The sequence below is a fragment of the Microbulbifer taiwanensis genome (genome assembly GCF_014904815.1).
GTDB lineage: Bacteria > Pseudomonadota > Gammaproteobacteria > Pseudomonadales > Cellvibrionaceae > Microbulbifer > Microbulbifer taiwanensis.
The window spans coordinates 114217-171887 of record NZ_JACZFR010000007.1; the positions used below are offsets into that span (position 1 = coordinate 114217).

Genomic DNA, 57671 nt, shown 5'->3' on the forward strand with positions numbered 1-57671 from the left:
GTACTGCAATTCCTCCAGAGACAGCCTGTCGGCATCCGCCGCATCGAATACGCACATCAGCAGCCGCTCGAAAGCGGCCAGTTCGGCGATCAGCGGCTGCCTGGAAAAGGGTTCGCTTTGGCGCAGGAAATCCGGCAGTTGCTCGCCGAAATGGCGCAGGGACGGACGTTGCGAGGGATGGCGATCGATATAGCCCTGCGCCATCTGCTCGAGCAGTTCGTCGCCCAGGTAGAGCCCCAGCACCGGGTGGTCCGAATCCAGGGTTTCCTGCAGGCGCTTGCGATAGGCGTTGGCGTAGATGCCAAGGCGGGTGGATTTGCTCGCGGCGCCCCTGTCGTCAATGTATCCGGCGATGGACTCGTTCCCGTCCAGCAGAAAGGCCATCAACTGGCACTGGCGGTTGCGCAGCAGCTGGCTCACGGTGCGCAGTCCGTCTCCGCGGCGGACTCATCGGTATAGATGCGCCGCGCGAATTCCAGCTCGGTGACCATCTCCTCCAGCTCGGGAATATTGTCGTCCCGCTCGATCAGCGTGCTCACAGCGCCGAAGCGACGCAGCGCCCGGCGGTAGAGCTCCCACACCGGGTGCGGCACATCGTGGTCGTGGGTGTCGATCACATAATCGCCATAGTCCGAGTGGCCGGCGAGGTGGAACTGCTGCACCCGCCGCGGATCCAGGTGATCGATATAGTCGCGCGCTTCAAAGCCATGATTGCGCGCGCTGACATAGACGTTGTTGATATCCAGCAGCATCAGGCAGTCGGCGCGCGCGCAGACCTCGGAATAAAACTCCCACTCGGTCATCGACTGTCCGGAAAAGGTCAGGTAACTGGAGACATTTTCCAGCAGTATCTGCCGGTCGAGAAAGTCCTGCACGCGCCGCACCCGCCCGGCCACATGCTCCACCACTTCCTCGGCGTAGGGCAGGGGCAGCAGGTCGTGGCTGTTGCGACCGCCGACGCCGGTCCAGCACAGGTGGTCGGAGACCCAGGCCGGCTGCACGGCCTCGGCGAGCGTTTGCAGTTGCCGCAGGTAATCGAAGTCCAGCGGGTCAGTGCCGCCAATCGACAGGGAGACGCCGTGCATCACCAGCGGGTAGCGCTCGCCGATGGCGCGCAGGAAATACCGCGGCTTGCCGCCGGCGACCATAAAGTTTTCCGACACCACCTCGAACCAGTCCACCGGCAGCGACTGCTCCAGCACCTGCTGGAAGTGCGGGGTGCGCAGCCCCAGGCCGAAGCCGAGAAAGGGCCGCGCGGGCTGTGCTGCAGCAGTCTCCGGGTTGGGTGGCATGGGAGCGGCTATCAGTCCTTGACCTTGCCGCCGATATTGGTGCAGGACTTGGCTGGCATGGCGACCCAGCCGGTGCCCTTGCAGGAGGACTTGCCGGCGCAGTCGTGCTTGGCGGTATTGCAGTCGTTGTGTCCCTTGCAGACGTTGACGCCGTAGCAGTGGGCCAGATCGGCGGTCTTGACTGTGCCCTTCCAGTCGTCCTTCGTCTTGCCGCCCACATCGGTACAGGCCTTGGACGGCATGGCCACAAAGCCCTTGCCCTTGCAGGAGGACTTGCCGGCGCAGTCGTTGTCCGCGGTCTTGCAATCGTTGTGGCCGCCACAGGTATTGACACCGTAACAGTGCACCAGGTCGGTGGATTCGCCTTTGGCCGCCGGGTCGCCGTCGGCCAGGGTGGCACCGCTGGTGATCAGGCCGGCGGCAGCCAGGGCCAGGGAGGCGCCGGTCAGCAGTTTGCTGCGTTCGCGTTTCATGCTGGATACCTCGATTTTCGGGCTGGTGGCAGGTGAGGGCGACCGCGAGGTCCCCACAATCCTGCCTTCAGTCTAGACGGCTTACGATTTGTTGCCGGTTACCACTTGTAGCGGAAGCCGAACTCCAGACCACCGCCTTCGCTATCGCCAAAGTTGTCCAGGCTGCTGGAGAAATAGATTTCCCCGTAGATGGAGCAATTGTCGCCGCACTCGTCGTAGGTGGCGCCGATCACCAGTTCGCCGAGCCAATCGTCCGGCTGCTGGTGCAGTCGTGTGCCGGAAACGGTGACACTTGTCTCCTGGTCGCTGTTGTAGATGACGCTGGGGGTGACGTAGTAGCTGAATCGCTCGAGCGGAATTTCGCCGTACATATTGCGGCTGGACTTGCGCCGGCTGACGCGCTTTTCCAAGGTTGCGCCGAGTCGCACCAAGTAGCCATTGTTATTGATATCGGTGACCTCTACCCCGTAGGAATCGTGGAGGTCGTCCGCCTCCTCCTTCGAGTAGATCAGTTGTGCCTGCGGCGTGATGGAATAGAGATTGCGCAATTTGAAGCTGCGCCCCGCCTCGAGGGAGAAGGCGTAGCCGAAGGCGTCCTCCCCCTTTTGCAGGTCGCGAAGGTCGGAAGCGGTAATATCGGAATCGAACCAGTTCAACAGTAACTGCGCATCGAAGTAGGTGCCCTGGGTGCCGTACCAGGTCATAAAACCGCTTACGCCGTAGCCCTTAACATCGATATTGCCATCGCCATAAAAGGACTCCAGGTCATTTTCCGAATCGCCATAGTGCAGTGCGACGCTGGCGATCGGCTGGGTGCCTATCATGGTGAAATTGAGCGGCACATCGACACCCAGCTGCAGCCGGAAATAGTCCTGCTCCCAGTGTGTGCGGCTGGTCGATTCCATCGGGTCCACTTCTATCTTGCGGGCGCCGGCGCGTACCCAGGCACCGCCGCCATCAATGGCCCGCTCCACCGAAGTGGCGTAGTCGCAGTTGCTGACATCCTTGTAGCTGGAGCCCATCCAGAAGCGGTTGCCCACGCGGCTGCGCAGACTGGTGGGCTGGTTCAGGGAGCGCAGCAGCTGGGGATAGGTCTCGTACATCACCGCGCCCGGCTGCCAGCGGGCCACCTCTCCCTCCTCCGAGAACTCCGGGTGGACCGCCAGTGAGCGCAGGTACCAGTCACCGTCTTCCGTGTCCGATTTTCCGTTGTGATGCAATGTGTAGGCGTAGGCACCGCCGACGGCTGCCGGCTGCCCGTCCTTGGCGATGAAGTCGCCGTCCAGTACAAAGGCTCCCTCGGCGGAATTGCCGTCGACCTGCACCAGTTTGATGCCGTCGCCACTGGTGACGGCGCCGATACCATGGCGGTTGGTGACGCGGATAAACGTCTGCCCGGAGGTGCTGCCTTGAATTTTGAACAGGTCCGCGGGAGAGTCGTCGGCGTTCAGTCGCACATCTAGCCACAAGCGGCCGTCCTTACCGATGTAATCGCCGTAACGGCCGCTCGCGTCCTTGCTTAGCGTCAGGGTATCGAAGCGGCCGTTGAAACCCAGGTCCAGGGTGCCGGCATTGGCGATATTGCCGGTGACGACAAAGTGCCGCGGAATAAACTGCACCAGGCCGCCGAACAATATATCCAAACCAAGGTCGTTGCCGTCGGCATCCACGCCGCCGCCGACATCGAGACTCCCGGAAAACTCCATCTTGGAGCTGCCCCAGATAACGACGCGTTCCCAATTGCGCAGCAGGCTGGCATCCTGTTTGTAGTCGAGAATAAAAAACAGGGTATCGATATAGCCGTCACCGGCGTGGACATCGTCGCCGCCGTCCAGTATCGCTTCGCTCTCGTAGGAGAAGGCATCAATGCGGAGTTGGTCGGAGCCATTGCCGCCGCGCACTTCGTTGGCGATGCCCTCGTCCCAGTGGATGATGTCGTCGCCGTCGCCGCCGTCTATGTAGTTGAAGACAAAACCGCCGTCCAGGACGATATTGTCATTGCCGTCACCGCCCCAGACGTGGAAGGCCAGGCCATCCAGAAGCTCTATGGTGTCGTCGCCGCTGCCGCCGTCTATGCCGCCGCCGCCCAAAAAGGTCCCTACATCGGCCTGTCGGTTGTCCATGATAATGGTGTCGTTGCCCGCGCCGGCATCGATGCCGACTTCGATGATCACTTCGTTGAGTTCAAGTTCACCCGGATCGAAATCCTCCTCCTCCTCCTCCTCTGCTTCGTCGATTTCGTCCGGGTCTGGAGGCTCGGTTATATCGTCGTCGGCGCCACCGATATTGATGGTGTCGTCGCCGTCGCCAGTATTGACGGTGCCCATGGTCCCGCCATTCAGGTCCAGGGTGTCATCGCCGCCAAAGGTCTCCACATCGGCGCCTTCGGCGTCGTTGTCCTTGTCACAGAGGATCTGGTCGGCGCCGGCGGTGCCGGTATTACCCGGGCTGCACTCGGCCCAGGCGCGCTCGCCGACAGAGGTGAGTACAGCAACGGCGCAGAAACCCATGGAAAGCCAGGTTTTGATGGTGCCGGTATTTCTGTAAATCGTGCCCACGCTTATTCCTGCATTTATCCGTGGCAATTGCCGTTTGGATAGAGATCCAAACGAATCCGTCTAGCCATACAAATTAGCTGATTATTTTGATCCTGCCGCCACCTTTCCTGTCCGCGAATTTGGAGGCTGATATGGTCAGAACTTGAAGCCGACTCCCAGGTTGAAAACCCAGGGGTCGTAGTCGAATTGAGCGTATAAGCGGTTCTGTCCGAGTTCTGTGGGGAAGGTGACCCTGGCATCGGTATCCGCCAGGAAGTAGAGAACGGAGGCGTTGGCCAGCAGGGGAAAATGTCGGTTGAAACTGAAGTCGATGCCGGCCTGCACCGCCCAGTCCCAGGAGTGACCGATGTTGAAGTCCGCCCTGCCGGTGGCCAGGTCTGAATTGATCAGGAAATCGTTAAACTCGCGGCTGATATCCACATCATGGAAATCGGTGTAGTTGATCCCGACCCCGATATAGGGGCGCCCCAGGCAGGTGGAATCGAGGAGATACCAGTTGACGAAGGCGAGGGTGGAGGAGGCCTTGAAGTCGCCGAGCTCGATCAGTTCGTGGCCGGGAATGCCAGTGAAGTTGTCCAGGTCCACATCGTAATCGGCGCCGTTGATATGCATCAGCTCCACGCCCCAGTACTCCATCGGCCGCCAGACGCCGGAGATCTGCCAGGTCTTGGCGCTGTCTATCTCCCAGGTGGAGTTGTAGAGATCCCAATGTTGCAGAACGCGGAATTTCAGTGATGTGGATTCGTCATCCGGGTGAATATAGCTGCCGCCGATGCGAACGATGATGTCGCCCCAGTCGACCCGCCGCCAGTCCTGCTGTGCATTGGCAACCGGTGGCAATATTGTCAAAAGGCTTATAAAAAAGGCGGCAGAAAATCGCATCCATTTCATGACTAGCTCCATCTACAGGTTCGGTGTGCGAACAGCAACTTATCCATTTGCTTGTCGGCGATTTTGATCGTCGGTAGAGGCGACGGAATCGCTCTTGAAGTAACACTAAAAAGTAGCAGGCCGGGACGATTGTGTTGGATATTTGTTCTGGGCCGGATTGGAATGGCGCCAGGGGCGTGGGGGCAATATTGACGCTCGATAGTAATGCCAGAATTGTCCTCCATATAAAAGTAATTACGGTCCTGGGCGAGCTCCTCGTCAAGGAGCCGCCATTCGCGCCCGCTGGCGGGTTCCATTCTTCGAATCCGGACCACGAGAAATCGAAGCGTGTCTCGTTGTCCCATATTTCCTGACGCTTGATCGGCTCACCGCTTACCAGGCTGAACAGGAACTCGCCGCTGGGTGAGGTCAGGGTGATGGTCAAGAAGGCAGGAACCTTCATGTCCTGGTAGTCAGCGCCCCACCTCTCCAATTCGACGGCACGCTAAGTGCCTCAAAAGGGATGAGTTTGGGAGTTGCTCATGCTTTGGCTTTCTACAGGAGCCCGGCCTTCGCCAGCCGTCTTACCCAGGCGGCGCGCCGGCCGTGGCCGCGTAGTAATTTGGCTAGTCCCTTGCGGAAATCCTGTTCCCGCCCGGCCGCGGTCTGTGCCTCGTACAGTTCCTTTGCCTGCTGCAGGGCCTGGTCGTAGGCTGTACCCGAGCCGCGCTCCAGTATTTTGCCTATTGCCGCCCAGGTGCTTCCCGGTGTGCGGGCGATCTGGGCGAGGTGTTTCTCGCGTTCGGCGCGGCGCTTGGCCTCCAGCGCGGCGTGCTCCTCGTGCTCCCTTTCCAGACGCCGGGCGCGTACTTGCTCCTTGCCTTTTGCGATCTCCGCCACCGTCCGGCGAGGAGGCGTGTGATGTGTCGACGACCGAGCGCGTAGCCATACGAGGAAGTCCCCGCGCAGCGAGCGTTCCGCCTCCTGGCTTTTCCCCTCCAGCACCAGGCGCAACGCGCCGAGCAGCTTGCTTGCGGGCTGGGTTTCAAGCCAGGCATCCATATTCGCAGTGGCTGCGGGGTTTTCGATTGAAGGGCTGGCGGCGGCCGCGGCGGCGAGCCAGTCCGGGTCAATCATCAGGAAGTCCAGCAGCGCCGTCTGCGCGGCACTCAGGGTTTGCAGGCCCGGGGGCAGCGGCGGTTCTGGTTCGCCAGCGTCGATTTCGCCTGTGCAGACGCCCGCCAGCCAGCCCAGGTACAGCGGGCGAGTATCGCCGCGCAACAATTCTTCACGTAGCGGCAGCAGGCGCCCGAGCCAACCGGAGCCGATCATTTCGCTCCAGAAGTGCTCGTGCTCGTGTTCCTCATCCTGAAAATGCCAGCCCAGTATCCAGTGATCGGGGGTTGCGCAGGACTCGAAGGAGCTCCAGTAGCACAGCTGCTTCCCGGCGGGAGCGGTTTGGGTGAATTCAGTCAGGACAGATGTCTTCAGCGCCGGTCGCGGCAGGCGCAGCAGCAGACTGCAAGTTCCCCAGTCGGCGAAATACACGTGTGCGTCGAAATAGTCCCGCATCCAAGCCTGCGGATCGCCCTTCAGGTCGCCCCAGTGATATTCGTTGGCAAAGCCGGTGGCGGTGATGGTTGCGCGGGTGGAACAGGCGCGCAGTTCGGACTGTTGTTTGTTGGAGAGTGGCCGGTCGATGGCGGCAAATTCGTAGTATTGGTATTCACTCATGGTTTCTATCACTCGGAAAAAAGAGGGGCCGTCGGTTTGATCAGATAGCCCATAGCCCGGTAACCGCGCTGGCGTTTGTCCCACATGCGGGCGAGCTGGGGTTGGTCGGGCTCTGCGTAATCGTAGATACGCACGTCCTGTTTTTCGAAGTGCTCCCGGTGCAGGCGGCCGGCATATTGCTGCAATGTTCCTCTCCAAGAAATCGGCATGGCCAGGACCAGCGTATCCAGTGGCGGATGATCGAAGCCTTCGCCGATCAGGCGGCCGGTGGCGAGAAGGACGCGCGGAGCGGATTCGTCCAGAGAATCCAATTCGGACAATACCGCTGCCCTCTGCTTTTTGGATAGACGACCATGCAGGACATAGCAGTGTTCGACCTCGTCACCCAGAGCTCGCAGCAGCAGCGGCAAGTGGTCCGTGCGCTCGCTGAGTAGCAGTACCTTACGGCCCTCGCGATAGGCGGCCAGCACATCCTCGGCAATGCGCCTATTACGCACGGCATCACTGGCGAGAATACGGAATACATCCTGAATCGGCGACTCTGGTGGAATTTCCGGAGAGGAAAGATATTTGGGCCAGACCTCCAGCTGCGCCGGTGCGGCCTCCGGCCTGGCGGCACTGTGGCGGATGGGGCCGCACTGCATAAAGATGATCGGCTGGTGGCCGTCGCGCCGCACTGGTGTGGCGGTCAGCCCGAGTATAAATCGGACCTTGGCCCGCTTGAGGATCGACTCAAAGGAGAATGCCGACAGGTGGTGGCATTCGTCGATGATAATCTGCCCGTACTTGTCCAGCAGCGTTTCCAGGTCTTCTTCATCCTTGCGCGACAGCGACTGCATGATGGCGATGTCAATATCTTCCGAAGGTTTCTTCTTGCCGCCGCCGATAGTCCCGAGGCTTCCTTGGGAAATTTCAAGAAAACTGTTTAGCCGCTCCCGCCACTGATTTAGCAACTCGGTGCGGTGTACCAGAATAAGGGTGCTGACTTTACGCCGCGCGATCAGTGCCGCGGCGGTGACCGTCTTGCCAAAGGCAGTGGGGGCGCAGAGCACTCCGGATTCATGTCTGAGCATCTCCCTCACTGCTGCTTTCTGGTCCTTGCGTAGCTTACCGGTGAACTTGGCTTGCACCTTGTGTCCCGACTGGCGTTCATCCCGAATCTCGGGGCGGATGCAGTGTTCGTCCAATAAGTCAGACACGGCATCAAGGCAGCCTCTCGGCAGACCGATATGTTGGGGATAATTCTCGGCGCAGTCGATAATACGAGGTTTGTTCCAAACCGGCAGGCGCATGGCTTGAGCTTTGTAGAATTCCGGATTTTGGAAAGCCGCGAGTCGGATCAGGCGATTGGCCAACGGTTGGGGCAGGTCGGCCTTGGGGATGAAGATCTGGTTGGCCAGTACCAGTGGCAGGGATTCAGGCAACGGCTCGGAAGCCATTTCCAGAGCGGCTGCAAGACGCTGCCATGGTTTGTTGTCTTCGCCTTCCACAGCAAAGGCTACATCGAGCGGGTGCCGCCCGCCACTGGCACGCAGGGTAGTCTCCTCCAGCTCAGCTCTGGAGAGCGGCTGGACCGACGCGAGAAAGGCCCACTGATCCGGATAGGGTTCCAAGCCTTCATCGACGAATACACTACGCCCCAATTGGCGCGGCACTCTCTGCAGGGGAAGCGCGATCAGGTTGCCGAAACCGCCCTTGGGCAGTGTGTCCTGATTGGGGAAAAGGCGGTCGTAGCTTTCCAGAGACAGCTGCCGGGTGCGCTCGCAGGTGTGGCTGATCAGCGCGGCGCCCAGTTGCCGGGCCTGACGGGCGGGCACTGGCTCGGCAAAGAATATCCACACATGGGCGCCGTTGCCCGAGCGGGAGATCTCCAGTGCCGCCGGTATCGCCAGCTCTCGGCAGGACGTCATGAAAGCCCGGGCATCCTCGCGCCAGTCGGCCTTGTCGAAATCGGCCGCAAGGAAATAACAGCTTTCGTCGGCTGCGAGCGGATAGGCGCCGATGGTCTGTTTCCCAGCCAAGTGATCGTAGATCACCTGATCGGTCACTGGCAGCAGCAGGCGCTGGCGGCAGTCGCCGCATTTGACCTTGGGCTTGTGGCAGATGCCGGGTCGCCACTCGTTGCCGCAGGCCGGTGAATAGCCGGATTTGCCCTTGGCGGATTCCCAGCGCAGTGGGTAGACATCGGTGCGCCCCCGGAACAGGCGGCGGAACAGCGCAACTTTTTCGGCGGTGGTGAAATGGGAGTTGGCGGGTATAGGTTGCGACGGTATCGCTGCTTGCTCAGCAACAGGCGACTCCTCCCAGGTGATACCGTGGCGGTTCAGCAGTGCCTTGAGGCGGGTAATCTCTTTGCGTAGTTGTTGGAGTTCATCATTGTGCGTATATGGCCCAACCTTTTCAGGCTTGCTCTTGTCATGATCCATGTCAATATCGAGAGTCGTATTTATCCTACAAGCTTCAACAGCCGCGCATCGTTTCGGAGGATCAAGCACCAGCGCGCAACGGATGACAGCTCGGCAGTTGGGCTAATCAATTCTCGAATGCGGTTACGTATCTGAATTAGTCTCTCTTTGGCCGCCGGGTTATTACCGGAACCGCAACGCTGCTTGGCAAGCTGATAGTCTTCGATTAAGCGGTCCACCCTCTGCCACACTTTGCGGCGAGCCTCGGTCAAGGGGGCGTGTTCGTTGAGTTTCAACCGCTTGACGGTTTCAATGACGCGCTCTTGTTCCCACTCGGACGAATCGGGCATGGGAATTACCTTACCTTCTTCATCGAAAGCAATCAGCGATACATCGTCATCGTCGATGGGATCGAGCAGGTAGCGGGCTTCGGACTCTTCGCAGGGGGCGTCGTAGCTTGAACAGTGGGAATTGTCTTTCAGCGGAAACCAGCCACCTTTCTTGCGATTGCCGACATTACCGCAAGCTCGGAAGTTCATGTAATCGAAGGCCAGCCACCAGTAGCCGTCCCGCTGACTTCCGTCCAGCGCCTTGGCTTCCTTTTTGGGACGGAAGTGTTCCACATCGTAGTGCGAATAGAGCTCTCGCACTTCCGAAAACCAGCACTTTTTGGCGGAAAGCGCCAGCAGCCACTCCTTCAAGGCACCCCAGTGGGCGCTGTGTTGGTCGATCAGCACGTTGCGCTCTTCGCGCTTGCCTGCATTGTCTAGGGCGGCCAGCTCGGCTACCAGCTGCTCCGACTTGGCCTGCCATGCCTGCCACTGCTCTTGGGTCCACGGCTCCCAACCGGGAATGTCGGTGTCGGTAGGCAGCCTGTTTTCCAAATCGATCCAGATCACTGGTCGGCCTCCTCGCGCAGGATTTCGTCGATGATTTCGTCGGCAATGCGGTCCTGTTCGACCTGTTCTTCCGGCGTGAGTGTGGGTTTGCGGAAGCGGCGGTGCTCTGCCATCTTGCGTACGAACAGCGCGTAATCCGGGTCGCGGAAGTCGGCGGTGGAAAAGCCAAGATCGGCCAGTTCTGTACTCAGACGGCTGAGTTCTGCATCTTCCTCAGGCGTGCGAGGTGATTTGACAAACAGCTCGTTGCGACGGAACAGCCGCCGCTCGGTTTCCGCATCCAGCGTGGATGAAAGGCCAAAGAGTTCGCTCTTGAGCAGGCCGGTAACGCCCATGCCTTGCGGGTGTTCCTCCGGAATATCCACCACCGAGCGCTCATCGTCGCGGCGCAGGATGTGCACTTGGTCACGCTTGAGACTGCCCACCATTATTGGGTCGTGGGTGGTGATCAGGACCTGCGATTCGCCCTGTAGTGCAGCTTTATCAGTCCCAAGTACTCCCTCGATTTCATCGAAGTAGCGCAGCTTCCAGATGGGGTTCAGGTGGGTGTCTGGTTCGTCCAGCAGGAACAGGCAGTGGTCCTCGCGGGTGATGCGCATCAGGCCGAGCACGGTGAGCATTTGCAGTTCGCCTTCCGAAAGCTGGGTAAAACCCACATCGCCACCTTGCTTGTCGCTCTTCCTGACGGTGATGCGCACCTCCTCGATCAGGTCGCCGATATAGGCACCCTCGGCGTAGCGAAAGAAACTGTCGGTACTACCTGCCAGCTCACCCAGCTCCCTGAGTTTTTCGTGGCTGGGTACAAACAAATAGAGCTGTTTCTGTTTTTCGGTACGGCCTCGAAAGTCGATCTGCTTGCTGGCCTCCTGCTCGATGGGGGACCAGGCCACCTGCCACAGCTTGTCGAGGAATTCATTGACCACATTGCCGCGTGCGTACCAGAAGCGCGGGTCGCCCTCGCTCAACTCCTGTTCGTCGAACTTGCCATTCCTGCGCTTCTCTCGCAGGCGGTGCGGTTCTTTCAGTACGAACAGTGCGGACTCCAGCCTTTCTATATGCAGATTGGCCAGTACCTTCTGGAACACTGGGTCGTCCGACAGCAGGCAGGCCAGCAGTACCAACTGGCTGTGTCCCCCGCGACAGTAGAAGAGGCGGCGCAGGCGGTCGTCACCGGAGCGCCGCGCGCGGCTTTCGATATCCTCGCGCAGCCTGGCGGCGGCGTCCGCGTCGAATTCCCCTTGGTGGTACAGGCTGGCGAGCGCTTCTTCGCTGAGTTTTTCCTCGGCCGTAATCTCCTGGCGGCGGTTGAAGCGGCGCTGGTGTTCCTGAAACAGCGTCTCGATACGCTCGTTGCGGCCAGAGTAGTAGGCAAAGATATGCGAGGGCAGCAGCTCGCGGTTTTTGAGCAGATAGCCCTGGGATTCGGCCTCGCCGTCCACCCACACGAAGGGGCGCTTCTGCCTGGCAGAGTCCGCCTGGATGCGCACGATGCGGTCGCGAATGCTGTATTCCAGTGTATAGTCGAGGGTGGCGTCCCGGTCCAGGTCGATATCGCGGAAGATGGTGATCAGCGCCTCGATCAGGTTGGACTTGCCGGTGCCATTCTGGCCGATCAGCGCGTGGCTGCGGATGGTCTTGCGTGGCGCGTCGGTATGACCCGGCGTTGGCTCCAAGTGGGTGGCGAAATCCATCTGCAGTCCGCGCAGGTTGCGGAAAAGCGGAATTTCCAGGCGCAGCAGCTGCATCTTAAACCCCAGCCCCTTCGGCGAATACTTCGCGCATCTCGGCCGGCGCGGGTTCCTGAATCCAGCCGTGGTAGACCTCGGTTTTCAGTTGCGCATAGAAGGCGTCAATCTCGCCGCCGAAACGCTGCCACAGGTCTTTGGCCATCATCTCGCCGCTGTGTCGGGCGAGGAGGGTGGCCAGCGGCGCCCGGGACTTGATATCCGGTGTCTGTCCCAGGCGCAGAGGTGATATCAGTTCGGTTTGCGGGGCTTTCACGGGTTTTTCCTCTTCTTGTTCGGTACTGATGCCGGTGAGAGCTGCCACAGCTGTGCTAGCTAACCGGTCAGAAAGCTCCTTAGTTTGGTGGAGTTGGGATTCCAGCGCACCACAGATATGCATTAATTTCTCAACTCGATCCACAATACGATCTTGCTCCTCAAGCGGTGGAATTGGCAACTCAAGCTGCTTTAGCTTCGCCGCCTTGATGCCCTTTGCTGTCATTCCCGTCGAATTGTCTATAAGTAGCTTTTGAAAAGTGGGTGACAACATAAAATTCATCGCACAGCGCGTATTGAGATCAGCGAATGGCTGTAGATCAATAATGCGTTGTGCCAACGCGAATTTCGGGTCATTCTCGATCAGTGCAACATTTCCTAAGGGTGCCTCGGTAGTAAAAAGCAAATCTCCTATTCTGGGATATCCGCGAGTCATCCATACTCTATAAGATTCTTCTGAAATGTATTCCTTAGGATCTTTGTTCAATTGCCCTGAGCGCACGTTCTTAGCCGTGATAAGGGTAACTCCTGAGCTAGTTTTGGGCGGAGTTTTTCCTCGATAATCAATAAACTGAAAGAGTGCATCTAATGGGATACGTTGCCAGTGTTCGGGAAGGTTAATATCCAGCTGAGTAACGTCAGTTGCTTTGGCAGCTTTACGTTTCATCTTTCCTGCAGAAAGTCGATCAGATTTTCCGCTGATGCAGCGTTCTGTGAATAGCTCTACGGATTCATCATTGTCGTCTTTCTCGGAAAGTAAACCGTGAATTGAAAGGTCAAGCACAAGGTTTCGCAGTTCATCTACATCCTCCGGTGCACTAAATAGCTGCTCGAAATTTGCTTCCAGCCGTGCCCAGGAATCCTGAAGTTCGTGCGGACTTTCGGCACTGGAGACTGCTCGCAGGGTGGATTGGCGCAGGGCGTTTTGCAGCTTGCGGTGCTCTTGTTGCTGCGCTTCCAGCTTGTCGCATAGGGCCATCAGCTCATCGACCTTGGCGACGATACGCGTTTGCTCTTCGAGTGGTGGCAGTGGAAACGCCCGAGTAGCAAAATAGTCTGTGGGAAGTCGTTTCTGACCAGCGGTGCCTGTCATACTCTCCTTGCCTTCAGCAACAAAAAGTGGAGAGCGGAGAAAAAGGTAGACGTAAGTAGGCAGGACACCGTCGTGTATCGGGCGAAATACATGGAGTTCCGTAGATCCAGCTCCAATACCTAGATCACTTCGAAGATCTGTGATGACAGCTGATTTGCCATTCTCAAAACACGGAGTGATTTTAGCCAGCACTACGTCATGATTGGAAAAATGAGTATAGCCTTTCTTGATTTTGCTCCACTGTTTTATCTCGACAAAAAGCGCTCCGAGATGAGTTTGCGGGATGCCACTCATTGGTACAAACGCCACCAGGCTGTCATCCGGGGCGTCGTTCCTTGGGCTGATCTCTCCAACGTCCAGCAATCGAGTCCAGCGCCAGGATTCTGGAATTTTAAACTCGAGCGGAGGTTGGACAGGTTCATTTTCAAGCTTCTTTATTCGCTTGTATTTTTTCTCACGGATCAGACGTTGACGCACCTGTTCGATATCTGCCAGCAAAATTTCAACATCAGAATCCTGATCGCGTCTAGTTGAGAGAGAGCCCGTTACAGCAAGCTGGTAAATCATCTCCCTTAGCTGGGCTATGCCTCCCGGCGCGTTAACAATATGCCCAAATTCCGCCAAAAACTGCTGAGCGTCCATCAGGCGTCTTCCTCCCCAATATCTTGATTTCTTGCCAGTCGCGCCCGCGAGCGCTCTACGGCCTCGTGCAACTTGGCCTGCAGTACTTCCCTGGGTGGCAGTACGGTCAGGTACTCGGCCACGTGAATACCGCTGGCGTCCAGTTCCAGCAGTTCTATCTGCTCTTTCTTTTTGCCGCTGCACAGAATGATGCCCAGTGGCGGCTCCTCGCCCTGTTCCCGTTCGTGTCTGGCCAGCCAGCGCAGGTAGAGCTCCATCTGCCCCTTGTCGGCGGCCTTGAAGTCGCCGAGCTTGAGATCGATGGCCACTAGGCGCTTGAGGCGGCGGTTGTAGAACAGCAGGTCTATATAGAAGTCGTCGTTGTCGATCTGGATGCGCTTTTGCCGCGCCACGAAGGTGAAGCCGGCTCCCAGCTCCAGTAGAAAGAGTTCCAGCTCGCGCAGTATGGCGTCTTCCAGGTCTTTTTCCAGGTAGCGGTCGCGCAGGCCCAGGAAGTCCAGCACATAGGGATCTTTCAATACCAGCGCAGGGCTCAGGTCGCCATTGTCGCGCAGGGCGGCCAGTTCCCGGTTCAACAGTTGGTCCGGTTGTTGGGAGAGGGCGGTGCGCTCGAAGAGCATGGAGTCCAGGCGCTCCTGCAGGGTGCGGGTGCTCCAGCGCTCCTGCTGGCACATTTGCAGGTAGAAGTCGCGCTTGAGCGGGTCTTCGATATAGATCAGGGTCTTGATATGGGTCCAGCTCAATTGTCTCCGCACCGCGGAGACAATCTCCTCGGTGGGGAAGACTTCTGCAAAGCGCAGCATATGGCGCAGGTTCTTGACAGAGAAGCCGCGCCCGTACTCGGCCTGCAGCTGCCCCGCCAGGGCGGGGACTATCTGCTCGCCGTAGGCGGCGCGGTCGCCCTGCAGCACTTCGCGCCGGATGCGCTGGCCGATATGCCAGTAGAGCATGGTCAGCGCGCTGTTGACGGTGCGGGCGAGCTGGCGGCGGCTCTGTTCGATCAGCTGGCGGATATCGCCCAGTAGTCGTTGCTGGGCTGCCGCTGGGGCCGGTTTCTTTCCTGAGCTCATTCCGCGGTGGCCTCTGCAACAAAGTGATGCGCCAGTGCGGCTGCCAGTTCACTCTTCAGGCGGTTTTCGGTCTCCTCGATTTCTCCCAAGAGGGTCTTGTACTTCTCCAGCAGGATATCGGGGTCGTGGCTCTCCTCTGCTGGCGCATTAGGGTTTTTCTGATCGAGGTTGTAGATGGGCCAGTAGAGGCGATCGCCGGCAGCTTGGGCGTCGCGGGCCTGGAGGCGCAGGACGTCGGCCTTGTCGCGCAGTTCGGCTATCTCGTCTTCGACCGGCTTGCGCTTTTTCTTGGTGCTGACTCCCTTGATGGAGTCCCGCAGCTCGCGTATCTGCGTTTCCAGGAGCGAGGCCTCATTGTTCAATGCCTCTGCGCGATCCCAGTGTGGCCTGGCCGCGGACACGGCCGTTTCGCGCTTGGCCTTGAAGTCTAGCTTCCAGGCGAATTCATTTTCCACCCGGTCGGCGAAGTCGTTGTCCTCCGAGCCCCACCAATCCTGCTCGGGTTTGAATTCCTCGAAGCGGATGGGTTTGGTCTTGGAATAGCTCTTGTAGCCCGGCGGGTAGGGGTGTTCGTGAAACCAGATAGTGTCGGTGTGGAAGTGCTCGCTGCCGTCATCCACCGTGGCACCCTTGGTAAAGAACAGCAGGTTGGTTTTGATGGTGGTGTAGGGGGCGAAGACGCCCTTGGGCAGGCGCACTATGGTGTGCAGTCTGCACTCGCGCAGCAGCTGTTCTTTCAGGGTGGCCTTGATGCCCTCGCCGAACAGGAAGCCGTCCGGCAGCACTACGGCGGCGCGGCCGTTTTCTTTCAGCAGCTTCTTGACGATCAGCGCCATAAACATATCGGCGGTCTCGCGGGTGCGCAGATTTGCCGGGTAGTCGCTGCCGGCGCCATCGTCTTCGTAACCGCCAAAGGGCGGGTTGGTGATGACACAATCGACCTTGTCATCGCGGCCCCAGTCGTTCCAGGCTCTACCCAGAGTGTTTCTGTGTTCTACCTGGCTGGGGACGTCGATACCGTGCAGCAGCATATTGGTGGTGCACAGCAGGTGTGGCAGTTGTTTTTTTTCGATGCCGCGGATGGCCGCCTCAATCGCGCGTTGCTCCCTGACGCCAGACTTGGTTGTTCGTTGATTCCGCAAGTAGTCAATCGTGGCAGTTAAGAAGCCACCGGTGCCGCAGGCCGGGTCTAGCACCACCTCTTTCTTTTTCAGCCTTGGATTGACTCTGTCTACCATAAACTGGGTGATGGCGCGCGGCGTATAGAATTCGCCGGCATTGCCGGCGCCGCGCAAGTCATTGAGCAGCTGCTCGTACACATCCCCCAAGTTGGCGCGGGTCTTGAAGTCGTGGAAGTCGATGGCCTCTTCCAGTTTTTCGATCACGGCCAGCAACTGGGTGCCGGACTTCATGTAGTTGTTGGCGTCCTCGAAGACGCTGCGGATCACCTTGTGCTGCGGGCTCCGACTGGCATCCAGCTCCTTCAGTGTGGGAAACAGATCGTTATTGACGAAATTGATGATGGCCATTCCGGGCCTCTGCGGCATTTTCTTGCCGTCCACGCCTGGCACATAGGCGGCCCAGTTGCGCCAGCGGTATTCACTGGGGAGGGGGGAGCGGTATTTGGGATTGTCGTCTTCCCACTCCTCTTCGCGCTGATCGAACACCTTGAGGAAAAGCATCCAGGTAAGCTGACCCAGGCGCTGGGCGTCGCCGTCGACGCCGTCGTCCTTGCGCATAATGTCCTGGATGGATTTGATGGTACTGCTGAGATTCATCTCGTTGTTCTCGTATTCCTGAAATTACGCCGGCTCGGTCTGTTGCCGTTGCGGCGTGTTGTAGATTGCCTGTTCGAGTTCATGTAGGGCGTGGGTGTATTGTTCGACACCGCCAAAGATACCGCGCCGGATTTGTGTCTTGCTGCCAAATCCATCAAAGGGGGGCAGCTCCAGCACTTTTGCGTCTTCTATGTCCTGGACGCCGTGGTCTGCAAACTTGTCCAGCAAGGCTTCCAGTACTGCGCGGGCCTGTTCACCATACTTCCCGAACACGTCCCGCTTTTTGACGTTGTTGGCGCGCTCGCGCCGGGTGAGCGGTTCCTGATCGAAGGCGACATGGGCCACCAGGTCGAATGCGTCGAGCTCATCTCCATTGGGGATTGCCTGTTGCAACACAGCAAGGGGGACGCCGTGTTCGGCCAGTTCCTCGAGCACGGCCTGCTTGCGCTCGGCATTGTTCCACCGGCGCAGGAAGTCCTTGAGGCTGCCGAACTCAGCTTGCAGTGCTCTTCTGATGTCGCCCCTGAGCAGGACTCGGTAGTCTTCGGTGATCAGTTTGCCCTCGGCATCCAGGTATTGGGAGCGCTCCACGGCCAGGCGCACGTCCACGTCGTCGATAATGTACTTGGTGCGGCCTTCACCTGCGTTTCCATTTCTATCGCCGCCAGTTGGTATGGCGTTATCCATCGGGTCCGGGCTATAGGGAGGAACTTCCGGCTCATCGGTGCTCGGCCCATCCATAGAATCCGGAGGGATTACGGGGTCGTCTGCCTTGGGCTCGTAGATCACTGTGGGTTCGCCGTCGAAGTCTGGATCGGCGAACAGGCGTGTGGCGCCTTTGAAGTCTATGATGGTGAAGTAGAGCTTCTGATAGTCCTCGCGCAGGCGGGTGCCACGACCGATGATCTGTTTGAATTCCGTCATCGAGTTGATGTTCTGATCGAGCACGATCAACTTGCAGGTCTTGGCGTCGACGCCGGTGGTCAGCAGCTTGGAGGTGGTGGCGATGACCGGGTAGGGCTCGTCGTTGTCAATGAAGTAGGAGAGTTGGGCCTTGCCTTCCCTGTCGTCACCAGTGATGCGCATTACATAGCGACGGTTACTGGCGGCGGCCGGGATGATTTTTACCAGCGCTTGCCGCATGCGTTCTGCGTGGTCCTGGTTGTCGCAAAACACAATAGTCTTTGCCATCGGATCGGTGACCTTGAGATATTCCCAGACCTTAGTGGCAACTAGCTGTGTACGCTTTTCCAGTACCAGATTGCGGTCGAAGTCTTTGGTGTTGTACTGGCGCTGTTCCACGAGTTGGCCCAGCTTGTCGAACTTGCCTTTCTCGGGGGTATACCCCACCGCATCGACGTCGGTTGCGATGCGAATGACCTTATAGGGAGCCAGGAAGCCATCCTCGATGCCCTGTTTTAGCGAGTAGGTATAAATGGGGTTCCCGAAGTAGGTGGTGTTGCTGGCCTCTTTCGTCTCTCTGGGTGTGGCGGTCAGCCCCAGGTGCGTGGCGCTGCTGAAATAGTCGAGTACTTCGCGCCAGGCGGAATCGTCTGCGGCGCTGCCGCGATGGCATTCGTCGATGACGACCAGGTCAAAGAAGTCCGTGGGGAATTGCCGATAAATCTGCTTCCACTCTTCTTTCCCGGTAACGGCTTGGTAGAGCGCGAGGTAGATCTCGTAGTTCTTCTTTACCTTGCGGTTGGTGACCTTGTGCATGACCTCGCCGAAGGGGGCGAAATCCTGCTGTATGGTCTGGTCGACGAGGATGTTGCGGTCGGCCAAAAACAGGATGCGTTTCCGAGTCTTGGCTTTCCATAGTCGCCAGATGATCTGGAAGGCCGTATAAGTTTTGCCTGTACCGGTGGCCATGACCAGCAACACGCGCTCTTGGCCCTTAGCAATGGCTTCGATAGCGCGGTTAATGGCTACCCGCTGGTAGTAGCGAGGTTCCTTGCCGCTGCCGTCAGTGTGAAATGGCTGTTCTACAAGTTGTATGGCATCGGCTTCAGCGAGGTCCTTCCACTCCTGATACAGTTGCCATAGTTCATCCAGTGTAGGGAACTGGTCGAGTTTGAGCTCACGCTCGATGGGCTGGGTCAAAGCGGTGCGGTCGTGGAGCAGGAAGCCCTCGCCGTTGCTGCTGACGGCAAAGGGAGCATCCAGCATTTCAGCGTAGGTCAGCGCCTGCTGCATCCCGTGGCCGATTGAAAAGCGTGCCTGCTTGGCCTCGATTACTGCGATTGGCAGGTTGGAGCGCGCATAGAGCACGTAATCGGCGCGCTTTGGGCCACCTTTGACTTTGGGATTGAGGATGCGCGCCGCGAGCTTGCCGCGGACCATCACTCGACCATCGGTCAAATTCACTTCTTCTCGAAACTGGTGCTGCTGCCAGCCGGCTTGTTGGAGGGCCGGAGTGATAAACTTGGTGCAGATATCGCGTTCAGAGAGTTCTTTTTTATTCATTTTATCAGCTCTCCCTGCCTGTTATTTGTGCACAGTGTTGCTTAAACGATCTTTTGTTATTCCCGATAGGATTGGTAAGGATGCTATGCGATCCTTGCAGATCATTGTCGCGAGGAAAGGGCCTGTATCGCCTACAGAAACCCACAGAATATAACATCTGCAATGAAGCCGGCAAAACCGGAGCATGATTGGTACGGTAAGGTTGGAAGTGCTAATTGATTCCCAAGAGACATAAATAAAACGACCCACCGTCGCGAGACGCTGGGTCGTTGGTATTGGTGGGATGGCGGGAGTCGAAAAGCTGTCCTAAGCCTTTGATTTTCTGGGGATGCCTTTTGCTGTTTTTTCCCAACCCGTCACAAAACCCGTCCACGCGAGCGAAGTAACCCCCAGTTGAGGTGTTCGGAGCCGGCACCGCGGCACGCTCTGGCGCCAGGTAACGCACGGGTGCGGGGTTGTAGTCGAGCCAGCACAGGGGCGAAAGCAGTCAGTGAAGACAGCGCTGTCAGTGCGGGGCGGTTGTCCGCAGGGGCGCCGGTGTGCAAGGGGGCAGGCCACCCCCACGCGAATCAGAGTGGGGCAGGCCCCGGCCGCCAGCAGATACAGAGGGTGGCGAGGGATCGGCAGGCGGGGCTCCGGGGGTCATTGCGAGTCGTCGGTGAGGGTGTCGACGTGGCCCCACCTGAGGCGGTCCACATCGTCGAACACATCCATACGCACAGCCTGTGCGTATAGCAGGCGCTCCAGGTGGGAGAAAAAGCCCACATGGCACCCCTTGGCGGCGGTGCTGTCCCGATAATCGATATCGGCCAGGATCAGGCCCAGCAGGTTCTTGCCCACCCAGAACGGATTGTCTTTCAGATACTGGACGAAGTGGGCGGCGTATTCGCGCCCAAGGTCGCAGGCCTGGCCGTAATCGTCGACTGGCGGCAGCTTCCAGTTACTGCGCCTGGCTTTCTTGTTGCGCCGGCCCGGACGGTAGACGAAGGGCAGGTTTTCCAACGGGGCGGGCTCAGGTCTGTATCCGCGGCGAGGGGGCAGGGTGATATCCATGACTGGTTCCTTGTATGGGTGGCCACCCGGCGCGGTCTCAATCACGGCAGGGTGGCAGGCTGAACGCAGGTTGAGACTACCGCTACAAGGGAACGGCGGGCGCAATGCCCCCTACGCCAGCCCGCCATAACAGGGAGCTGTCGCGCACAAAAAAAGCCGCATACACGGGTAGGCGACTTCGACGCGCCTTGTAATTTCGGGGTCTCAATCCCGGCTGCCGATTTTGCGACAGCGGATCCAGAATAGGCCATTAGATTAACTGGGGTCAATAACTGCAGGGCTGCCCAGCGGGGGATTGTGGAGGCGGCGGCGCCAGAGGAGCTTATTGGCACCCTCCGCGCCGGACCAGAAACGGGCCCGATTAGGCCAATCTGAGTTGTGGGGTACCCACCGGCCTGGTGCCGGTTGATGGGCTGGCCTCCGCCAGGTTGAATACCAGTCCGTCCACCTCCTCAAGGGGGAGGCACAACTCTTCGGCTACCTGCTCTCTGGTGGTGCGTTCCTTCCAGAGTTCCCGGAATATCTTTTCCCAGACGATGGAGCGCTCCCTGGGCAGCCCATCGGGTTCAGACCGGCCAAACTGCTTGTTGATGAGCATGCAGAAGTTTCGATACTGCCAGTCGCTTAGTTTGCCGGCCTTGTGTAGCCGATAAGCCAGAGCAGCAACGGAAACCCCCCAGCGCTTCTTGGCCTGAACCAGCTGTTTCAGGGAGGTGACAAATGGAATGTTCGCAACCACATCCATAGAAGGCATCAGAAAATGGGAGGCGAAACTGTCCGCCTCGCTTTCCGCCTGGCGTCCCTGCGGCTTGCCGTGGCGGTGCAGAACCAAGTGGCCCAGCTCATGCATAGCGTCAAACCGACTGCGTTCTGAGGTCTTGAACGTGTTCAGGAAAATGTAGGGGACACCGTTTCGCCAGCAGGAGAAGGCGTCAACATTCTTGGTGTCTTCAGCCAGTGAAAAGACTCTGATCCCTTTGGACTCCAGTAGCTTTACTACATTGGATACCGGCCGCTCTCCGAGTCCCCAATAGGAACGCAGAGCTTTCGCAGCGGCCTCGGGGCTCATGCCATGCCGCGCATCAATCAAGTCCAGTTCTGGCAGATTGAAACGCTCAGACGCCCAGTCCGCCAGCAGATGCGCCAGGGACCCGGCTGATAGGGCTGCCTCACGCTCCTTGGCTGACATGGCCGATAGGCTGCGGAAGGCCGCCGTATCCTTTGTGGGTATGTCTATATCGTCGCCCGCAAAAAAGGCGACCGGATAATTCAAGGCTTTGGCGAGCGCTTTGATTGTCGCATCCTCGACATTGTCGACCTTGCCCTTTTCGATCCGCGATAAATGTTCAGGCGTGATACCCGCAAAGCCAGCTAACTCCCTGCCAGTAAGCCGCCTGCGCTTTCTGGCAATAGTCAACCTTGAAGGATTGAACATGACTACCTCTTTTTTGTAACCGTTATATCAAATTCTTCGCCCTGATAATCGGCGTCACTGTCATTGTCACTGTTACCCCCTGCCGGGTTCCAATCCTCATCCTGAATGATGAAAATGCGTTCTGCAAAGGTGCCGAAATTCCCATTTTCAACGGCTCTCGGACGCGACAACTCCGCTCTCACCTCATCTCCATTACAGGATACACAAAAGAACCATGTGTGCAGATTCTCGCATTGCCGAGCCTCTTCTGCCATGTAGTCCCAGAGGTAGCCAGAGGGATTGTCCACCAGAGCGGCCACACCTCTTCCCTTGCTACTTACGGGGTTCGGATCGTGCCGGCCGCAGGCAAAATCCACATTCTGAAACAGGATCAGCTTTTCCAGCCGCTTGTTCGCAACCGCCTCAACGCCGTTCGGCCGGGCTATTTCCCAGTCTCGCTTCTGAATAAAAAGTGCTCTCAATGCGGCGACTCCGGCCATATAAGAGTACATTCCGGGGGCGTTCTGGGGATGCAGCGCAGTGGCCTCATTGCGGGCCGAAATCGCCGCCAGCGCGACCTGCTGAAGTTCTGAAACAGAGACATCAAACTGGGAAAGCTCTCCCGGAATCTCATGGGACTCTCGATAGATTCGTGAAGGGTGCATAATGAAGCCTGGGTTAATTTTCTTGGCCTCGATTGTGGTGTCAAAAATTAACTTCGTCAAGTGTTTCCCCACTGCGTCCGGATAAACTCCCCCAGAATCTCGATGGCGCTTTTCCGCCGCCGGCGGAGGGCAACAGCAGAAACGGTCGCGTGGGTATGTCGCTCCGGGGTGTGGCCTCCCCTGAATATCCATTCAACCTGTATTTCCTTACAGAGCTGCGCTGTTGGTAACGCCGGGTGCGTTATCAGATCGTCACCCTCTCCCCTCTGGGGGTGTCCGCCGGCGGCTGCCAGGCTGCGCGGAATAGCCAACCCCGCCAAGGGGCTAGGTTGGTCATTACAGCGGCCCCACGACTGCGCAGCGGTGCGCTGTCGCACTTATAAAGCAGGGGTTTTCTGCGCGTCTCGCTGTATCCGGTGCGGCCAATGACCAACAACCAACCCCCTGAAAAAAAATCCCGTAAATAGCGGAACCTCGCGCTGCTGCGGACCCGTATGAGCGAAGGCGTGGGAAGGACCCGCGCCACCTCAGTGACTGAACCGGTCGCCTGGCAGAGTGGCGCCCCGATGACTGAATCAGCCCGCGCCCTCAAAGTCAGCCAGCCACTCCTCATTGGTTTGTTCTTGGGGGAGAGTGGGGGAGGGGAAGGGGGTGCCCGTATACCCGCGTTCCCTTATTACCGTATTACCGTGCTTTTCTCGCCCCGTACTTTCATCCGGCTCTATCCCCCGTGGTTGCTGGCTTTGCGCGGCTTCCTTGTCCGGCGCGCTTGTCCGGAAGTTGTCCGGCAGTTGTCCGGGAGTTGTCCGGCAATTGTCCGGGAGTTGTCCGGCGCCAAACTCTACCGGCAGGGTGTCCCCCCTTGTCACAGTGACCACCCCGGCTCCAGGTGCCGCCCCGGCATCTGGTACCGTATTCACCCCCAGCAGCCGCACCAGGTCGTTATGGCTCAGGGACAGCGGGCACAGGTCGCCCACCCGCTCGCCATCGGTGGCGGTACCGGTGAATACCAGGCCGGCCAGCTTGCCCATGTAATCGTGAAAGGCGCTCAGGCGCCGGGGCACAGGTAACCCGGTGGACAGCCAGAAGCCGTAGAACTTGAAGCGCTCGGTCACCCGGAACTGTCCTCGAGGTAGGGGGGCGCCCTTCTTGCCGTGCTGTGTGTTCCTGTCCCGGCGCGTCTCCGCGTTGAATACGGAATAGCGCTCGCTGCCGTCAACCAGGTTGCGGAATTGCAGCGACACGCCGCCGCGCTTGCTGGGGCCATAATTGCCGACCGAATAGCCCAGATACTCCAGGGCATCCACTCCAGCAGCGCGGGCGGCCTCTGTGGTTATCTGGTGCTGGTGCTCTCGCAGCCACTCAGGCGGCACAGGGAGGCCGCTGGCTGGCGTTATCGTCAGTACCCCGCGCACCACTTCCACAACATCGCCGCGGGCCAGCAGGGGCGGCAATAGCGGCTTGCTTGGATCCACTGTCACCCCCCCAGCTTTCGCACACTGCGAATGTGGGGCGCCTCTGCTATTGGGTCGCCCACGGCCTCGGGGGCGCCCTCAGTGCTGCGCTGCAGTAGCTGCGTTGCCACTGCCCGCGCTTCACGCTGAGAGCTGGCGTCTACCACCATGGGGATCGTGATTACCTGCTCTATTTCGACGACATATCTCACAGTACACCCCCAAGGCGCCGCCTCTCGCTTTCCGGCAGCCTGTAGACGCCGTGCCAGCCTTTCACCCCGTCACGGTCGGTGTGGCTCACGTGCTCGCACAGAATGGTAATTCCGCGTTTCCTAAGCCGTCCCACAAGGTCCGGGCTGTTGCTGGTGCCAGCTATCCGGTCCAAGTCTTCACGACTGCGGGGGCGATCCAGGAGGGCCACCAATGCCCGCCGCTGGCGAGGGCTGAGGCGAAGCCGCTTGGGGGTGATATCATTACCGGTGCTATCCGCTGTAACGGGGCCGCCCTGTGCCGGGGCGGTTCTGATTCCTTCCATGGCGCTCTCCTAACATTGTGCTTCCGCGATAAGTTCCCGCTTCAGCTCCAGCAGATAGGAGCCTTCCCATACGGTGGTTTTCGGGCCCAGCTTGATTCCGCGCTGGGCGCGTCCGGTCTTGGTCCAGTTCCACCAGGTGGAAAGGCCAATGCCAAACAGGCGCGCACATTCCGGCGCCCGATACATGGCCGCGGGGTTAACGGTTGGTGGTTGGGACAGGTCTTTTTGCATGGTCAGTTCTCCAGCCTTCAGGCATAAAAAAACCGGCTCGAGGCCGGTTTACAGGTACAAAAAAACCCGCACAGAGGCGGGTTTACGGATGAAATTTGGGGCACAAAAAAGCCCGCTATTTGCGGGCTTCAGATGATTCTGGTCGTGCGCCTACAGCTTTCGCGCAGCGTAGCAAAATTTACCCACTCAAAGGTCACAGGTCAACGCATTTAAGATAAGTGGGGAGGTTTGAGGATTAAAAAAGCCCGCGAGGTGCGGGCTTTCGGGTGTCTGGTTGATGCGCTTACAGCTCTTGCAAGCTATAGCAGAATTTACCCTCAACTCCGCCAACTGTCAACGCTGCCTGAGACGGCTTTAGCGGGCTTTAGCTTAATAATGGCTACCGCTCGCCAAACGCCGCGGTAATCACGTTGTCGGCGCCGGCCTGTACCTGCAGGTTGTCCAGGTAGTCCGCCCATTTCTGCATCATTGCGGCCCGCTGGGGCAGATGCTTGGTGCGGTTGTAAGCGCGCCCCAGAGTGTCCTTCACTCCGTGCGCCAGCTGGTGCTCGATGTAGTCCACCCGGAAGCCCAGAACCTCGTCCAGCAGTGTTCTCGCCATTGCGCGGAAGCCGTGGGCGGTCATGGTGTCGTTGTCATAGCCCAGGGAGCGTAGCGCAGTCCTGACGCCGTTATCGGACAGGGGGCGGCTCTGGCCCCGGGCAGATGGGAAAACATACTTGCCGCGGCCGGTGAGGGGCTCCAGCTCCCGCAGCAGCGCCAGCGCCTGCTCCGCCAGCGGGATAATATGCGGCTCACCCATTTTCATCTTCTCGGCCGGCAGCTCTATCTGGCAGGCCTCCCAGTTGATTTCCGACCACTCCAGCTTGCGCAGCTCCCCGGGGCGGCAGAACAGCAGCGGGGACAGCTTGAGGGCCGTTCTCACCACAGGGGTTCCCTGATACCCGTCTATGGAGGCCATCAGGCGGCCCGCCCCCACGGGGTCGGTAATCGCGGCCAGGTGCTTTTTCTTGGTGGGGGTGAGTGCGCCGCTCAGGTCGCTGGTGGGGTCGCGGTCGGCCTTGCCGGTGGCCACAGCGAAGCGGAATACCTGGCTGGCTACCCGCTTCACCCGGTGGGCGGTTTCCAGGGCGCCGCGGCTCTCGATCCGGCGCAGGCATCGCAGCACTTCCGGGGCGGTGATTTCGGCAATGGGGCGTTTGCCCAGGTAGGGCAGCAGGTCGCTGTGGAGGGCGCGCTGGGCGCGGTCTTTGGATGATTTGGACAGGTGCGCCATCCGGGCCGCGAACCACTCCCCACTGACGGCGGCGAAGCTGTTGCGGTTGGCCTCGAGAGCGGATTCCTTGCGGGCGCGCTTCACGTCGCGGGGGTCTATGCCGGCGGCCACGTGCTGGCGGGCCTCGTCGCGGAGTTCCCGCGCGCGCTTCAGGCTCACATCAGGGTAAAGCCCCAGGGCCATCTCGGGGCGTTTGCCGTGAAGGCGGAAGCGGAATACCCAGCGCTTTGCACCGGTGGGGGTGACCTCAACGGCCAGGCCTTTCTCGTCGACCTCGATGTACTTCCTGTCGCGGGGCTTGAGCGCCCGGATCTTGGTATCTGACAGGGGCATGGCTGCGCCTTCCTTGCTGGGGTTTGGACGGGTTGGACGGTGTCGGTGGGCTCAACCCGTCCAATAACCCGGCCAACTGGGGTTAGATTTGGACGGGTTGGATTAGATTAACTGGGATGGGTCTGATAAGCAAAAGCCCCGAGAGCACTAGGCTTCCGGGGCTTTTGTGGTCTGTCTGGGACAGGTAGTTGGTGGAGATGGCGGGAGTCGAACCCGCGTCCGTCAGCACTCTGCCAGAGGCTCTACATGCTTAGTTCCGTCTATTGATTTAGCCGCATACAGCCCGACGGGCAAGACGTAATTGGCGAGCCTGTGAAAGTTTTAGCGGATCCCCGACAGGCGCGGTTCACAGCGATCCAGTTCTGTATAACAGCCTGCAGCGCGGTACTGGAACCTTGCTGAAGGCCGCTAAGGGACGAACCCTTAGTTAGTGCTTCACAAGCTGCTTACGCAGCGAGTTGGGCACCGTAGTTGTCGTCGTTGGCAACTAATAAATTGCAGCTTTGGATTTACGTGATTGGCTGCCATCACGGCATGCACCCATGGTTTCGTTACCGGCGTCGAATCCAAGTCATCCCCGATAAGAAACACTCTTGTGTCACTAAATTATACCTGAAATGTCCCCTTAACAACACGTCTCAGGCGCCCCGGTGGAGATCTTCTGCTCACTTACATGACTGACTGGGCGAAGGCGGTCAGTATCAGTAGCGGGCAGACGATGCGCACATACCAGGGCCAGATCTTCCAGAATAGTGTCTGTTCTATGTTCTCGTGGCCCTTCTTGAGCTCCGCCAGCAGCTGGTCGCGACGCCAGATCCAGCCGGCGAAGACGCACAGGGCCACGCCCAGCAGCGGCTGGCCGTATTCGGTGCTGATGCTGACCACCAGGCCGAACAGTGTGTCGAAATTGACAATGATGGTGCTGCTGATGGCAAAGATGATCAGTCCCACCAATGGGGTCGCGAGGCGGCGCGGCACGCCCAGGTTCTCGATGGTGAAGGCCACCGGCACCTCCAGCATGGAGATTGAGGAGGTCAGGGAGGCGATCACCATCAGGGCGAAAAAGGCGATGGCCACGAACAGGCCGGCGGTGCCCATGGTGTCGAACAGGGCCGGCAGTACCTGCAGAATCAGGCCGGGGCCGGCGATCAGTTCACCGGATTCCGAGAAAATCTGCGTGCCGGCTTCCTGGGCCACATACATGGCCGGCAGAATCAGCAGGCCGGCGGTAAAGGCGATACCCACGTCGATCAGGGTCACCAGGGCGCCGAGGCGCGGCAGGCTCTCCTGCTGGCTCAGGTAAGAGCCGTAGATCAGCATGGTGCCGACCCCCAGTGACAGGGAGAAAAAGGCCTGGCCCATGGCCGCGATCAGCAGCTTGGGTGACAGGTGGCTGAAGTCCGGCATCAGGTAGACCTCGAGGCCGGTCACCGCGCCGGGCTGGGTCAGTACATAGGCGATCAGCAGCAGCAGCAGGATGATCAGCGACGGCATCAGCAGGGTGGACCAGCGCTCTATCCCCTTTTCCACGCCGGCGGCAATGATCAGCATGGTCAGGCCGCTGAATATCGCGGTAAAGGTGAGGTTGCGCGCGGTGCTGTTGCCGGTGAGCCACTCCACGGCGCCACTGGCACCGAACAGGCTGGCGAAGGGTTCCGCCAGGTGGGCGACCATCCAGCCGGCCACGATCGCATAAAAGCTCAGGATCAGGGAGGCCACCAATATGCCGCCGAAACCGGCGAGGCTGCCGAAGAAGCGGCTGATGGGGCCGATGGAAATCTCGCGCAGTGCCTGCACCATATTACGGCGCGCGTGGCGACCGATGGTCAGTTCGGCCATCAGTGCCGGGTAGGCGAGCAGGAAGGCCAGCAGTAGGTAGACCACCACAAAGGCGGCGCCGCCGTTGCTGGCAGCCTTGGTGGGGAAGCCCCAGATATTGCCCAGCCCAACGGCGGAGCCCGCCGCAGCCATCAGGAAGCCGATGTTGGAGCTGAATTGTCCTCGCGGTGCACTCATGGTAACTCTCTTCATTATTCTTCTGTCAGTGCGGGTGTAATCTGGTGCGCGCGGCGCACCCTACGTCCGTCGCTCTGTTGAAATTACTTGTGTTCGCTGCGCATCAGGCGCTGCTTCTCGCGGTTCCAGTCGCGCGACTTTTCGGTTTCGCGCTTGTCGTGCTTGGCCTTGCCCTTGCCCAGGGCTATCTCGCACTTGATCAGGTGTTTCTTCCAGTAGAGCGCCGTGGCCACTACTGCGTGACCCTTCTGCTCTACGGCAGCGATCAGTTTTGCCAGCTCGCGCTTGTTGAGCAGCAGGCGGCGGGTGCGGTCCGGCTCGGTAACGAAGTGGGTTGAGGCGCTGGGCAGCGGCTGGATACGCGCGCCCAGCAGCCAGGCCTCGCCATTCTTGAAAATGACGTAGCTGTCGGTGAGCTGGGCCTTGCCCTCGCGGCAGCTCTTCACCTCCCATCCCTGCATCTCCAGGCCCGCCTCGAACTTCTCCTCGATGAAGTAGTCGTGCTTGGCCTTTTTGTTCAGGGCTATGGTGTTGGAAGTCGGGGCCTTTTTCTTTTTCGCCATAAACTAGATAAAACTGTGTCCAAAAAACTTCAGGGCCACGGTGTTGATAAAGATCAACAGCAGGAGCAGTGGGATAAAGGTTCCCAGGGAGAAGTTGATGTATTTTTGTGAGACGGAGCCGGTGAAGGTGCTGTCGCCCTCCTGCAGCTCCTGGTCGAAGTTGGCCTTCTTCCACTTGTAGATCACGAACAGGCACACCAGCAGGCCGTTGAGCGGCAGTATGGTGTCGTAGAAGATGATCTCCACCAGGTCGAAGAAAGACTTGTCGGCGCCCGCAAGCTGCACGAACTGGGTGAAGAAGTTGACCATGCCAAAGGATACGGCGCAACCGATGGCCAGCACAAACTGTACCGCGGCAATGGTGTAAATGGCCTTCCTGCGGCTCATGCCGCGCTCGTCGCGCAGGGTGGCGATGGGCACCTCGATGATGGACACCAGGGAGGTGATCGCAGCTACCAGCACCAGGAAAAAGAACGCGGCGGCGAAGGCGCTGGCGCCGAAATAGCCGACGCTGTCCTGCAGGGAGAGGAAGATCTTGGGCAGGAACAGGAAGATCATGCCCGCGGAGGAGTCGCTCAGCTCGGACGGGTCAATTTGCGGGTCGAAGTGGAAAATGCTCGGCAGTATCAGCAGGCCGGCGGTAAAGGCCACCAGCGTATCGGTGATCGCCACGGCGCGGGAGGAGCCCGGAATCGAGTCCCGCTTCTTCATATAGGAGCCGTAGGTGATCATGATGCCCATGCCGAGGGACAGGGAGAAGAAGGCCTGGGCCATGGCCTTGCTGACCACGGCACTGTCGATCTTGCCGAAGTCCGGTATCAGGTAATACTTTACGCCGAGCATGGCATTCTCGCGGGTGAGGACGAAGAGCACCAACCCCAGCAGCATCACGAACAGCATCGGCATCAGGGTCTTGGCCGCGCGCTCGATACCGTCCTTGACCCCCATGGCGAGAATCCCGTTGATCGCCACCATCAGTACTACCAGGTAGAGAAAGACTACCGGCGAGTTGATAAACTGGCCGAAGTGGGCTTCAGTGGCGAGCAGGTCGAGGTTGCCGCGCAGGGTCTCAATCAGGTAGCCCAGTACCCAGACGGTGACCACCAGGTAGAAGACCGCGATCATAAACGGCGTGGCCAGGGCCATCCAACCGGGAATGCTCCACCCACGCGAGCCGCCGGAGAGCTGCCGGTAAGCGCCCACCGGGTCCTTGTCGGCGCGACGCCCCATCGCCAGTTCCGCCATCATCACCGGCAGGCAGATAAAAAAGACAAAGAGCGCGTACATCAGCAGGAAGGCGCCGCCCCCGCTCTTGGTGGCCGCCACCGGGAAGGCCACCAGGTTGCCGATCCCCACGGCAGAACCCGCAGCGGCCAGGATAAAGCCCAGCCGCGATCCAAAATGCTCTCTCACTGCGGACATAGTATTCTCGCTATTATTTTTCTCAGACTTTCTTGTCGTGTGATTTTGATCCGGCCCGACCGGCCAGTTAAAACCGCGATTGTTGCAGGAATTGCCTTGCTTGAGTAGCGCCGACTGGCAAAATCGCCCGCTCGACGCACAGGACAGGCAATTCTACCTACAGTATTGGAATTGACAGTAAGAATGACCGAAATAGAGCGCAGCGCGCTGGTGATGCACAGTGCGGAGCAGATGTTTGACCTGGTCAACGATGTGGCCAGCTATCCGCAATTCCTGCCCGGCTGTCGCGGTGCTGAAGTTTTGTACAGCGACGAACACACCCTGGAGGCGCGCCTCGATCTGGCGCGCGCCGGCATTCGCCAGAGCTTTGTTACGCGCAATCAACTTGTGCGGCCGCAGAGCATGACGCTGACACTGGTGGACGGTCCCTTCGAGTCCTTTTCAGGCCACTGGCAGTTTGTGCCGCTGGCGGAGGATGCCTGCAAGGTGACCTTCTCCCTGTCCTTCAGCCTCAAGAGCCGCCTGATCGCCGCCGCGGTGGGCAAGCTTTTCAGCGATCTCGCCAGCCAGATGGTGGGCGCCATGTGCGAGCGTGCCGAACAGGTGTATGGCGAACAGAATGGGAGGAACGCATGACAGATATAAAGACAATCGCGGTGGAAGTGGTCTATGCGCTACCCCATGAGCAGCGATTGATGCACCTGCTGGTGCAGCCGGGTACCACGGCGCTGGAGGCGCTGGTGCGCTCTGGTATTCCGGAGGAGTATCCGGAGGTGGACCCGGCCAGTGCCAAACTGGGCATATTCGGACAGGCACTGGGTACCAAGGGGCTGGCCCCGCCGGATCAGTATGTGCTGCAGCCGGGAGACAGGGTGGAAGTCTACCGGCCGCTGATTGCCGACCCGAAGGAGGCGCGCAAGCAGCGCGCAGAGAAGGCGAGGAAGCTCGCAGAGCGAAAACAGCAGTAGCAGGAGCCCTTATGAGCGGCCGCTTACGGCCAGCCCGCCGGCTGCCAGTCGCCGCTGGTGGCGATCAGCATGTCGCCATTGAAGTAGACGCTGAAGCGCTTCTGGCTGACTTCGCCCTTGGGGTCGCGCACGCGATTGAGGTAATCCCAGCGATTCGGGTTGAAGGTGTCCTCCAGCAGCGGGGTGCCCAGTACGAAGCGCACCTGGCGGCGGGTCATGCCGGGCTTCAACTGGTCGACCATTTCCTGGGTGATGATATTGCCCTGTTGCACCTCGATGCGGTGCACGCCGGGAAACTTGAACAGGCTGCAGGCGCCGAGCAGGGCACACAGGCCCGCAATGGCGAGGATTCTCAGGCTAGACGGCATTCATTGCTCCATTATCGATTGTCGGCCAGCGGTTGCCCGACCCGGGATCGCGGCCATGGTCGCCCCCGGTTGTTTGCGGTTAAAAGGAATAGGCGCTTTCCGGTGAGGAAAGTTCCCCCGGCCCGCAGGTGGAGGCGCCTCGAGAGTGACCCGGAAGAGTCTGGGGTTCCGCTGACTCCGCTGGGCATGGATAATACCCGAAGAGTTCGCGCGCTGACAGACGCCAATGGGGCGCCTGCTCCGGGGCCTGGCCCCTGTAGCGGATCAATGAACGTAACGAAAAACCAGAGAACCCGGCCGGGAAAAACCTATTCATGTCTAACGAAAATCAGGAACTGCGCAAGGCAGGCCTCAAAGTCACACTGCCCCGAGTCAAAATACTGCAGCTGCTGGAGAGCGCCAGCGAGCAGCATCTGAGTGCGGAAGATGTCTACAAAATGCTGCTCGAGGCGGGTGAGGATGTCGGCCTGGCCACCGTATACCGGGTGCTGACCCAGTTTGAGAGTGCAGGCCTGGTGATGCGCCACAATTTCGATGGCGGCCACTCGGTGTTCGAACTGGATCGCGGTGACCACCACGACCATATGGTGTGCACCGATACCGGCAAGGTGATCGAATTCCACAATGAGGAAATCGAGAAGCTGCAGCAGCAGATCGCCGAGGAACACGGCTACGAGCTGACCGGCCACAGCCTGGTGCTCTATGTGAAGAAAAAGTAGTGGTTGGTGGGTGGGATGGGCATGCTGCGCTTTGCCCATCCTGCGTCTAACCTCAGGCCGGCGGCGTATAGCGCTCCGGGAATTTGCCGATCTTGTCCGCGTAAAAGTCCCTGAATCTGGCCAGTTCCGCGGCCAGGTTTTCCCCCATTTCCAGTACCGGACCCAGCCCTACTTCCTTCCTGGGGAAATTGATGAAGCCGCACACCACCGGCACCTGGGCACCGCGGGCTATATAGTAGAAGCCGGTCTTCCAGCGCTCCTTACGTCCCCGGGTACCCTCCGGCGGCACCGCGACAATCAGCGATTTGCTCTCATTGAAATGATCGACGGTGGCCTGGACCAGGTTGTTGGCCTTGCTGCGATCCACCGCTATGCCCCCGAACCAGCGCATGGTGGCGCCGAGGGGGAACTTGAACAGCTTGTCCTTGCCCATCCACTGCGGTGTCAGCTTGAGCTTGAGGGCGGTGAGAATAAAGTAGTAGCCATCCCAATTGCTGGTGTGCGGGGCGCCCAGCAACACGTATTTCTTTAGCTTCAGCGCCTTCTGGTCGCAGACCACGCGCCAGCCGTGCAGTTTTAGCAGCAGCCTGGCGATCTGGCGCAGGATGGGGGTCACTATGGGAGTGTTGAAAATGGTTCTTTGCATCTCGAGAGTCACGGTTACTACAAAATGCGTTGCAGTATAGTGTGACTTGAGGCGTCAGTCCCGGTCATTTCCGGTCTGCGCCTGTAGGAACTGCGGGGCGGCCGTCCGCCCATGGCCGCGGTCGGCCTGTTCTGACACCACCATTGATCGCGGCCAACGGCCGCTCCTTCAGGGTAATCTTTCCGGTGCCGTAGGGTGCACCGTGCGCACCATTGGCCCGGCGGTGCGCACGGCGCAACCTACGAGAGTCCCGAGTCCCGAGTCCCGAGTCCCGACTCAAGCCCGGCTCAGCATCTCTTTCGCATGGGCCAGGGACTGGGCGGTGGTCTCACCGCCGAGCATACGCGCTATCTCCTCGCGGCGCTCGACATCCTTCAGTTCGCGCAGGGATACGAAAGCCCTCACACCTTTGCCTGCGGTGCCGTCGCTGTGCTTCTCCACCAGGTACTGCCGGTGGGCCCGCGCGGCAACCTGGGCCAGGTGGGTGACGCAGATGACCTGGCCGGCGCGGCCATTGCGGGTTTCGCCCAGCTGGCGCAGCAGGCGCCCGACTACATCGCCGGTGGCGCCGCCGATACCCACGTCCACTTCGTCGAATACCAGTGTGGGGGTGCGCGATGTCTGCGCGGTGACCACCTGGATCGCCAGGCTCACACGTGACAGTTCGCCGCCTGAGGCGATCTTGCCCAGGGGGCGCGGTGACTGGCCCGGGTTGGTGGCGATCAGTATCTCCACCTCCTCGAGGCCGCTGGCGGCGGGCTTCTCCTGCGGCTGCAGTGCCAGCTCCACCTGCGCGTGGGGCATGGCCAGTTCCGCCAGTTGGTGGTTGACTGCTGCCGCCAGTTCCGCGGCGGCTTTCCCGCGCAGTTTGCTCAGCTTGCCGGCGGCCCGGCGGTAGTGGGTCTCCAGCTTTTCGCACTCGGCGGCCAGTCTGTCGAGGGCGTCCGGCGTGCCTATTTCCTCCAGTTCCGCCTGCAGCTGTTGTTGCAGGCCCGGTAGCTGGTCCGGCTGCACCCGGTGCTTGCGCGCCGCCTGGTAGATGGCACTGAGGCGCTCTTCCACCTCGGCCAGGCGCTCAGGATCCATTTCGAAGCGGTCGATATGCCGCGACAGGGAGCCGGCGGCTTCGTCCACCTGTATGCGTGCGTTGTCCAGCATCTGCGCCACTTCCGCCAGCGCCGGTGATTGTTCCGGCATGGCCGACAGCAGCTGCAGCGCCCGGTGCAACTGCTCGGCGATATCCCCCTCGCCGCCGGACAGCAGTGCCGCCAGCTGGTAGCTGCCGCTCATTATCTGCCCGGCATTGGCGAGGGTGCGTTGCTCGCTCTCCAGTTCTTCTATCTCGCCCGGCTGCAGGTTCAGCTGGTCCAGTTCGTCGAGCTGGTACTGCAGCAGTTGGCGGCGGGCCTCTGTCTCCTCGGCGCTGTCCGCCAGGGCGCGGTAGCGGCGGTGCTGGTCCTGCCAGGTCTTGAAGTGGATGCGGGTCTCGGCGGCCAGCTCCTGGGCCGCGGCGAATTCGTCCAGCAGGCGGCGGTGGGTGTCCTTCTTCAGTAGCGACTGGTGCTCGTGCTGGCTGTGGATATCGATCAACTGTTCGCCCAGGGAGCGCAGCTGCAGCAGGGTCACTGGCTGGCCGTTGATGTAGGCGCGGGAGCGGCCGTCGGCGCCGATGGTGCGGCGCAGTATCACCTCGCGCCCGGCGTCCAGCTCCTGTTCCTCGAGCCAGGCGGTGGCGGAAGGGTGATCGCCGATATCGAAAGTGGCGCTGATATCGGCCCGGTTGGCGCCGGCGCGCACCAGTTCGGCATTGCCGCGATCGCCGAGGGCCAGCCCGAGGGCGTCGAGGGTGATGGACTTGCCGGCGCCGGTCTCGCCGGTCAGGGTGCTGGTGCCGGGTCCGAATTCCAGCTCCAGCTGGTCCACCAGGGTGAATTGACTGATAGACAGGTGCAGCAACATAGCTTTCGTGGCCGTTCTTATTGGTTGGCGCCGGGGCGCGAATTAGTGGTTATTTATACAGTAATTGATGCTGGTTAGCTATAGGGCTGGTGGCACATTACTTTACTGGGTCAATCCGCTCCGCAGGCCCACTTGAACTGCAAGGGCCCGACCCCATATAGGGCTGCATTGCCCGCAACCCGGGTTGATACCGTTAACTGACAATCGACGCGACGGAGAAAGCAGTGGCCAAAGAGCGCAGCGAAGAAGATCAGAAGCATGAAGAGGGGATGCAGCCGGAGGTTCTGACTGACGAGCACACCCCTGTCGAGGAGGCTCCTTCCATCGAGATAGAGGAGCCCACTGCGGAGGAGCAGCATCAGGCTGAGGAATCCCTGCACGCGGGGGCCGAAAGTGCCGACGCCCTGCACGAGGACATCATCAAGCTGCAGGAACAGCTGGCGCTGCAGAAGGACCTGGCCATGCGCGCCCAGGCCGAGGCCCAGAACGCCCGCCGCCGCGCCCAGCAGGATGTGGAGAAGGCGCACAAGTTCGCGGTAGAGAAGCTGCTGCAGGACCTGCTGCCGGTGGTGGACAACCTGGAGCGGGCCCTGGCCACCTCCAATCCCGACGACGAGGCGCAGAAGGCCATTGTGGAAGGTGTGGAGCTGACCCACAAATCCTTCGTCGACAGCCTGGCCAAGCACTCGGTGGAAGTGGTGGACCCGGCCGGCGAGCCCTTCGATCCGGAACTGCACCAGGCCATGACCCAGGTGCCCAGCGGCGATGTGGAGCCGAATACCGTGCTGGAAGTCTTCCAGAAGGGCTACCGCCTGAACGGCCGCCTGGTGCGCCCGGCCATGGTGGTCGTGAGCAAGGCGCCCTGAGGTCCCAGTCGGAGAATCGGGCAAGCGGGCAAGAAAGCCCCTTGAAATTGTAGGGCCGGCACCAATATAGCTGGCATCGAGAATACTAACGCGCGGCAGGACTCTCCCGCAGCCGCCGGCGCGAAACGCAAACGAGGAATCAATCAGATGGCAAAAATTATCGGCATCGACCTGGGTACCACCAACAGCTGTGTCGCGGTACTGGATGGTGACAAGGCGCGCGTGATCGAGAATGCCGAGGGCGATCGCACCACCCCCTCCATCGTCGCCTTTACCGACGACAATGAAGTGCTGGTGGGCCAGTCCGCCAAGCGCCAGGCGGTGACCAACCCGACCAACACCCTGTTCGCGGTCAAGCGCCTGATTGGCCGCCGCTTCAAGGACGACGTGGTGCAGAAGGACATCAAGATGGTGCCCTACAGCATCGTCGGGGCCGACAACGGCGACGCCTGGGTGGAAGTGAAGGGCGACAAGAAGGCCCCGCCGCAGATCTCCGCCGAAGTGCTGAAAAAAATGAAGAAGACCGCCGAGGACTTCCTCGGTGAGAAGGTCGAGGCCGCGGTCATCACCGTGCCGGCCTACTTCAACGACTCCCAGCGCCAGGCCACCAAGGACGCCGGTCGCATCGCCGGCCTGGACGTGAAGCGCATCATCAACGAGCCCACCGCCGCGGCCCTGGCCTACGGCCTGGACAAGAAGGGCGGCGACCGCACCGTGGCGGTCTACGACCTGGGTGGTGGTACCTTCGATATCTCCATTATTGAGATCGCCGACGTCGATGGCGAGATGCAGTTCGAGGTGCTGTCCACCAACGGCGACACCTTCCTCGGCGGTGAAGATTTCGACCTGCGCCTCATCAACTACCTGGCGGACGAGTTCAAGAAAGACCAGGGCATTGACCTGTCCGGCGACCCGCTGGCGATGCAACGCCTGAAGGAAGCGGCCGAGAAGGCCAAGATCGAGCTGTCTTCCAGCCAGCAGACCGAAGTGAACCTGCCCTATATCACCGCCGACGCCACTGGTCCGAAGCACCTGGTGGTGAAACTGACCCGCGCCAAGCTGGAGAGCCTGGTGGAAGAGCTGGTGGCGCGCACCATCGAGCCGGTGAAGATCGCCCTGCGCGACGCCGACCTGGCCGCTTCCGGCGTGGACGATGTGATCCTGGTCGGTGGCCAGACCCGCATGCCGCTGGTGCAGCAGAAGGTCACCGAGTTCTTCGGCAAGGAGCCGCGCAAGGACGTCAACCCGGATGAAGCGGTAGCCATGGGCGCAGCCATCCAGGGCGCGGTGCTGGGCGGCGACGTGAAAGACGTGCTGCTGCTGGACGTGACCCCGCTGACCCTGGGTATCGAGACCATGGGCGGCGTGGCCACTCCGCTGATCGACAAGAACACTACCATCCCGACCAAGAAGTCCCAGACCTTCTCCACTGCCGAGGACAACCAGACCGCGGTGACCATCCACGTGGTGCAGGGTGAGCGCAAGCAGGCGGCACAGAACAAGTCCCTGGGCCGCTTTGATCTGGCCGACATTCCGCCGGCGCCGCGCGGCATGCCGCAGATCGAGGTGACCTTCGATATCGATGCCAACGGCATTCTGCACGTTCACGCGAAGGACAAGGCCACCGGCAAGGAGCAGTCCATCGTGATCAAGGCCTCCTCCGGCCTGTCCGAGGAGGAGATCGACAAGATGGTGGCGGACGCCGAGGCCAACGCCGAGGCGGACAAGCAGTTCGAGGAGCTGGTGCAGACCCGCAACACCCTCGACGGCCTGATTTCCGCGACCAAGAAGACACTGGAAGAGGCCGGTGACAAGGCCACCGCCGACGAGAAGTCCGCCATCGAGGCAGCCATCTCCGAGGCCGAAGAGGCTGTCAAAGGTAACGACAAGGCGGCGATGGATGCCGCCACCACCAAGCTGACCGAGGCTTCCGGCCCGCTGGCGCAGAAGATGTACGCCGAGCAGGCCCAGGCGGCCCAGGGCGCGGAAGGTGCCGCCGAGCAGGGCGCGGAGCAGTCCGGTGGCGACGACGCAGTGGATGCCGAGTTCGAGGAAGTGAAGGAAGACAAGAAAGAGGACAAGTAAGCGCCAGCTTACCCCCTCTTTTGTAGGAGCGGCGGGGCGGCCGTCCGCCCATGGCCGCGATCTGACTTTCCGCATCCCCGGAAATTGATCGCGGCCATGGGCCGCTCCTACAGCGAATGTAGATAGAAAGGCGCGGTGGCCGGACAATGGCCGCCGCGCCTTACGCCGTTTAAAAAGAACACACGATTAATATGTCGAAACGCGATTACTACGAAGTCCTCGGCGTCTCCAAGGGGGCGGATGAAAAGGACCTGAAGAAGGCCTACCGCCGGGTGGCAATGAAATTCCACCCGGACCGCAACCCCGATGACAAGGAGGCGGAGAACAAGTTCAAGGAGGCCAATGAGGCCTACGAGGTGCTGTCCGACCCGCAGAAAAAGGCGGCCTACGACCAGTTCGGCCACGCCGGTGTGGAAGGTCAGATGGGCGGTGGCGCCGGCGGTTTCGGCGGTTTCTCCGATATTTTCGGCGACGTATTCGGCGATATTTTCGGCGGCGGCGGTGGCCGCCGCAGCGGGCCGGCGCGCGGTTCCGACCTGCGCTACGATCTGGAGCTGGACCTGGAAGACGCGGTGCGCGGCACCAACGTCAAGATCCGCGTGCCCACCCTGGCCTCCTGTAACAGCTGCCATGGTTCCGGCGCCAAGCCCGGCTCATCGCCGCAGACCTGTGGTACCTGTGGTGGCGTCGGCCAGGTGCGTATGCAGCAGGGTTTCTTCTCGGTACAGCAGACCTGTCCCAATTGCCGCGGGCGCGGCACCATCATCTCCGACCCCTGTGGCAGCTGTCACGGGCGCGGGCGTGTGGAGGAGACCAAGACGCTGTCGGTGAAGGTGCCGCCGGGCGTCGACACTGGCGACCGCATCCGCCTGTCCGGCGAGGGCGAGGCGGGTCCGGACGGCGGTCCCGCCGGTGATCTCTATGTGCAGGTGGTGGTGAAGGAGCACGAGCTGTTCCAGCGCGACGGCAAGAACCTCTACTGCGAGGTGCCGATCAGTTTCGCTGCCGCGGCACTGGGCGGCGAGCTGGAAGTGCCGACACTGGACGGCAAGGTCAAGCTGAAGATCCCCGCCGAGAGCCAGACCGGCAAGCTGTTCCGCCTGCGCGGCAAGGGCGTCACCCCGGTACGCGGCGGCGCTCCCGGTGACCTGCTGTGCCGGGTAGTGGTGGAGACGCCGGTGAACCTGTCCGGCAAGCAGAAGGAGCTGCTGGAGGAATTCGCCAACACCCTGAGCGAGAAGAAAAACTCCCCGCGCCAGACCGGCTGGTTCGAGGGGGTAAAGAACTTCTTCGGTGATATGAAGCTCTGATTCCGGGACTCGTACTATAGGGGTGAGCAGAAGGTTTGCCCCAATAGCGTATTTTCGTCATTCCGGCGCAGGCCGGACCGCGCAGGCATGGATGCCGCAGCGAGCATTCGCGAAGCGAATGGCCCGAAGGGCCTGGGCGCAGGAGCGCCAGCTAATCCAAGTGCCACCACACTGGATACCGGCCTGCGCCGGTATGACGAGAGCGACGCAGCGCATTGCGCAGGTCCTACTCCTCCGCCAGCCGCTTGCGGAACTCCTCGTGGAATTCCTCCTGTACTTTTTTCAGCTCCTTCAGCTGGTCCGCGTTTAACAGGGGCACCAGCTTCGCACGGGTCTCGGCGCGAATCGCGATCATCTTCGCGTCCAGCTCCTCCCGCTGTTTGACCGACAGCTTCGGTTTTTCCTTCTCCTTTCCGACCTCGATGCCATATTCCTTCAGCAGCGCCAACTGGTCGTCGAAGGTTTTGTCCAGGATCGGTAGTGCCTTGTCCTCTTGCTCAGGGGTCAGTTTAAGGCGCAGGGTCAGCCAGTCGGCAATGTCGTCATACTTCTCCCAGAAATCTGTACCGAGCTCCTTGTCGTCGGCCTGCGCCATTCCTCCGCAGATCAACAGGGCGGCAGTCAACAGCAGTGTGGTCAGTCGGCAGTTTGTGAGTGCTTGCATACTTGGCGCTCCTTTCATTCAGCTCCTAGAAGACTAGCAGTTGTGGTTTTTGGCGGCCGGTGGTCTGTTAATTCTCTTCGCTATCAGCTGGGAAATTCTTATTTCCACTGAGCGGGGTGCGCGAAACTGACTTTTCCACAGGCCCAATCGGTTACGGCTATTCTGTGTCCTGCCTCCGGGGTAGAATCCGCGGCTTTATCCGGGGTGCGGAAAAAGGAGGGAGCATTGTGGCGGTAAAAATAGCGATAAGCGGATTTGGCGGGCGTATGGGGCGGGCCCTGGCGCAGGCGGTGACCCAGGCGCAGGGCGTGGAGCTGTCCGCGGCTGTTGTGCGGCCCGGATCCAGCCTTGTCGGCGCCGATGCGGGCGAAGTCGCCGGGCTGGGGCGTAGTGGAATCGCCATAGTGGACAGCCTGGCAGAGGCCGATTTCGACGTATTGATCGACTTTACCGCGCCCGCGGCGACCCTGGACAACGCCGCCCACTGCGCCAAACAGGGGCGCCCGATCGTGATAGGCACCACCGGTTTCGACGCGGAACAGAAAGAAAAACTGCTGTCCCACGCCGGGACCATTCCCCTGTGCCTGGCGAGCAACTTCTCCACCGGCGTCAACCTGTGCTTCAGCCTGCTGGAGACGGCGGCGCGGGTGCTGGGCGAAGAATCGGATATCGAAATCGTCGAGGCCCATCACCGCCATAAGGTGGACGCGCCCTCGGGTACCGCACTCAGCATGGGTGAAGTCGTGGCCAGCACTCTCGGCCGCGATCTGGACAGGGTGGCCGTCTACGGCCGCGAGGGCCAGACGGGTGCGCGCGAGCGCGACACCATCGGCTTCGCCACGGTGCGCGGCGGCGATGTGGTCGGCGATCACACGGTGATGTTTATGGCCGACGGCGAGCGGGTGGAAATCACCCACAAGGCCAGCAGCCGCCTGTCCTTTGCCCGCGGCGCCGTGCGCGCGGCACTCTGGCTGAAGGGGCGGGGATTGAAGGGCGAAGAACTGGATGGTGACCGCGCAGCCGGTCACTACGATATGCGCGATGTGCTGGGTTTGAATTAATTTAGTGATACTTCGGTAGCCTGAATGGCAGCGCAGAGGCTCCATCCAGGTCGCTCTTGTAGGGTGCGCCGTGCGCACCACGATTGAAAATGGTGCGCACGGCGCACCCTTCGTGAGGAGTAACGTGGGTTGGAAAAGAAGTTAATCGTCGGCAGTGAGGAGTGGTGCGGTTTTCCCTCCCTGGGTATCCCCGCCATCAAGGCGCGGGTGGACTCCGGGGCCAAGACGTCCTGTCTGCACGCCTACAATATCCAGACGTTCAAGCGCGACGGTGAGCCCTGGGTCAGCTTCGAGGCCCATCCGCTGCAGCACCTGCGCCGGCCGTCGGTGCGCTGCGAGGCGCGCCTGCTGGACAAGCGTATGGTGCGCAGCTCTTCGGGGGAGAGCGAGAAGCGCCCGGTAATCCGCACGGCTCTTTCCATCGGTGGCAGTGTCTGGGATATAGAGCTGACCCTGACCAACCGCGACTCCATGGGTTACCGCATGCTGCTCGGACGCGAGGCGATGCTCGGGCGCATGCTGGTGGATCCTTCGGAGAGCTTCTGTCTCGGCGATATGCCCCAGAGCCAGCTGGAGGAATACTACCGCGACGAGCACCATATGGCCGGTACCGGCCTGCGCATCGGCCTGCTGGCATCCAACCCGGATCTCTACAGCAACCAGCGCATCATGGAGGCTGGTGCCGAGCGCGGTCACCGCATGACTTTCCTGGATATCCGCCAGTGCTATATGAAGCTGGATCCGCAAGAGCCGGAAGTTCACTACCGCGACGGGCGGATACTCAACAACCTGGATGCGGTGATTCCGCGCATTCGCCCCAGCCAGACTTTCTACGGCTGTGCGCTTACGCGCCACTTCGAGAGCATCAGCGTCTTTGCGCTGAACGGCTCGGCGCCGATCAGCCAGTCGCGGGACAAGCTGTTCTCCCTGCAGCTGCTGCAGCAGAACGGCCTGAATATCCCCACCTCCGGTTTCGCCAACTCGCCGGTGGATACCGGTGAGCTGATCGAGATGGTCGGTGGCGCGCCGCTGATCGTGAAGCTACTCGAGGGCACCCAGGGCCGGGGCGTGGTGCTGGCGGAGACCCGCAAGGCGAGCGAGTCGGTGATCAATGCCTTCAAGTCATTGAAGGCCAACCTGCTGGTGCAGGAATTCATTCGCGAGGCCCAGGGCAAGGACCTGCGCCTGTTCGTGATCGACAACAAGGTGGTCGCGGCGATACAGCGCGAGGCGGCGCCGGGGGAATTCCGTGCCAATATCCACCAGGGCGGCACTGCCTCGGTGGTCAAGGTGACCGCCGAGGAGAAGCGCCTGGCAGTGAAGGCGGCCAAGGTGCTGGGACTCAAGGTGGCCGGTGTGGACATCATTCGCTCGAAGAAGGGGCCGCTGCTGTTGGAAGTGAACTCCTCACCGGGCCTGGAGGGTATCGAGAGTGCCACACGCAAGGATGTGGCCGGCGCCATGATCGTTTCGATCGAGAAGGCGCTCAAGTGGCGACCCGCCATTGCACCGGAAAGCGACAGCTCGCTGGCGACCGGGGAATAGCCGCTCCCCAACGCCTCCTGCAGCCAAAAGGACTTGGCCGCAGGGTTTTCCCCCTTTCTTTTCGGGCCGCTGTGCCGGAAGTCCCAGCTTGGCGCGCAACCCTTTGCGTCGTTTGGCGAAGCCTTATCTCCGAGACTAACCTTCTATAGATGCCGGACTGTATATCTGGCGCAGAATGTAACTCTATCCCTGGCTGCTAAGGATGGTGGGTCGGTGGAGCGCGACAGCGCGTTTCTGCTCTCGGTAGCCAGATGGTGCACACCATAAGGCTTGAAGCTGCATGAATAATCGCCAATTCCACTACTTCCTGAATAACCTTGCTCTGCTGATCTCGCACCTGGCGGTCCTGCTGGTCGTGGTGATGGCCACCAGCGCCCAGGCATCGGCCCAGCTGTCCGGCTCGGAAACCGGGCGCCGGGTGATGGTGGACTACATAGTGCACTTCGCCTACCACCTGCAGTGGCCCATCCAGGCCTTTACCGGAGCGGATGCGCCTTTTCGTATCTGTGTCATGGGTGGCGACAGCCTGAGCGTGCCGCTGGCAGAGCGCTTGAAACACCAGCGCATCAACGGCCGCCCTGTGGCGCTGGAAAGTGTCAGCCAGGGTGAGCCGATGCGCGCCCGCAGCTGCCAGATCGTCGTCCTCGGGGAAATGGAGCGCTCCAACCTGCTGAAAGCGGTGGGGGCCCTGGAGTTCTTTCCTGTGTTGACGGTCAGCGACGCCGAGCGCTTCGCGGTCACCGGCGGCATGATCGAGTTTACCGGCAAGGGGGACAGCGTATCCCTGCAGCTGAACAAGACCATGCTCGACCGGGCGGAGCTGAAGGTGGGCAACAGTCTCTTCCGCCTGAGCCGGGAGGTGGATTGAGTGGGATGATAAACCTCTGGCGCTAGTCGATCTTTTCGCGTAGAATCTGCGCCCGTTTGGACTGGCTCCGCGCCCATCGCCGACAGGTGTGGGAGTCGCGGCAGTAAGCCCATCAATGTCGGCGGCAAGCGCCGGCCACAGTGTGCAAAGTGCGAGAGCCACGCGTGAATAAATTCAAAAAAGCGAGATGAAGCCGCGGAGTTTCATCTCGCTTTTTTATAGGCGCACAACAGGCTTGAAGTCCTGCGCCGGCTCCGCACAAACCCCCGCCCGGAAACAGTTCTGAAGACTGGAGATCGAATTGACTAAAGCTGTCCCCACGCCGGAGGCCTCCATGCCCCACAACTTTATGCAGAGTATTCGTACAACCCCGGCCCTGTTGGTACTCGCGGATGGCAGCGTTTTTGAAGGGCGCGCGATAGGCGCCCACGGCAGCGCAGTCGGCGAGGTGGTTTTCAATACCTCCATGACCGGTTACCAGGAAATCCTGACCGATCCCTCCTATGCCCGCCAGATAGTCACCCTGACTTATCCCCATATCGGCAATACCGGCACCAACTCGGAAGATGAGGAGTGCGGTGAGATCTGGGCCGCGGGTCTGGTGATCCGCGACCTGCCGCTGCTGGCCAGCAGCTTCCGCAAGGAGCAGTCGCTGGAGGACTATCTCAAGGCGCGCAATATCGTCGGTATCGCCGATATCGACACCCGCCGCCTGACCCGCCTGCTGCGGGACAAGGGCGCCCAGAGCGGCTGCATTATCGCCGGCGACTCGGTGAACACAGAGTCCGACCGGGAAGCCGCGCTGGCCAAGGCGAAAGCCTTTGCCGGCCTCAAGGGCATGGACCTGGCCAGGGTGGTCTCCACCAAGCAGAAGTACCCGTTTAACGAGGGCACCTGGGAGTTGGGCCTGGGCCACAAGCCGGCGCCGGAACAGCCGTTCAAGGTTGTGGCCTATGACTTCGGCGTCAAACGCAACATCCTGCGCATGCTGGTGGACCGCGGCTGCGACATCACCGTGGTGCCGGCGGAGACCCCGGCCTCCGAGGCGCTGGCCCTCAATCCCGACGGTATCTTCCTGTCCAACGGCCCCGGCGACCCGGAGCCCTGCGACTACGCCATCACCGCAATCAGGGAATTCCTCGAGGTGGGTATTCCCACCTACGGCATCTGCCTCGGTCACCAGCTGCTGGGTCTGGCCGTGGGCGGCCGCTCGGCGAAGATGAAGTTCGGCCACCACGGCGGCAACCACCCGGTACAGGACCTGGACAGCGGCAAGGTCATGATTACAGCCCAGAACCACGGTTTCGAGGTGGACGCCGACTCGCTGCCGGCCAATGTGGAAGTGACCCACAAATCCCTGTTCGACGGCACCCTGCAGGGTATGCGCCTGAAGGACAAGCCTGCCTTCAGCTTCCAGGGCCACCCGGAAGCCAGTCCGGGCCCGCACGATGTGGCGCCGCTGTTCGACCAGTTTATCGAGCTGATGCAGGAGCGCCGTTAGGCGCAGCCCGCTTGGATCCTTTGTAGGAGCGGCGGGGCGGAAGGCCGCCCCTACAGCAAGACCGAAATTAAGCGCTGCCGGCAACAGCCGGCGCAAGAACGGAAGAAAGATGCCAAAACGCACAGACCTCAAAAGTATTCTGATTATCGGCGCCGGCCCCATCGTCATCGGCCAGGCGTGCGAGTTCGACTATTCCGGCGCCCAGGCCTGTAAGGCACTGCGGGAGGAGGGCTACCGGGTCATCCTGGTGAACTCCAACCCGGCCACCATCATGACCGACCCGGCCATGGCCGACGCCACCTATATCGAGCCGGTTGAATGGCGTACTGTGGCCAAGATTATCGAGAAGGAGCGCCCCGACGCGATCCTGCCCACCATGGGTGGCCAGACGGCCCTCAACTGTGCCCTGGACCTGGACAAAAACGGCATTCTGAACAAGTTCGACGTGGAGCTGATCGGCGCCGACAAGAATGCCATCGAGAAGGCCGAGGACCGCGACCTGTTCGACAAGGCCATGAAGGCCATCGGCCTGGAGACACCGCGGGCGAGAATCGTCCACTCGATGGAGGAGGCGAAGAAGGTCCCGGAGGAGTTCGGCTTCCCGGTCATCATCCGTCCGTCCTTCACCATGGGCGGCTCCGGCGGCGGCGTGGCCTACAACTGGCCCGAGTTCGAGGAAATCTGCAAGCGCGGCCTCGACCTGTCGCCCACCAACGAGCTGCTGATCGACGAGTCACTGCTCGGCTGGAAAGAGTACGAGATGGAGGTGGTTCGCGACAGGAACGACAACTGTATCATCGTCTGCTCCATCGAGAACTTTGATCCGATGGGGGTGCACACCGGTGACTCCATCACCGTGGCCCCGGCGCAGACCCTGACCGACAAGGAATACCAGCTGATGCGCAACGCCTCCATCGCGGTGTTGCGCGAGATCGGCGTGGAGACCGGCGGCTCCAACGTACAGTTCGGCGTCTGCCCCGAGACCGGTCGCATGGTGATCATCGAGATGAACCCGCGGGTGTCCCGCTCCTCGGCGCTGGCTTCCAAGGCCACCGGTTTCCCCATCGCCAAGGTGGCGGCCAAGCTGGCAGTCGGCTACACCCTGGACGAGTTGCAGAACGACATCACCGGTGGTGCCACCCCGGCCTCTTTCGAGCCGACCATCGATTACGTGGTCACCAAGATACCGCGCTTCACCTTCGAGAAGTTCGGCGAGGCGGATGCGCGCCTGACCACCCAGATGAAGTCGGTGGGTGAAGTAATGGCCATCGGCCGCACCTTTCAGGAGTCCATGCAGAAGGCCCTGCGTGGCCTGGAAGTGGGCTCCTTCGGCTTCGAGAGCAAGATTGACCCGAATGAAGACGGCGCCCAGGAGCGCCTGCGCCGCGAGTTGTCGGTGCCCGGTGCCGAGCGCATCTGGTATGTCGGCGACGCCTTCCGCATGGGTATGAGTGTCGGGGAAGTCTACGAGTTGTCCGGCATAGATCCATGGTTCCTGGTGCAGATAGAGGAGCTGGTCAGGATCGAGGAGCCGCTCAAGTCGCTGCCCACTTCGGCATTGACCGCCGAGCACATGCGCTTCCTGAAGCGCAAGGGCTTCTCCGACCGGCGCCTGGCGGACCTACTTGGCGTCAGCCAGAAAACCGTGCGCGAGTTCCGCCACAAGCTGGGCGTCTTCCCGGCCTACAAGCGTGTCGATACCTGCGCGGCGGAGTTCGCCACCAGCACAGCCTATATGTACTCCACCTATGACGAGGAGTGTGAGGCCAACCCGTCCGACAAGCAGAAGATCATGGTGCTCGGCGGTGGCCCCAACCGCATCGGCCAAGGTATCGAGTTCGACTATTGCTGCGTGCACGCCGCGCTGGCGATGCGCGATGACGGTTACGAGACCATCATGGTCAACTGCAACCCGGAAACCGTCTCCACCGATTACGACACCTCCGACCGCCTCTACTTCGAGCCGGTGACTTTGGAGGATGTGCTGGAAATCGTGCGCAAGGAAAAGCCCGCCGGTGTCATCGTGCAGTTTGGCGGCCAGACGCCGCTGAACCTGGCCCGCTACCTGGCCGCCGAGGGTGTGCCGATCATCGGTACTACCCCGGAGCAGATCGACCGCGCCGAGGACCGCGAGCGCTTCCAGCAGATGATCATGCGCCTGGGGCTGAAGCAGCCACAGAACGCCATTGTGCGCTCCGAACTGGAAGCGATTCAGCGCGCCAAGGATGTCGGCTACCCGCTGGTGGTGCGCCCCTCCTATGTACTGGGCGGCCGCGCCATGGAGATCGTCTACAAGGAAGACGAGCTCAAAACCTATATGAAAGAGGCGGTGCAGGTGTCCGACGAGGCGCCGGTACTGCTGGACCACTTCCTCAATGCCGCCATAGAGGTGGATATCGACGCGGTATCCGACGGCCAGGACGTGGTGATCGGCGCCATCATGCAGCATATCGAGCAGTGCGGTGTGCACTCCGGCGACTCCGCCTGCTCCCTGCCGCCCTACAGCCTGCCGTCCGATGTGCAGGACCGGATGCGCGAGGAGGTCAAGGCCATGGCGCGGGAACTGGGCGTCGTGGGCCTGATGAACACCCAGCTGGCATACCAGGACGGCGAGATCTACGTGATCGAGGTGAACCCGCGGGCGTCGCGCACCGTGCCCTTCGTGTCAAAGTGTATCGGCACCTCGTTGGCCAAGGTGGCGGCGCGCTGCCAGGCGGGCATCAGCCTGAAAGAGCAGGGTTTTACCGAGGAAATCGTGCCCGACTACTTCTCGGTCAAGGAGTCGGTGTTCCCGTTCAACAAGTTCCCGAAAGTGGACCCGATCCTGGGCCCGGAGATGAAGTCCACCGGCGAGGTGATGGGCGTGGGCGCGACCTTCGCCGAGGCCTTCGACAAGGGGCTGCTCGCCGCCGGCGACACACTGCCGGAATCCGGCCGGGTATTCATCTCGGTGCGCGACTTCGACAAGCCCGAGGTGCTGCCGGTTGCGCGCGACCTGGTTGCGCTCGGTTTCGAGCTGGTGGCCACCCGCGGCACCGCCAGGGTCTTGCAAGAAAGCGATATTCCCGTTACAACCGTCAACAAGATGAGCGAGGGCCGGCCCCATATCGTCGATATGATCAAAAACGACGAGATAGCCCTGGTGGTCAACACGACCGAGGGGCGCCAGGCCATTCGCGATTCCGCCGATATCCGCCGCAGCGCGGAGAATCACCAGGTGTGCTACACCACCACGCTGGCCGCGGCCAAGGCCATGGCCCTGGCCATGCAGCAGGGCGAAAACCTCGAGGTTCGCCGCCTGCAGGACCTGCACCAGCGGGTGGTCAAGCTGCCTGAATAAGGCTGGCGCCTTTGTAGGAGCGGCGGGCTGCCCCGCCGCTCCTACAAAGGCAAAATCAAACTCTGAGATACCGGCCAGGCTTTGCCGATAGGTGAAGCCTGGCTTTCTAGTTATAAAAATTGGAGGTCCCACTTTGAACCGGGTACCAATGACTGTCGAGGGCGCAGAGGCACTGCGCGCCGAACTGGAAAATCTGAAAAAGGTCGAACGTCCTGCAGTTGTCCAGGCCATCGCCGAAGCGCGAGAACACGGCGACCTGAAAGAGAACGCCGAGTACCACGCCGCGCGCGAGAAACAGGGTTTTATCGAGGGTCGCATCCAGGAGATTGAGGGCAAGCTGTCCCTCGCCCAGGTGATCGATGTAAAGGCCATAGAGCCCAGTGACAAGGTGATCTTCGGCACTACCGTGACCATCATCCATATGGATAACGATCAGGAAGTAACTTACAAGATTGTTGGTGACGATGAGGCCGATGTGAAAAAACAGAAAATTTCTGTCAATTCACCCATTGCCCGCGCGCTGATCGGCAAGGAAGTCGGCGATGTTGCCGTGGTGCAGACGCCTTCTGGTGCGGTGGAATACGAGATCGATGAGGTTCAGCATATCTGATCCGAAAAAGGTTCACTTTTCCCACTCGTAAAGGGCGGCCGCAGTGGCCGCCCTTTTTTTGGCTGCGCCCTTATACTGGATGATCACCCCACTGTTGCCGGACCTTTTCAAAGGGACGGCAAGGGCGCTTCAGAAAAGCAGTTGGGTAGTGATTGCGAGCCCGCGGATTGCGAGAAGCCCGGCTTCTCACAACAATCCGCGGGTCACAAAGCAAGAAATTTTTATCCGGTTATACGGCTACTGCACAACGATCGCAGTATTGCCATTTCCCGTCTGGCTCACGATGGCGGTTTCGGAATGTCCGCTCTGGATAACCGTGGCTTCGTTGAGGCTGCCGGACTGGCTGACGATGGCCATATGCCCGCCGCCCATACCGAAGGCGCCGGACTGCGTCACGTTGGCGCTGTTGCCGAAGCCATCCTGGCTGATCCTGGCACTGCTACCCCAGTCAACCTGAACCACATAGGCCTGGTTGCCAAAGCCGCTCTGCAGGATTTCGGCCTCGTGGTACATGCCGCTCTGGTCCGTGTAGGCGCGGTTGAAGCCACCCTGCTGGTTGATGGTGGAGAAATGCCCGTTGCCGCTCTGGGCTATCTGCGCCTCATTGCCGGTGCCCTCCTGGTAGATGAGTGCATCGGAATCAAAGCTGGTATTCTGGCCTATGTAGGCGCCGTGCAGCTGGCCGTGCTGCTCTATCCGCGCCACATTGCCCGCGCCCAGTATCTGAGCGATTTCCGCCTGGTTGCCGAAGCCGGACTGGAGTATCCACGCCTCACTGTCCTGGCTGCCCATCTGGTAGATAGCTGCGTCGTTGAGCGCGCCTCCCTGGTGGATATGGGCGCTGTTGTAGTTGCCGCCCTGCTGTAGCGTGTAGGCGCTGTTCAAGTCGCCTTCCTGCACCTGGTAGATGCTGGATCCCACCTCGGCCTGCTGCCGGGCTTGGGCGTTATGAAAGTTACCGGTTTGCTGTTGCGAAATGAAATTGTCGGTGGCGCCGGGGTCCGTCTGGTCGGCGTAAGCGGTATTGCCGGTGCCGTTCTGGTTGAGTTCGGCGGTGTTGGTCGCCGCCAGCACTATGCCGCTTGTGGCCAGCAACAGTGCCGCGGCTATGGGGGTTATGGGTTTCACAAATGGCTCCTCTACTGCCTCACCTACAGGATCCCTGTGGTGTCCGGGTACTCCGTTTCCCGCGCCTGTGCCTTGTGGGCCAGCCGGCGGGTTCCCTGCCAATTGTTAAAACGGGCGGCCACAAGGGCCGCCCGGAGTTTGGTTTCACGCAATGCGCTTACTGGATGATAACACCGACGTTGTTGTCGCCGGTCTGGGCTGCGACTGCGGTTTCGTTGAAGCCCTGCTGATGGGTAAAGTGGAAGTTGCCATTGCCGTTCTGGACGGTGAGGGAGAAGTGGCCCACGTCCTCCTGGTGGGTATGGGCTTCGTTAAGAACGCCATTCTGGAATTCCGCGGCGAAGTGGCCGAAGCCTGATTGCATGATGTGTCCGGAGTTAAGAATACCGACCTGTACCTTCAATGCCGAGCTGCCAACAGCGAAGATCTGGTCGATCTCGCCTTCGTTCAGTACGCCGCCCTGTATGATGGTGGCGTCGTTAGCGAGGGCAAAAACCTGGTTGATTTCGGCCTCGTTCAGTACGCCGCCCTGAATGATAAGGGCGTCGTTAGCGGCGGCAAAAACCTGGTTGACGTCGGCATCGTTCAGTACACCACCCTGAATAACAGTGGCATCGTTAAAGGCGGCGAAAACCTGGTTGATTTCGGCATCGTTCAGTACACCACCCTGGATGACAGTGGCATCGTTGGCTAACGCGAATGTCTGGTTGGTGACCGCCGAGTTGAGCAAACCGCCCTGAATGACAAGGGCATCGTTGAAGGCGCCGCCGAACTGAACGGAGACACCCAGGTTGAGGAGGCCGAACTGGATCTGGATGATGTCGCTGTCATTCTCGCCACCTTGTTGCACGGCGACTTGCGTGTTCAAGTCTCCGTTCTGATCCTGCACAATCAGGTTGTCATTATTGCCGGGACCGACCTGAACGGCTACCTGGGTGTTCATGTCACCGTTCTGGTTCTGGATGGCGGTGTTGCCGGCCGCGAGTACGCTGCCGCTGGCGGCGAAAAGTACTGCTGCGGCGATGGGGGTAAACGTCTTCATGAGTTGCTCCTTACTTAAGTCCGACGTTGGAAGAATCAGTACTGCTCATACTGATTTACGTTGGTGCTGGTTTCAGCGCCAAGTTGGGTTACAGCTGGGTGCAGGTCACGTCCGTCCTGGGCCTTGCCTGCGCTGTAGATACTGCGGGTCTGTCGTTCCGGCTCGGGGCGCCAGTTTTCGAACTCGATGGCGTTCAAATCCCTGAAGCGTCCGGGCTGCGCATTCGCCAGCTCGCGACTGGCGTCTGTCGTGTGGAACTCTGGCTCACTGCCACTGGCGGGCTCCAGGCCGCCTGTCCGCTCTCCGGCGACTGCCTTGGAGAAGACGTGGGCGGAGGGAGAAAGTCGTGGTAGTGAATTCATAAACCCCTGGTCAAATTTGAAACACTTTGTGTGAAAAGCGATCGAATGCTGAGTTGAGTCTTGTCGTTCAGCAGGGAGGTCGCTATAGGAGGGAAGTGTCGAAACTCTAGGAAAAAAGTTCGATTTTTGAGCAGTTGTTTTTTAAGGCGCTAGGAAAGAAAGGGAATCGCGCCAGTGGAGGTGGTTCGTGACGCCAAAAGGCGAATTGCCGCCTTGACGGGGGGGACAAAGTTGGCAGGAAATGTGCGGGACGTCGGCGGGCTAGTGGGCCATGCGGGAAGTTCGGTAACAAAGGAGCACAGCCAAAGCGTTCAGATCAAGGCGAGAAAGCGCAGGAATAGCCGCGTTATTTCAAGCTTTCTCAACGCAGAGCTGGGCGCTTTGGCGACGCGAACTGTTACACAATTTTCCGCATGGCCCACTAGTGCACCAGAGATACAGAATTGCCGTTACCTGATTGGGTAACTATCGCCGTCGATGAAAATCCGCCCTGAATAATTGTCGCTTGGTTCAGCCCGCCGGACTGGCTGATCACGGTCAGGTGGCTGCCGCCCATGCCGAAGGCGCCTGACTGCATGACAGTGGCGCCGTTGAAAAATCCATCCTGGGTGACGACGGCGCGATTGTACCAGTCTTCCTGAATCACCGCGGCTTCGTTGGCAAAGCCGCTTTGGGCGATATCGGATTCCTGGGCGTAATTCTCCTGGTCTGTGCTTGCCCTGTTGAAGGAACCGCGCTGGGCTGTACTTGAAAAGTGGCCTATGCCGGTATGGGCGGTTCTGGCGTCATTATCGGACCCTTCCTGGTCGACAATGGCTTCGGCGTGAAAGCTGCCTGTCTGCCCGACAGTGGCGCTGTGGGCCAGGCCGCGCTGTTCGATTACCGCAGTATTGCCCATACCGACAATCTGGTTGATTTCCGCCGAATTGTTGAAGCCCCGCTGCCCGACATTCGCCCGGGTACCTTTGGTGGCCGCCTGCAGGCTCACGGCTTCGTTGAGTGCGCCGGCCTGGTGGACCTCACTGCTGTTGCCCGATCCGCCGAACTGCAGGGCACTGGCCCTGTTCAGCGCGCCCTTCTGGACCTGTTTTATGCTGCTGTCCGACTCGTCCCGCTGGCTGGCGTCGGCAGCGTTGTAGATGCCATCCTGTTCCTGGCGGAGACTGTTGCCGGTAGCGCCCGGCATGAACTGTTCGGCGTAGGTGGTATTGCCAGATCCGCCCTGTTTCTGTTCTGCGCTGTTGTCTGTCGCGCCAGCAAAGGCGCTGGCCAGGAGTGCCGCTACCGCGGCTGTGACAGGAAATATCTTCACGATGGAGAACCCGCATTGTGACAATAACCGCCAGGGTCAGTTGTACTGGTTGACGGTAGTGGTGATTGCTGTGCCCTTCTGGGTGACTGCGGTGTGCAGGCCGTTGCCGCTCTGGTAGATATTCACGTTGTGGTAGACGCCCAACTGGTTCACCAGCACGGAATTCTGTATGCCAAATTGGGATATGCCCGCCTCGTTCGCGAAACCGATCTGATTGAGGCGAATCTGGTTCTCGTATCCCGCCTGGAGCAGGGCGGCGATATTGTCCTCGCCCTTCTGGCGTGAAATTACCGCGTTTTCGTTACCCGCCTGGGTGACAGACAGCCTGTTCTTCTGCCCGTCCTGCAACGCGGACAGGTAATTCAGCAGCCCGTACTGCCTGGCATTCACATCATTGAGGTTGCCCTCCTGATGGGCGACTGCCAGGTTGGCGACTGAAATGACGCTGTTGAAGTCCAGCTCGCTGCCACCGGCCAGTTCCGACCCGGAATCCAGATCTCCTCCCCAGGCGCTGCTGAGCGCAACCAGGGGCAGGGCCAGGGCCAGTGTGAAGCTGTGGACGGCGCTTCGGGTTGTGGCTTTCATCTTACATCTTCCGCAAATTCCCCGGAAAGGCGAATGGCTGGATCCGGGTGTGGTCGTATTCAACTGCCCGACAGAAGGTCGGACAGCGTAAGGATAGCTACATGATGTGAATGCTTTCATTCAGATAGTATTGCAACACAGGGTTGTTGATGTCGTCGGGGTTTTTCAGCGCCCAGGAATTGTTGACGATACCTTCGCCGATCAGGTGGATGACCGCGGCTTCCATGGCCGAGAGCATCGCCAGCTGCGCGGGCTCATTAGTTGTGGTTCCGGCCTCCATTTCGAGCAGGCGGCGGAATTTGACGAAGCGATAGACGTCCGCGCTGATGGCTTTCGAATAGACGGTTTTCGATGTCAGCACCGAGTGCAGCACCCTCCCAGAGCGAATGTCGATGACCCTCAGGTTCACAGTGACCTGGTCGACGCGATACTGGTCGTCGATACCGATGCCGAAGTACCGGGCACCCGCTCCGCCAGTGCGGATGTTAGTGTCGTAAGCGACAATCCCGCCCTCCAGAAGAACGTTGGCTGCGACCAGGGAGGGCAGTGCCATACTGTTGTTGCTTGGGGTGTCCGGCTTGGCCTGGGCGGCGCGGATGATCTTGCGCTCCGTCAGCAGGTTCTGCAGGCCTTCCCGCTCCAATGGAACAAACCAGCCGGATTCGTTCAGCACATCCATCAACATGGAGGCGCCCCCCTGGGTGACGGCGGTGGAAAAACTGCTGTTCGGGGCTGGCTTGTACTGCCCAGTCTGGTCACGAAAGCCGTACACCGCAGCCAGAATCTTCCCATTTGGGGCGGGAAGGTTGAGGAGGTCTCTGTAGGTGCTGTTTCTCGGTGTGAGCTGTGCGTCAGACCTGCCCGGTCCAAACAGGGCATCGCCGGTGCTCTTCACGGCCGTGCAGCCACTCAAGGTGGTCATCGCAGCCAGGATGGGCAAAGCAAACCTTTTTATTGCAATACGCATTGCCGTTATCTCCTACTTTTATATATGGCGTAAAGCGGTTGAGTTTCTAATTGGTCGGGTTCAGCCCGCTTACGATGATTTCACTTTTATCACCGGTGTTTCGATCGGTTATCAAGACCGTCAGTACACCGTCGTTATCGACGATCTGGACGACGAAGTCGTCCGTAACCAGTTCCCCGCTGTTGCCGTTGCCAACATCTGTCAACAGCTGGTTCAGGAGTCGAGTTTCCAGAGAATCTGTAAACCGGTCCAGGGCGCTCGGCTGTTCGTAGACCAAGTCCTCTTGATCCGGATCCTTGTGCTTGTCTTGCGCCTGGGCGTTATTCAGTAGATAGGTTCCGTTGAGCGGATTGCCGCCAAAATTTGGGTTCACCGGTTCATAGATCAGCTCGGTTGCGGATGCCAACCCGGAGGCGAATGGGAGGAGGGGGGCAAGAATAAGGCCTGCCAGTCTTGCGGATTTCATCAGAATTCATCCTTACCTATGTCAAAGTGATCGGTGAGGGCGCTACGTATTTTTTCCTGCAGCACCGTTTCGTGAATATGCTTGGATACTTCTTCCGCCAAGCGGCGAATATTGTTCGTGCTCGGGCTGATAAACTGCCGAAAGACGGTTTTTTCGTTGTAGGTGACCCAAATCAAGTTCCCCCACCTCGCGGAGGGGCGCTCAAAAATCGTCAGGTTGTAGTCGCTGTCCGGGTAGTGCAGGTTGCGATATTCGCTCATATAACGGGCGAAATCGTGGCCTGTCCGCGTAATGGTCCGGTCGATATTGAAGCCGCTAATTTCGTCTTCAATACGGCCGCTGCTCTCCTCCAGGGCACCGTCGTTAACATCTGTTCCTTCGTCCGCTTCTTGAGCTGACGCCAGGGCGGGAAGTAGTATGAGTAAGAGCGCCAGCCGTTTCATATTCGTTCAGCCTGGAGATGCAGCTTGGCCCAGTTGCTGGCCTGGAGTCGGTTTCTGACGCCGATCTTGCGGAATATGTTGTACATATGGTTCTTCACCGTATGCTCGCTAAGGTGCAGTCTGGTAGCGATGACGCTGTTAGGCTCGCCGGAAGTTAGCTGATGCAATATTTCCTGTTCACGCTTGGTGAGCAGCAGTCCGTTTTTCAAATCTTCGATGAGGGCACTGTCTGCGCTCTGGATGGCAGCGCCGAGCTTTTTTATCAGGTTCTCCTGATTAGTTGTGGCATCGCATAGCAGGTGGAAATTTTTCCGTTTCAGCTTTTCTGCCATATGGCTGGAAATGTCCGATGGGAAATTGATAAGTAGGGTTTTGGGATGGTTGAGATTTTTTAAATAGGAAAAAAACTGGTTTGACTCAGAGTTCATCGCAATCTGCCAGCAATCAATGACGATTGCCTGGTAGTGCTGTAGACAGTGTCTCTGCTTGCCTATTTCCGATTTTTCCCAGTTTGATGGGAGTGAATTTGATATCAGTGAAAACAACAACTCTCCGTGCAGGCCAGAGTTGCTGAAAAAAAGAACCGGCATATACCTCTTACCTCTCCTTGGCTAGATCAATAACAAAATTTCTGGATCTAGATATTTTCTGCGACTCCGTGTCGCGAGAATTTCTCCGACTGTCCCGCCTGGATATCTATCTGGGGTAGTTCAGTTTCCGTCGTCAGGAGTAGTCAAAATGGGTTAAATAACTCAGTGAATGAGAAGTTAGTTTGGAGTGTAGACCCTGCTGGCGTATTTTCTAGACAAAATAAGTGTCATATTTTCAGGGTACTTCAGTCGATTAATTTGATTTTCTCAGCGTCTGGTTTCTGTTGGTTGTGATGCCTTGGATATTACTGCTAAGGACTTGAGTGGCGGTTAGGCAGGTTGTTGGAGCGCCAGTATAGACTCTCCTGTTGGGGGCCTGCGATGCATCGGGTTGTGAAGTGATGGATGTGTGTTCGCTATGCTATAGGATGATTGCCGCGGCACAGTGCAGTTTACAATCAGAGGCAGTGCATACTGGCGGCTCAGGGTGTCGGGGATTTAAGTGCAACGAATTGATCCACTGCCCAGGAAATTTCCACTGTGGCGATATCCGGCTGCCACCGGTCGTCGGGGCTATCTTTACCCGCTACTACTGCTGGCATTGTTGGGCGCCTGCCAACCGAAGCCCGATCGCGCGCTGGGAACCCTGGAGTGGGACCGTATAGCGTTGCCAGCGCCGGCAGCGGAAAAAATAGTCGAAATCCACGTGCGCGAAGGCGAGCGCGTCGGCTACGGCCAGGTGCTGTTGCAACTGGATGCCAGTCGCAGCAGGGCACAGCTCGCCGCGGCGCGGGATGAGGTGGCGCGACGCAAGGCCGTACTGGATGAACTGGAGGTGGGCCCGCGCATCGAGGAAATCCAGCGCGCAGAGGCGAGCCTGGCCGCGGCGATCGCAGAGGAGAAAGACGCCCGGCAAAACTACCAGCGCCTGCGCAAATTGGGTGGAGAGGACTATATCTCCCAGTCGGATATCGATCGCGCCGAGGCCGCAGCCGACAGTGCCGCGGCGCAGGTGGACTCCAGCCGGGCTGCGTTGCTGGAGTTGCAGCGCGGAACCCGCAGCGAAGACATAGCCCAGGGGCAGGCTGCACTGGCGCAGGCCAGTGCCGAGGCGGAAGCCCAGTTGGTTCTGTTACAGAAGCTTACAGTGCAGGCTCCACGCAGCGGGCTGGTGGACGACCTGCCGTTCAAGCTCGGGGATGAGGCGCCGATTGGCGGTCCCCTGGCGGTGATGCTGGTCGGCGAAACGCCCTATGCCCGCGTCTATATTCCGCAACTGTTGCGGCCCGGTATTCAGGTGGGAGATGAAGCAAGGGTCTATATCCAGGGAATGGAAACATCCTTTGCCGGACGAGTGCGCATGATCCGCAGTGAGCCCAGCTTTACGCCCTACTATGCGCTGACCGGTGAGGATGTGGCGCGGCTCAGTTACCTGGCGGAAATCCAGCTGGGTGAGGACGCGGCGGAACTGCCCGCTGGCCTGCCGCTGTCGGCGGAGTTTGACCGCATCCGCGAAAGTGCGCCGCAAAATACTCCGGAAAGCACCGATGGAAACTGACATCGCCATCCGCGCCCGCGACCTCAGCAAGAAATTTGGCGCGCTGCGCGCGGTGGACAACCTGAATCTGACCGTTAATCACCGCCAGGTGTATGGATTCCTGGGCCCCAACGGTTCGGGGAAATCCACCAGCATCCGCATGTTGTGCGGCCTGCTGACACCCAGTGCCGGCGAAATCGAAGTGCTCGGCCTGCGCATACCCGAACAGGCCGAGGAACTGCGCCGGCATATCGGCTATATGACACAGCAATTCTCCCTGTTCACTGACCTGACCCTGCGTGAAAACCTGGACTTTCTCGCCGCGGTACAGAACCTGCCATCGGCGCAGGCGCGGCAGCGGGTGGAGGAGCTGCTGCAGGAATACGGCTTCGCCGGACGTGCGGAGCAGATGGCGGCTACCCTGAGCGGCGGGCAGAAACAGCGCCTGGCGCTAGCCGGCAGCGTAATCCACAAGCCGGAACTGCTG

50 protein-coding genes, 1 other RNA gene and 1 pseudogene (2 of these 52 only partly in view) are annotated in these 57671 nt (G+C 59.9%); 15 read left to right on the forward strand and 37 right to left on the reverse strand.

Annotated elements, in window-relative coordinates; translation table 11 throughout:
• The 24 genes from IG627_RS02450 to IG627_RS02560 form a co-directional block, all read right to left on the reverse strand.
• Positions 1–420, reverse strand: the 5' portion of a protein-coding gene (locus tag IG627_RS02450) for an HvfC/BufC N-terminal domain-containing protein (protein WP_193189557.1). It extends 366 nt beyond the left edge of the window; only the first 420 of its 786 coding nucleotides appear in the window; it begins with the start codon at positions 418–420; its stop codon lies beyond the left edge, outside the window.
• The gene (gene bufB, locus IG627_RS02455; RefSeq protein WP_193189559.1) at positions 417–1292 is read right to left on the reverse strand and encodes an MNIO family bufferin maturase; all 876 of its coding nucleotides are present in this window, start codon (positions 1290–1292) and stop codon (positions 417–419) included. The genes IG627_RS02450 and bufB overlap by 4 nt, the downstream gene beginning before the upstream one ends.
• An 11-nt stretch (positions 1293–1303) precedes the next feature.
• Positions 1304–1765 (reverse strand): BufA2 family periplasmic bufferin-type metallophore, encoded by a 462-nt coding sequence (gene bufA2 / locus IG627_RS02460; protein ID WP_193189560.1) that lies wholly within the window; start codon positions 1763–1765, stop codon positions 1304–1306.
• Between the two features lie 98 nt (positions 1766–1863).
• Positions 1864–4323 carry an autotransporter family protein gene (locus tag IG627_RS02465; RefSeq protein WP_193189562.1) on the reverse strand — a complete coding sequence of 820 codons (2460 nt, stop codon included), beginning with the start codon at positions 4321–4323 and terminating at the stop codon, positions 1864–1866.
• 135 nt (positions 4324–4458) lie between these two features.
• Complete coding sequence (locus IG627_RS02470; protein WP_193189564.1) at positions 4459–5214, reverse strand: OmpW/AlkL family protein; 756 nt, start codon at positions 5212–5214, stop codon at positions 4459–4461.
• A 534-nt stretch (positions 5215–5748) separates the two neighbouring features.
• A complete protein-coding gene (locus tag IG627_RS02475; RefSeq protein WP_193189566.1) occupies positions 5749–6927 on the reverse strand; it encodes a hypothetical protein in 1179 nt (392 codons plus the stop codon).
• Between the two features lie 8 nt (positions 6928–6935).
• Positions 6936–9353: a TOTE conflict system archaeo-eukaryotic primase domain-containing protein gene (locus tag IG627_RS02480; protein WP_193189568.1), complete on the reverse strand. Its 2418-nt coding sequence runs from the start codon at positions 9351–9353 to the stop codon at positions 6936–6938.
• A gap of 20 nt (positions 9354–9373) precedes the next feature.
• On the reverse strand, positions 9374–10231 hold the full coding sequence (locus IG627_RS02485; protein WP_193189570.1) for a hypothetical protein: 858 nt from the start codon (positions 10229–10231) through the stop codon (positions 9374–9376).
• Positions 10228–11976 (reverse strand): AAA family ATPase, encoded by a 1749-nt coding sequence (locus IG627_RS02490; protein ID WP_193189572.1) that lies wholly within the window; start codon positions 11974–11976, stop codon positions 10228–10230. Before IG627_RS02490 ends, IG627_RS02485 begins: the two co-directional genes overlap by 4 nt.
• 1 nt (position 11977) lies before the next feature.
• Complete coding sequence (locus IG627_RS02495; RefSeq protein ID WP_193189574.1) at positions 11978–13966, reverse strand: restriction endonuclease subunit S; 1989 nt, start codon at positions 13964–13966, stop codon at positions 11978–11980.
• Positions 13966–15036, reverse strand: a complete 1071-nt coding sequence (locus IG627_RS02500; protein ID WP_193189576.1) for a PDDEXK nuclease domain-containing protein — start codon at positions 15034–15036, stop codon at positions 13966–13968. The genes IG627_RS02495 and IG627_RS02500 overlap by 1 nt, the downstream gene beginning before the upstream one ends.
• On the reverse strand, positions 15033–16814 hold the full coding sequence (locus IG627_RS02505) for a type I restriction-modification system subunit M (protein ID WP_193189578.1): 1782 nt from the start codon (positions 16812–16814) through the stop codon (positions 15033–15035). Before IG627_RS02505 ends, IG627_RS02500 begins: the two co-directional genes overlap by 4 nt.
• A gap of 24 nt (positions 16815–16838) precedes the next feature.
• Positions 16839–19280: an EcoAI/FtnUII family type I restriction enzme subunit R gene (hsdR, locus tag IG627_RS02510; protein WP_193189580.1), complete on the reverse strand. Its 2442-nt coding sequence runs from the start codon at positions 19278–19280 to the stop codon at positions 16839–16841.
• Between the two features lie 642 nt (positions 19281–19922).
• Positions 19923–20333: a hypothetical protein gene (locus tag IG627_RS02515; RefSeq protein ID WP_193189582.1), complete on the reverse strand. Its 411-nt coding sequence runs from the start codon at positions 20331–20333 to the stop codon at positions 19923–19925.
• Positions 20334–20694: 361 nt separating this feature from the next.
• Positions 20695–21768 carry a helix-turn-helix domain-containing protein gene (locus IG627_RS02520; RefSeq protein ID WP_193189584.1) on the reverse strand — a complete coding sequence of 358 codons (1074 nt, stop codon included), beginning with the start codon at positions 21766–21768 and terminating at the stop codon, positions 20695–20697.
• A 2-nt stretch (positions 21769–21770) separates the two neighbouring features.
• Positions 21771–22472: a hypothetical protein gene (locus IG627_RS02525; RefSeq protein WP_193189586.1), complete on the reverse strand. Its 702-nt coding sequence runs from the start codon at positions 22470–22472 to the stop codon at positions 21771–21773.
• A 515-nt stretch (positions 22473–22987) separates the two neighbouring features.
• Positions 22988–23887: a hypothetical protein gene (locus tag IG627_RS02530; protein ID WP_193189588.1), complete on the reverse strand. Its 900-nt coding sequence runs from the start codon at positions 23885–23887 to the stop codon at positions 22988–22990.
• Positions 23888–24074: 187 nt separating this feature from the next.
• Positions 24075–24401, reverse strand: a complete 327-nt coding sequence (locus tag IG627_RS20810; RefSeq protein ID WP_226864628.1) for a hypothetical protein — start codon at positions 24399–24401, stop codon at positions 24075–24077.
• A 9-nt stretch (positions 24402–24410) separates the two neighbouring features.
• The gene (locus IG627_RS02535) at positions 24411–24632 is read right to left on the reverse strand and encodes a helix-turn-helix transcriptional regulator (RefSeq protein WP_193189590.1); all 222 of its coding nucleotides are present in this window, start codon (positions 24630–24632) and stop codon (positions 24411–24413) included.
• A 379-nt stretch (positions 24633–25011) separates the two neighbouring features.
• Positions 25012–26241, reverse strand: a complete 1230-nt coding sequence (locus IG627_RS02540; protein WP_193189592.1) for a tyrosine-type recombinase/integrase — start codon at positions 26239–26241, stop codon at positions 25012–25014.
• Positions 26242–26430: 189 nt separating this feature from the next.
• Positions 26431–26820: a transfer-messenger RNA gene (gene ssrA / locus IG627_RS02545) on the reverse strand.
• A 90-nt stretch (positions 26821–26910) separates the two neighbouring features.
• On the reverse strand, positions 26911–28257 hold the full coding sequence (locus IG627_RS02550) for a sodium-dependent transporter (RefSeq protein ID WP_193189594.1): 1347 nt from the start codon (positions 28255–28257) through the stop codon (positions 26911–26913).
• An 83-nt stretch (positions 28258–28340) separates the two neighbouring features.
• Positions 28341–28820 (reverse strand): SsrA-binding protein SmpB, encoded by a 480-nt coding sequence (gene smpB / locus IG627_RS02555; RefSeq protein WP_193189596.1) that lies wholly within the window; start codon positions 28818–28820, stop codon positions 28341–28343.
• 3 nt (positions 28821–28823) lie between these two features.
• Entirely contained in the window at positions 28824–30242 is a 1419-nt protein-coding gene (locus tag IG627_RS02560; protein ID WP_193189597.1) for a sodium-dependent transporter, read from the reverse strand.
• Between the two features lie 183 nt (positions 30243–30425).
• On the opposite strand from IG627_RS02560, the gene IG627_RS02565 reads away from it, so the two are divergent.
• Positions 30426–30878, forward strand: a complete 453-nt coding sequence (locus tag IG627_RS02565) for a type II toxin-antitoxin system RatA family toxin (protein WP_193189599.1) — start codon at positions 30426–30428, stop codon at positions 30876–30878.
• Positions 30875–31210: an RnfH family protein gene (locus IG627_RS02570; protein ID WP_193189602.1), complete on the forward strand. Its 336-nt coding sequence runs from the start codon at positions 30875–30877 to the stop codon at positions 31208–31210. Before IG627_RS02565 ends, IG627_RS02570 begins: the two co-directional genes overlap by 4 nt.
• A 23-nt stretch (positions 31211–31233) precedes the next feature.
• On the opposite strand, the gene IG627_RS02575 is transcribed toward IG627_RS02570, so the two are convergent.
• A complete protein-coding gene (locus IG627_RS02575; RefSeq protein ID WP_193189604.1) occupies positions 31234–31578 on the reverse strand; it encodes an outer membrane protein assembly factor BamE in 345 nt (114 codons plus the stop codon).
• A 314-nt stretch (positions 31579–31892) separates the two neighbouring features.
• Here IG627_RS02575 and fur point away from each other — a divergent pair, with 314 nt between their 5' ends.
• The gene (fur, locus tag IG627_RS02580; protein ID WP_193189606.1) at positions 31893–32297 is read left to right on the forward strand and encodes a ferric iron uptake transcriptional regulator; all 405 of its coding nucleotides are present in this window, start codon (positions 31893–31895) and stop codon (positions 32295–32297) included.
• A gap of 52 nt (positions 32298–32349) precedes the next feature.
• Here fur and IG627_RS02585 read toward each other — a convergent pair whose 3' ends face one another.
• Together IG627_RS02585 and recN are read right to left on the reverse strand one after the other, a co-directional pair.
• Positions 32350–32943, reverse strand: coding sequence for a 1-acyl-sn-glycerol-3-phosphate acyltransferase (locus IG627_RS02585; protein WP_193189608.1), 594 nt, complete (start codon positions 32941–32943; stop codon positions 32350–32352).
• Between the two features lie 276 nt (positions 32944–33219).
• Positions 33220–34902 carry a DNA repair protein RecN gene (gene recN, locus IG627_RS02590; protein ID WP_193189610.1) on the reverse strand — a complete coding sequence of 561 codons (1683 nt, stop codon included), beginning with the start codon at positions 34900–34902 and terminating at the stop codon, positions 33220–33222.
• Positions 34903–35126: 224 nt separating this feature from the next.
• Here recN and grpE point away from each other — a divergent pair, with 224 nt between their 5' ends.
• The 3 genes from grpE to dnaJ all read left to right on the forward strand — a co-directional run bounded on the left by grpE (position 35127) and on the right by dnaJ (position 39163).
• On the forward strand, positions 35127–35768 hold the full coding sequence (gene grpE, locus IG627_RS02595; RefSeq protein ID WP_319024478.1) for a nucleotide exchange factor GrpE: 642 nt from the start codon (positions 35127–35129) through the stop codon (positions 35766–35768).
• 147 nt (positions 35769–35915) lie between these two features.
• Positions 35916–37853, forward strand: a complete 1938-nt coding sequence (dnaK, locus tag IG627_RS02600) for a molecular chaperone DnaK (protein WP_193189612.1) — start codon at positions 35916–35918, stop codon at positions 37851–37853.
• Positions 37854–38044: 191 nt separating this feature from the next.
• A complete protein-coding gene (gene dnaJ / locus IG627_RS02605; RefSeq protein ID WP_193189614.1) occupies positions 38045–39163 on the forward strand; it encodes a molecular chaperone DnaJ in 1119 nt (372 codons plus the stop codon).
• 226 nt (positions 39164–39389) lie between these two features.
• On the opposite strand, the gene IG627_RS02610 is transcribed toward dnaJ, so the two are convergent.
• Positions 39390–39827: an RNA polymerase sigma factor RpoD gene (locus tag IG627_RS02610; RefSeq protein WP_193189616.1), complete on the reverse strand. Its 438-nt coding sequence runs from the start codon at positions 39825–39827 to the stop codon at positions 39390–39392.
• 227 nt (positions 39828–40054) lie between these two features.
• Here IG627_RS02610 and dapB point away from each other — a divergent pair, with 227 nt between their 5' ends.
• From dapB to greA, 7 genes and pseudogenes are all read left to right on the forward strand, one after another.
• Complete coding sequence (dapB, locus tag IG627_RS02615) at positions 40055–40888, forward strand: 4-hydroxy-tetrahydrodipicolinate reductase (protein ID WP_193189618.1); 834 nt, start codon at positions 40055–40057, stop codon at positions 40886–40888.
• A gap of 129 nt (positions 40889–41017) precedes the next feature.
• A pseudogene (locus tag IG627_RS20815) lies at positions 41018–41419 on the forward strand (ATP-dependent zinc protease family protein); the annotation flags it as partial.
• An 84-nt stretch (positions 41420–41503) separates the two neighbouring features.
• Positions 41504–42433, forward strand: a complete 930-nt coding sequence (rimK, locus tag IG627_RS02620) for a 30S ribosomal protein S6--L-glutamate ligase (protein WP_226864643.1) — start codon at positions 41504–41506, stop codon at positions 42431–42433.
• Positions 42434–42713: 280 nt separating this feature from the next.
• Positions 42714–43301 (forward strand): YfiR family protein, encoded by a 588-nt coding sequence (locus IG627_RS02625; protein ID WP_226864629.1) that lies wholly within the window; start codon positions 42714–42716, stop codon positions 43299–43301.
• 334 nt (positions 43302–43635) lie between these two features.
• The gene (carA, locus tag IG627_RS02630; protein WP_193189709.1) at positions 43636–44802 is read left to right on the forward strand and encodes a glutamine-hydrolyzing carbamoyl-phosphate synthase small subunit; all 1167 of its coding nucleotides are present in this window, start codon (positions 43636–43638) and stop codon (positions 44800–44802) included.
• A 109-nt stretch (positions 44803–44911) separates the two neighbouring features.
• Entirely contained in the window at positions 44912–48142 is a 3231-nt protein-coding gene (carB, locus tag IG627_RS02635) for a carbamoyl-phosphate synthase large subunit (protein ID WP_193189622.1), read from the forward strand.
• A gap of 133 nt (positions 48143–48275) precedes the next feature.
• Positions 48276–48752 carry a transcription elongation factor GreA gene (gene greA, locus IG627_RS02640; RefSeq protein ID WP_193189624.1) on the forward strand — a complete coding sequence of 159 codons (477 nt, stop codon included), beginning with the start codon at positions 48276–48278 and terminating at the stop codon, positions 48750–48752.
• A 237-nt stretch (positions 48753–48989) separates the two neighbouring features.
• On the opposite strand, the gene IG627_RS21160 is transcribed toward greA, so the two are convergent.
• The 9 genes from IG627_RS21160 to IG627_RS02685 all read right to left on the reverse strand — a co-directional run bounded on the left by IG627_RS21160 (position 48990) and on the right by IG627_RS02685 (position 55647).
• Entirely contained in the window at positions 48990–49880 is an 891-nt protein-coding gene (locus tag IG627_RS21160) for a hypothetical protein (RefSeq protein ID WP_193189626.1), read from the reverse strand.
• Positions 49881–50037: 157 nt separating this feature from the next.
• Positions 50038–50922, reverse strand: coding sequence for a hypothetical protein (locus IG627_RS02650; RefSeq protein WP_193189628.1), 885 nt, complete (start codon positions 50920–50922; stop codon positions 50038–50040).
• A 35-nt stretch (positions 50923–50957) separates the two neighbouring features.
• The gene (locus IG627_RS02655; protein WP_193189629.1) at positions 50958–51284 is read right to left on the reverse strand and encodes a hypothetical protein; all 327 of its coding nucleotides are present in this window, start codon (positions 51282–51284) and stop codon (positions 50958–50960) included.
• Between the two features lie 421 nt (positions 51285–51705).
• On the reverse strand, positions 51706–52596 hold the full coding sequence (locus tag IG627_RS02660) for a hypothetical protein (protein WP_193189631.1): 891 nt from the start codon (positions 52594–52596) through the stop codon (positions 51706–51708).
• Positions 52597–52632: 36 nt separating this feature from the next.
• Positions 52633–53181 (reverse strand): hypothetical protein, encoded by a 549-nt coding sequence (locus tag IG627_RS02665; RefSeq protein WP_193189633.1) that lies wholly within the window; start codon positions 53179–53181, stop codon positions 52633–52635.
• A 97-nt stretch (positions 53182–53278) separates the two neighbouring features.
• Positions 53279–54148: a CsgG/HfaB family protein gene (locus tag IG627_RS02670; RefSeq protein ID WP_193189635.1), complete on the reverse strand. Its 870-nt coding sequence runs from the start codon at positions 54146–54148 to the stop codon at positions 53279–53281.
• 46 nt (positions 54149–54194) lie between these two features.
• Complete coding sequence (locus tag IG627_RS02675) at positions 54195–54614, reverse strand: curli assembly protein CsgF (RefSeq protein WP_193189637.1); 420 nt, start codon at positions 54612–54614, stop codon at positions 54195–54197.
• Entirely contained in the window at positions 54614–55057 is a 444-nt protein-coding gene (locus IG627_RS02680) for a CsgE family curli-type amyloid fiber assembly protein (protein ID WP_193189639.1), read from the reverse strand. The genes IG627_RS02675 and IG627_RS02680 overlap by 1 nt, the downstream gene beginning before the upstream one ends.
• Positions 55054–55647, reverse strand: coding sequence for a helix-turn-helix transcriptional regulator (locus tag IG627_RS02685; protein ID WP_193189641.1), 594 nt, complete (start codon positions 55645–55647; stop codon positions 55054–55056). Before IG627_RS02685 ends, IG627_RS02680 begins: the two co-directional genes overlap by 4 nt.
• Before the next feature lie 502 nt (positions 55648–56149).
• Here IG627_RS02685 and IG627_RS02690 point away from each other — a divergent pair.
• Together IG627_RS02690 and IG627_RS02695 are read left to right on the forward strand one after the other, a co-directional pair.
• On the forward strand, positions 56150–57205 hold the full coding sequence (locus tag IG627_RS02690) for an HlyD family secretion protein (protein WP_319024479.1): 1056 nt from the start codon (positions 56150–56152) through the stop codon (positions 57203–57205).
• Positions 57195–57671, forward strand: the 5' portion of a protein-coding gene (locus IG627_RS02695; protein ID WP_226864630.1) for an ABC transporter ATP-binding protein. The gene runs 474 nt beyond the window's last position; 477 of the gene's 951 nt are visible here — the first part of the coding sequence; it begins with the start codon at positions 57195–57197; its stop codon lies off the right edge, out of view. Before IG627_RS02690 ends, IG627_RS02695 begins: the two co-directional genes overlap by 11 nt.

Excerpts from the sequence above, each read along its gene's own strand:
- carB (WP_193189622.1), top strand. The coding sequence starts at position 44,912 with ATGCCAAAACGCACAGACCTCAAAAGTATTCTGATTATCGGCGCCGGC.
- IG627_RS02500 (WP_193189576.1), bottom strand. The coding sequence starts at position 15,036 with ATGAGCTCAGGAAAGAAACCGGCCCCAGCGGCAGCCCAGCAACGACTA.
- IG627_RS02665 (WP_193189633.1), bottom strand. The coding sequence starts at position 53,181 with ATGAAAGCCACAACCCGAAGCGCCGTCCACAGCTTCACACTGGCCCTG.
- IG627_RS02570 (WP_193189602.1), top strand. The coding sequence starts at position 30,875 with ATGACAGATATAAAGACAATCGCGGTGGAAGTGGTCTATGCGCTACCC.
- IG627_RS02610 (WP_193189616.1), bottom strand. The coding sequence starts at position 39,827 with ATGCAAGCACTCACAAACTGCCGACTGACCACACTGCTGTTGACTGCC.
- IG627_RS02575 (WP_193189604.1), bottom strand. The coding sequence starts at position 31,578 with ATGCCGTCTAGCCTGAGAATCCTCGCCATTGCGGGCCTGTGTGCCCTG.
- IG627_RS02505 (WP_193189578.1), bottom strand. The coding sequence starts at position 16,814 with ATGAATCTCAGCAGTACCATCAAATCCATCCAGGACATTATGCGCAAG.
- IG627_RS02560 (WP_193189597.1), bottom strand. The coding sequence starts at position 30,242 with ATGTCCGCAGTGAGAGAGCATTTTGGATCGCGGCTGGGCTTTATCCTG.
- IG627_RS20810 (WP_226864628.1), bottom strand. The coding sequence starts at position 24,401 with ATGGAAGGAATCAGAACCGCCCCGGCACAGGGCGGCCCCGTTACAGCG.
- IG627_RS02490 (WP_193189572.1), bottom strand. The coding sequence starts at position 11,976 with ATGCAGCTGCTGCGCCTGGAAATTCCGCTTTTCCGCAACCTGCGCGGA.
- IG627_RS02470 (WP_193189564.1), bottom strand. The coding sequence starts at position 5,214 with ATGAAATGGATGCGATTTTCTGCCGCCTTTTTTATAAGCCTTTTGACA.
- bufB (WP_193189559.1), bottom strand. The coding sequence starts at position 1,292 with ATGCCACCCAACCCGGAGACTGCTGCAGCACAGCCCGCGCGGCCCTTT.
- IG627_RS02625 (WP_226864629.1), top strand. The coding sequence starts at position 42,714 with ATGAATAATCGCCAATTCCACTACTTCCTGAATAACCTTGCTCTGCTG.
- IG627_RS02670 (WP_193189635.1), bottom strand. The coding sequence starts at position 54,148 with ATGCGTATTGCAATAAAAAGGTTTGCTTTGCCCATCCTGGCTGCGATG.
- IG627_RS02535 (WP_193189590.1), bottom strand. The coding sequence starts at position 24,632 with ATGCAAAAAGACCTGTCCCAACCACCAACCGTTAACCCCGCGGCCATG.
- IG627_RS02680 (WP_193189639.1), bottom strand. The coding sequence starts at position 55,057 with ATGAAACGGCTGGCGCTCTTACTCATACTACTTCCCGCCCTGGCGTCA.
- recN (WP_193189610.1), bottom strand. The coding sequence starts at position 34,902 with ATGTTGCTGCACCTGTCTATCAGTCAATTCACCCTGGTGGACCAGCTG.
- hsdR (WP_193189580.1), bottom strand. The coding sequence starts at position 19,280 with ATGAATAAAAAAGAACTCTCTGAACGCGATATCTGCACCAAGTTTATC.
- IG627_RS02495 (WP_193189574.1), bottom strand. The coding sequence starts at position 13,966 with ATGGACGCTCAGCAGTTTTTGGCGGAATTTGGGCATATTGTTAACGCG.
- IG627_RS02515 (WP_193189582.1), bottom strand. The coding sequence starts at position 20,333 with ATGGATATCACCCTGCCCCCTCGCCGCGGATACAGACCTGAGCCCGCC.
- IG627_RS02520 (WP_193189584.1), bottom strand. The coding sequence starts at position 21,768 with ATGTTCAATCCTTCAAGGTTGACTATTGCCAGAAAGCGCAGGCGGCTT.
- IG627_RS02475 (WP_193189566.1), bottom strand. The coding sequence starts at position 6,927 with ATGAGTGAATACCAATACTACGAATTTGCCGCCATCGACCGGCCACTC.
- IG627_RS02675 (WP_193189637.1), bottom strand. The coding sequence starts at position 54,614 with ATGAAATCCGCAAGACTGGCAGGCCTTATTCTTGCCCCCCTCCTCCCA.
- smpB (WP_193189596.1), bottom strand. The coding sequence starts at position 28,820 with ATGGCGAAAAAGAAAAAGGCCCCGACTTCCAACACCATAGCCCTGAAC.
- IG627_RS02540 (WP_193189592.1), bottom strand. The coding sequence starts at position 26,241 with ATGCCCCTGTCAGATACCAAGATCCGGGCGCTCAAGCCCCGCGACAGG.
- IG627_RS02685 (WP_193189641.1), bottom strand. The coding sequence starts at position 55,647 with ATGCCGGTTCTTTTTTTCAGCAACTCTGGCCTGCACGGAGAGTTGTTG.
- bufA2 (WP_193189560.1), bottom strand. The coding sequence starts at position 1,765 with ATGAAACGCGAACGCAGCAAACTGCTGACCGGCGCCTCCCTGGCCCTG.
- IG627_RS02565 (WP_193189599.1), top strand. The coding sequence starts at position 30,426 with ATGACCGAAATAGAGCGCAGCGCGCTGGTGATGCACAGTGCGGAGCAG.
- IG627_RS02650 (WP_193189628.1), bottom strand. The coding sequence starts at position 50,922 with ATGAAGACGTTTACCCCCATCGCCGCAGCAGTACTTTTCGCCGCCAGC.
- IG627_RS02550 (WP_193189594.1), bottom strand. The coding sequence starts at position 28,257 with ATGAGTGCACCGCGAGGACAATTCAGCTCCAACATCGGCTTCCTGATG.
- IG627_RS02480 (WP_193189568.1), bottom strand. The coding sequence starts at position 9,353 with ATGGATCATGACAAGAGCAAGCCTGAAAAGGTTGGGCCATATACGCAC.
- dnaK (WP_193189612.1), top strand. The coding sequence starts at position 35,916 with ATGGCAAAAATTATCGGCATCGACCTGGGTACCACCAACAGCTGTGTC.
- IG627_RS02585 (WP_193189608.1), bottom strand. The coding sequence starts at position 32,943 with ATGCAAAGAACCATTTTCAACACTCCCATAGTGACCCCCATCCTGCGC.
- carA (WP_193189709.1), top strand. The coding sequence starts at position 43,636 with ATGCCCCACAACTTTATGCAGAGTATTCGTACAACCCCGGCCCTGTTG.
- fur (WP_193189606.1), top strand. The coding sequence starts at position 31,893 with ATGTCTAACGAAAATCAGGAACTGCGCAAGGCAGGCCTCAAAGTCACA.
- IG627_RS02655 (WP_193189629.1), bottom strand. The coding sequence starts at position 51,284 with ATGAATTCACTACCACGACTTTCTCCCTCCGCCCACGTCTTCTCCAAG.
- dnaJ (WP_193189614.1), top strand. The coding sequence starts at position 38,045 with ATGTCGAAACGCGATTACTACGAAGTCCTCGGCGTCTCCAAGGGGGCG.